At 61.0% G+C, this 57,671-nt stretch carries 49 protein-coding genes (1 of these 49 running past the window's edge); 30 read left to right on the top strand and 19 right to left on the bottom strand.

Translation table 11 applies throughout. The features are described 5' to 3' along the window. From dgcB to CIB54_RS11765, 4 genes are all read right to left on the bottom strand, one after another. Positions 1-1,328 carry the 5' portion of a dimethylglycine demethylation protein DgcB gene (gene dgcB / locus CIB54_RS11780; RefSeq protein ID WP_101219869.1) on the bottom strand. 616 nt of this gene lie to the left of the window's left edge, so only the first 1,328 of its 1,944 coding nucleotides appear in the window; the start codon lies at positions 1,326-1,328; the stop codon falls past the left edge of the window. Between the two features lie 157 nt (positions 1,329-1,485). After that, positions 1,486-3,546 carry a dimethylglycine demethylation protein DgcA gene (dgcA, locus tag CIB54_RS11775; RefSeq protein ID WP_101219868.1) on the bottom strand — a complete coding sequence of 687 codons (2,061 nt, stop codon included), beginning with the start codon at positions 3,544-3,546 and terminating at the stop codon, positions 1,486-1,488. 15 nt (positions 3,547-3,561) lie between these two features. Further along, positions 3,562-4,092, bottom strand: a complete 531-nt coding sequence (locus tag CIB54_RS11770) for a DUF5943 domain-containing protein (RefSeq protein WP_101219867.1) — start codon at positions 4,090-4,092, stop codon at positions 3,562-3,564. Positions 4,093-4,144: 52 nt separating this feature from the next. After that, the gene (locus CIB54_RS11765) at positions 4,145-5,122 is read right to left on the bottom strand and encodes a dipeptidase (protein WP_010207105.1); all 978 of its coding nucleotides are present in this window, start codon (positions 5,120-5,122) and stop codon (positions 4,145-4,147) included. 219 nt (positions 5,123-5,341) lie between these two features. Between CIB54_RS11765 and CIB54_RS11760 the strand changes: the two genes are divergently transcribed. Continuing rightward, positions 5,342-5,743 carry a lysozyme inhibitor LprI family protein gene (locus CIB54_RS11760; protein ID WP_065885435.1) on the top strand — a complete coding sequence of 134 codons (402 nt, stop codon included), beginning with the start codon at positions 5,342-5,344 and terminating at the stop codon, positions 5,741-5,743. Positions 5,744-5,783: 40 nt separating this feature from the next. Beyond that, positions 5,784-6,200: a DUF3010 family protein gene (locus CIB54_RS11755; protein ID WP_101219866.1), complete on the top strand. Its 417-nt coding sequence runs from the start codon at positions 5,784-5,786 to the stop codon at positions 6,198-6,200. A 392-nt stretch (positions 6,201-6,592) separates the two neighbouring features. On the opposite strand, the gene CIB54_RS11745 is transcribed toward CIB54_RS11755, so the two are convergent. Next, on the bottom strand, positions 6,593-7,537 hold the full coding sequence (locus CIB54_RS11745) for a GlxA family transcriptional regulator (protein WP_065949525.1): 945 nt from the start codon (positions 7,535-7,537) through the stop codon (positions 6,593-6,595). Positions 7,538-7,730: 193 nt separating this feature from the next. On the opposite strand from CIB54_RS11745, the gene CIB54_RS11740 reads away from it, so the two are divergent. From CIB54_RS11740 to CIB54_RS11720, 5 genes are all read left to right on the top strand, one after another. After that, positions 7,731-8,675, top strand: coding sequence for a choline ABC transporter substrate-binding protein (locus CIB54_RS11740; RefSeq protein WP_101219864.1), 945 nt, complete (start codon positions 7,731-7,733; stop codon positions 8,673-8,675). A 74-nt stretch (positions 8,676-8,749) separates the two neighbouring features. Beyond that, positions 8,750-9,637 carry a 3-dehydrocarnitine:acetyl-CoA trimethylamine transferase CdhC gene (locus CIB54_RS11735; RefSeq protein ID WP_101219863.1) on the top strand — a complete coding sequence of 296 codons (888 nt, stop codon included), beginning with the start codon at positions 8,750-8,752 and terminating at the stop codon, positions 9,635-9,637. Positions 9,638-9,700: 63 nt separating this feature from the next. Further along, positions 9,701-10,666 carry an L-carnitine dehydrogenase gene (locus tag CIB54_RS11730; protein WP_101219862.1) on the top strand — a complete coding sequence of 322 codons (966 nt, stop codon included), beginning with the start codon at positions 9,701-9,703 and terminating at the stop codon, positions 10,664-10,666. 54 nt (positions 10,667-10,720) lie between these two features. Further along, positions 10,721-11,212 (top strand): thioesterase family protein, encoded by a 492-nt coding sequence (locus CIB54_RS11725; RefSeq protein WP_101219861.1) that lies wholly within the window; start codon positions 10,721-10,723, stop codon positions 11,210-11,212. 225 nt (positions 11,213-11,437) lie between these two features. Further along, positions 11,438-11,701 carry a hypothetical protein gene (locus CIB54_RS11720; protein WP_065949487.1) on the top strand — a complete coding sequence of 88 codons (264 nt, stop codon included), beginning with the start codon at positions 11,438-11,440 and terminating at the stop codon, positions 11,699-11,701. An 88-nt stretch (positions 11,702-11,789) separates the two neighbouring features. On the opposite strand, the gene CIB54_RS11715 is transcribed toward CIB54_RS11720, so the two are convergent. Together CIB54_RS11715 and CIB54_RS11710 are read right to left on the bottom strand one after the other, a co-directional pair. Continuing rightward, positions 11,790-12,893, bottom strand: coding sequence for a choline metabolism transcriptional regulator GbdR (locus tag CIB54_RS11715; protein WP_065949486.1), 1,104 nt, complete (start codon positions 12,891-12,893; stop codon positions 11,790-11,792). A 491-nt stretch (positions 12,894-13,384) separates the two neighbouring features. After that, positions 13,385-14,761, bottom strand: coding sequence for an L-serine ammonia-lyase (locus CIB54_RS11710; protein WP_101219860.1), 1,377 nt, complete (start codon positions 14,759-14,761; stop codon positions 13,385-13,387). Between the two features lie 417 nt (positions 14,762-15,178). Between CIB54_RS11710 and CIB54_RS11705 the strand changes: the two genes are divergently transcribed. The 3 genes from CIB54_RS11705 (at position 15,179) to choV (ending at position 18,216) form a co-directional block, all read left to right on the top strand. Beyond that, positions 15,179-16,126, top strand: a complete 948-nt coding sequence (locus tag CIB54_RS11705) for a choline ABC transporter substrate-binding protein (RefSeq protein WP_065949484.1) — start codon at positions 15,179-15,181, stop codon at positions 16,124-16,126. A gap of 69 nt (positions 16,127-16,195) precedes the next feature. Beyond that, entirely contained in the window at positions 16,196-17,041 is an 846-nt protein-coding gene (gene choW / locus CIB54_RS11700) for a choline ABC transporter permease subunit (protein ID WP_003194913.1), read from the top strand. After that, on the top strand, positions 17,038-18,216 hold the full coding sequence (gene choV / locus CIB54_RS11695) for a choline ABC transporter ATP-binding protein (protein WP_065949483.1): 1,179 nt from the start codon (positions 17,038-17,040) through the stop codon (positions 18,214-18,216). The genes choW and choV overlap by 4 nt, the downstream gene beginning before the upstream one ends. Positions 18,217-18,334: 118 nt before the next feature. On the opposite strand, the gene CIB54_RS11690 is transcribed toward choV, so the two are convergent. After that, entirely contained in the window at positions 18,335-20,269 is a 1,935-nt protein-coding gene (locus CIB54_RS11690; protein WP_232790546.1) for a BCCT family transporter, read from the bottom strand. A gap of 390 nt (positions 20,270-20,659) precedes the next feature. On the opposite strand from CIB54_RS11690, the gene betI reads away from it, so the two are divergent. From betI to yccS, 12 genes are all read left to right on the top strand, one after another. Beyond that, the gene (gene betI / locus CIB54_RS11685) at positions 20,660-21,253 is read left to right on the top strand and encodes a transcriptional regulator BetI (RefSeq protein ID WP_010207128.1); all 594 of its coding nucleotides are present in this window, start codon (positions 20,660-20,662) and stop codon (positions 21,251-21,253) included. Positions 21,254-21,363: 110 nt separating this feature from the next. Beyond that, positions 21,364-22,836: a betaine-aldehyde dehydrogenase gene (gene betB / locus CIB54_RS11680; protein ID WP_065949481.1), complete on the top strand. Its 1,473-nt coding sequence runs from the start codon at positions 21,364-21,366 to the stop codon at positions 22,834-22,836. 129 nt (positions 22,837-22,965) lie between these two features. After that, positions 22,966-24,669, top strand: a complete 1,704-nt coding sequence (betA, locus tag CIB54_RS11675; protein ID WP_065949480.1) for a choline dehydrogenase — start codon at positions 22,966-22,968, stop codon at positions 24,667-24,669. 205 nt (positions 24,670-24,874) lie between these two features. Beyond that, on the top strand, positions 24,875-26,317 hold the full coding sequence (locus CIB54_RS11670) for a TldD/PmbA family protein (RefSeq protein ID WP_101219859.1): 1,443 nt from the start codon (positions 24,875-24,877) through the stop codon (positions 26,315-26,317). After that, on the top strand, positions 26,317-27,633 hold the full coding sequence (locus CIB54_RS11665; protein ID WP_101219858.1) for a TldD/PmbA family protein: 1,317 nt from the start codon (positions 26,317-26,319) through the stop codon (positions 27,631-27,633). Before CIB54_RS11670 ends, CIB54_RS11665 begins: the two co-directional genes overlap by 1 nt. Before the next feature lie 362 nt (positions 27,634-27,995). Next, positions 27,996-29,378 (top strand): hypothetical protein, encoded by a 1,383-nt coding sequence (locus tag CIB54_RS11660; RefSeq protein WP_101219857.1) that lies wholly within the window; start codon positions 27,996-27,998, stop codon positions 29,376-29,378. A gap of 76 nt (positions 29,379-29,454) precedes the next feature. Further along, positions 29,455-30,195 (top strand): hypothetical protein, encoded by a 741-nt coding sequence (locus CIB54_RS11655; RefSeq protein WP_157829712.1) that lies wholly within the window; start codon positions 29,455-29,457, stop codon positions 30,193-30,195. A gap of 259 nt (positions 30,196-30,454) precedes the next feature. Then, positions 30,455-31,345, top strand: coding sequence for an alpha/beta fold hydrolase (locus CIB54_RS11650; protein ID WP_065949475.1), 891 nt, complete (start codon positions 30,455-30,457; stop codon positions 31,343-31,345). Positions 31,346-31,380: 35 nt separating this feature from the next. Beyond that, positions 31,381-32,808, top strand: a complete 1,428-nt coding sequence (mdtD, locus tag CIB54_RS11645; RefSeq protein ID WP_101219855.1) for a multidrug transporter subunit MdtD — start codon at positions 31,381-31,383, stop codon at positions 32,806-32,808. Positions 32,809-33,006: 198 nt separating this feature from the next. Further along, positions 33,007-34,344, top strand: a complete 1,338-nt coding sequence (gene dbpA / locus CIB54_RS11640; RefSeq protein ID WP_232790545.1) for an ATP-dependent RNA helicase DbpA — start codon at positions 33,007-33,009, stop codon at positions 34,342-34,344. Between the two features lie 161 nt (positions 34,345-34,505). Further along, complete coding sequence (locus tag CIB54_RS11635) at positions 34,506-35,684, top strand: BaiN/RdsA family NAD(P)/FAD-dependent oxidoreductase (protein ID WP_101219920.1); 1,179 nt, start codon at positions 34,506-34,508, stop codon at positions 35,682-35,684. 234 nt (positions 35,685-35,918) lie between these two features. Further along, positions 35,919-38,102: a YccS family putative transporter gene (yccS, locus tag CIB54_RS11630; protein WP_101219853.1), complete on the top strand. Its 2,184-nt coding sequence runs from the start codon at positions 35,919-35,921 to the stop codon at positions 38,100-38,102. Between the two features lie 95 nt (positions 38,103-38,197). Here the strand turns inward: yccS and CIB54_RS11625 are convergent, their stop codons facing one another. Further along, the gene (locus tag CIB54_RS11625; RefSeq protein WP_101219852.1) at positions 38,198-38,935 is read right to left on the bottom strand and encodes a substrate-binding periplasmic protein; all 738 of its coding nucleotides are present in this window, start codon (positions 38,933-38,935) and stop codon (positions 38,198-38,200) included. A gap of 199 nt (positions 38,936-39,134) precedes the next feature. Here CIB54_RS11625 and CIB54_RS11620 point away from each other — a divergent pair, with 199 nt between their 5' ends. Beyond that, positions 39,135-39,587, top strand: coding sequence for a GNAT family N-acetyltransferase (locus CIB54_RS11620; RefSeq protein ID WP_101219851.1), 453 nt, complete (start codon positions 39,135-39,137; stop codon positions 39,585-39,587). A gap of 105 nt (positions 39,588-39,692) precedes the next feature. Here CIB54_RS11620 and CIB54_RS11615 read toward each other — a convergent pair whose 3' ends face one another. From CIB54_RS11615 to CIB54_RS11605, 3 genes are read right to left on the bottom strand one after another with little or no spacing between them, the layout of a single operon-like run. After that, complete coding sequence (locus tag CIB54_RS11615) at positions 39,693-39,989, bottom strand: winged helix-turn-helix domain-containing protein (RefSeq protein ID WP_101219850.1); 297 nt, start codon at positions 39,987-39,989, stop codon at positions 39,693-39,695. A 2-nt stretch (positions 39,990-39,991) separates the two neighbouring features. Then, positions 39,992-40,507 (bottom strand): M48 metallopeptidase family protein, encoded by a 516-nt coding sequence (locus CIB54_RS11610; protein WP_065949469.1) that lies wholly within the window; start codon positions 40,505-40,507, stop codon positions 39,992-39,994. 42 nt (positions 40,508-40,549) lie between these two features. Next, positions 40,550-42,655 (bottom strand): putative bifunctional diguanylate cyclase/phosphodiesterase, encoded by a 2,106-nt coding sequence (locus CIB54_RS11605; protein WP_101219849.1) that lies wholly within the window; start codon positions 42,653-42,655, stop codon positions 40,550-40,552. Positions 42,656-42,967: 312 nt separating this feature from the next. On the opposite strand from CIB54_RS11605, the gene CIB54_RS11600 reads away from it, so the two are divergent. Next, positions 42,968-43,633 carry a polysaccharide lyase family 7 protein gene (locus tag CIB54_RS11600; RefSeq protein ID WP_065885408.1) on the top strand — a complete coding sequence of 222 codons (666 nt, stop codon included), beginning with the start codon at positions 42,968-42,970 and terminating at the stop codon, positions 43,631-43,633. Between the two features lie 494 nt (positions 43,634-44,127). Next, on the top strand, positions 44,128-44,421 hold the full coding sequence (locus CIB54_RS11595; RefSeq protein ID WP_101219848.1) for a fructose-bisphosphate aldolase: 294 nt from the start codon (positions 44,128-44,130) through the stop codon (positions 44,419-44,421). 60 nt (positions 44,422-44,481) lie between these two features. Here CIB54_RS11595 and fba read toward each other — a convergent pair whose 3' ends face one another. The 6 genes from fba to tkt all read right to left on the bottom strand — a co-directional run bounded on the left by fba (position 44,482) and on the right by tkt (position 50,841). Further along, positions 44,482-45,546 carry a class II fructose-bisphosphate aldolase gene (fba, locus tag CIB54_RS11590; protein WP_003177554.1) on the bottom strand — a complete coding sequence of 355 codons (1,065 nt, stop codon included), beginning with the start codon at positions 45,544-45,546 and terminating at the stop codon, positions 44,482-44,484. A 270-nt stretch (positions 45,547-45,816) separates the two neighbouring features. Further along, a complete protein-coding gene (locus CIB54_RS11585; RefSeq protein ID WP_101219847.1) occupies positions 45,817-46,149 on the bottom strand; it encodes an MliC family protein in 333 nt (110 codons plus the stop codon). Between the two features lie 60 nt (positions 46,150-46,209). Further along, complete coding sequence (locus tag CIB54_RS11580; RefSeq protein ID WP_101219846.1) at positions 46,210-46,437, bottom strand: hypothetical protein; 228 nt, start codon at positions 46,435-46,437, stop codon at positions 46,210-46,212. Positions 46,438-46,468: 31 nt separating this feature from the next. Then, entirely contained in the window at positions 46,469-47,632 is a 1,164-nt protein-coding gene (locus CIB54_RS11575) for a phosphoglycerate kinase (protein WP_065949464.1), read from the bottom strand. 17 nt (positions 47,633-47,649) lie between these two features. Beyond that, positions 47,650-48,705 carry an erythrose-4-phosphate dehydrogenase gene (gene epd, locus CIB54_RS11570; RefSeq protein ID WP_065949463.1) on the bottom strand — a complete coding sequence of 352 codons (1,056 nt, stop codon included), beginning with the start codon at positions 48,703-48,705 and terminating at the stop codon, positions 47,650-47,652. 138 nt (positions 48,706-48,843) lie between these two features. Beyond that, entirely contained in the window at positions 48,844-50,841 is a 1,998-nt protein-coding gene (tkt, locus tag CIB54_RS11565) for a transketolase (protein WP_101219845.1), read from the bottom strand. Positions 50,842-51,100: 259 nt separating this feature from the next. On the opposite strand from tkt, the gene CIB54_RS11560 reads away from it, so the two are divergent. The 4 genes from CIB54_RS11560 to CIB54_RS11545 all read left to right on the top strand — a co-directional run bounded on the left by CIB54_RS11560 (position 51,101) and on the right by CIB54_RS11545 (position 55,675). Continuing rightward, positions 51,101-52,096, top strand: a complete 996-nt coding sequence (locus CIB54_RS11560; protein ID WP_065949461.1) for an ArsR/SmtB family transcription factor — start codon at positions 51,101-51,103, stop codon at positions 52,094-52,096. 19 nt (positions 52,097-52,115) lie between these two features. Continuing rightward, entirely contained in the window at positions 52,116-53,306 is a 1,191-nt protein-coding gene (gene metK, locus CIB54_RS11555) for a methionine adenosyltransferase (protein ID WP_065892428.1), read from the top strand. 271 nt (positions 53,307-53,577) lie between these two features. Beyond that, a complete protein-coding gene (ligB, locus tag CIB54_RS11550; protein WP_101219844.1) occupies positions 53,578-55,239 on the top strand; it encodes an NAD-dependent DNA ligase LigB in 1,662 nt (553 codons plus the stop codon). A 40-nt stretch (positions 55,240-55,279) separates the two neighbouring features. Continuing rightward, entirely contained in the window at positions 55,280-55,675 is a 396-nt protein-coding gene (locus CIB54_RS11545; RefSeq protein WP_101219843.1) for a DUF1090 domain-containing protein, read from the top strand. A 6-nt stretch (positions 55,676-55,681) separates the two neighbouring features. On the opposite strand, the gene CIB54_RS11540 is transcribed toward CIB54_RS11545, so the two are convergent. After that, positions 55,682-56,131, bottom strand: a complete 450-nt coding sequence (locus CIB54_RS11540) for a c-type cytochrome (RefSeq protein ID WP_101219842.1) — start codon at positions 56,129-56,131, stop codon at positions 55,682-55,684. A gap of 127 nt (positions 56,132-56,258) precedes the next feature. Here CIB54_RS11540 and CIB54_RS11535 point away from each other — a divergent pair, with 127 nt between their 5' ends. Next, on the top strand, positions 56,259-57,452 hold the full coding sequence (locus CIB54_RS11535) for a murein transglycosylase A (RefSeq protein ID WP_101219841.1): 1,194 nt from the start codon (positions 56,259-56,261) through the stop codon (positions 57,450-57,452). Positions 57,453-57,671: the final 219 nt, after the last annotated feature.

The raw sequence follows: 57,671 nt of genomic DNA, 5'->3' as shown, positions 1-57,671 counted from the left end.
GCCACGTCGCCGCTGTCGCGCTCTTCAAGACCGAGTACCGCGAAGTCCACACCTGCCGCTTTGAGCACCTTGACGAACGCACGCAGGGTGCGTTGGTTGCGCATGTCGAAGGCACCGTCACCGACCCAGAACAGCACCTCGCAGTTGCCCTTGTCGCTGAGCAGCGGCAGGTTCAGGTCCGCCGCCCAGTTCAGGCGACCGCCCGGAGCGAAGCCGCCGGGGTTGTCGGTGGCGATCAGGTTCTCCAGGACTTCAGCGCCCTTGTTCGGCGTGGCACCCTTTTCCAGGGTGAGATGGCGACGCATGTCGACGATGGCGTCGACGTGCTCGATCATCATCGGGCACTCTTCCACGCAGGCGCGGCAGGTGGTGCACGACCACAACGTCTCGGCGTCCACCAGGCCGTTGACGATCGGCTGGTGCGGGTTGCCGGCGTGTTCACCAATCGGTTTGCCTGGATACGGGCTGCCGGCGAACTTGGCATCGGTGCCGCCGGCCAGGCCGACCACCATGTCCTGGATGAGTTTTTTCGGATTCAACGGCTGGCCGGCCGCGAACGCGGGGCACGCCGCTTCGCACTTGCCGCACTGCACGCAGGCGTCGAAACCGAGCAATTGGTTCCAGGTAAAATCCTTGGGTTTTTCCACGCCCAGTGGCGCGGTCTTGTCGCTCAGATCCAGTGGTTTCAAACCGGTGGAGCGGCCGCCCCCGAAGCGCTCGGCGCGGCGGTGCCAGGCCAGGTGCAGGGCACCGGCGAAAGCGTGTTTCATCGGGCCGCCCCAGGTCATGCCGAAGAACATTTCGGACACGCCCCACAGCACGCCCACGCTCAACAACGCGGCCAGCAGCCATCCGCCAAAATCGGCGGGCAGAATGCCGGCCACCGGCAGGGTCACCAGGAAAAAGCTCACCGAGAACGCCATCAGGCTTTTCGGCAGGCGCATCCACGGGCCTTTGGACAGGCGTGCGGGCGGGTTGCGGCGGCGCAGGTACATGAAGATGGCGCCGACAAACATCAAGGTCGAGGCCAGCAGCAAGGCGTAGCCGAGGATACGGTTTTGCAGGCCGAAACCATGCACCAGAATCGCCAGCAGCGCCGACAGCACAAAGCCCAATGCAGTAGCGACATGGGTGTTGGCGATGTATTTGTCGCGGGCGACCACGTGGTGCAAATCGACCATGTAGCGCTTGGGCATCGCCAAGAGGCCGCCAAGCAGGTCGACTTTGGAGGCGCGCCCACGGCGCCACATGTTCGCCCGGCGCAAAGCGCCAAGCACGGCGAGCCCCAAAGCGGCAAACAGGAGAATAGGCAGCAAGGTGTTCAACATGGTGAAGCTCCCAAAGACCACACAGGCCTACTGTGAAACTGGCCTTGAATGTGGGAGGGGGCTTGCTCCCGATGGCGGAGTGTCAGTTGATACAGCTGTAGCTGAACCACCGCTATCGGGGGCAAGCCCCCTCCCACATTTGACCGAGTTCACCTCATCAAAAGTCTTTGCACAGGCGCAGGGCGTCATAGATGGCGGCGTGGGTATTACGCTGGGCCACACAGTCACCGATGCGAAACAGCAAGTACCCCTCACCCGCTTCGCTCAGGCACGGCTGCGGCTTGATCGCGAACAGCGCTTCGACGTCGATCTGGCCCTTGTTGCGCGAACCTTCCTTGAGCCCGTAGTAAAGGGCTTCGTCCGGACGCACGCCGTTCTCCACCACCACCTGGTCCACCACCCGTTCCTCCTTGGCCCCGGTGTATTCGTTCTCCAGCACCGCCACCAGCTTGTCGCCTTCGCGGTAGACCTTTTCCAGCATCATGTCGCCGGTCATGATCACTTCCTTGGGGTACATGCTGCGGTAGTAAGTCGGGAACGACGTACCGCCGATGGCCACGCCTGGCTTGATATCGTCGGTGACGATCTCGACCTGGCAACCTTTGTCCGCCAGGAAATCCGCCACCGACATGCCGGTGAATTCGCAGATGGTGTCGTACACCAGCACGTTCTTGCCCGGTGCGACTTTGCCGTCGAGCACATCCCAACTGCTCACCACCAACCCTTCGGCAGCGCCCCAGTGTTCGTTCTGCTCGATGAACGGATGCCCACCGACGGCCAGCACCACCACGTCCGGGCGCAGGTCCAGGATGGTTTCGGCATCGGCCGCCACGCCCAGGCGCAGGTCGACTTTCAAGCGCGCCAGTTCCAACTGGAACCAGCGCGTAATGCCGGCAATCTGGTCACGTTGCGGCGCTTTCGATGCAGTGGTGATCTGCCCGCCGATAAGCTCTTTCTTCTCCAACAGGGTTACGTCGTGGCCACGTTCGGCGGCGACACGTGCAGCCTCCATACCGGCAGGTCCTGCCCCCACCACGACCACTTTGCGCCTGGGCCCGGTGGACTTCTCGATGATATGCGGCACGCCCATGTATTCACGGGAGGTCGCGGCGTTCTGGATACACAGCACATCCAGGCCCTGGTACTGGCGGTCGATGCAGTAGTTGGCGCCGACGCACTGTTTGATCTGGTCGATCTGGCCCATCTTGATCTTGGCGATCAGGTGCGGGTCGGCGATATGGGCACGGGTCATGCCGACCATGTCCACATAGCCGCCTTCGAGGATGCGCGTGGCCTGGTTCGGGTCCTTGATGTTCTGCGCGTGCAGCACCGGGACCTTGACCACTTCCTTGATACCGGCGGCCAGGTGCAGGAACGGCTCCGGTGGATAACTCATGTTGGGGATCACGTTGGCCAGGGTGTTGTGCGTGTCGCAACCCGAGCCCACCACGCCGATGAAATCGAGCATGCCGGTGTCATCGTAATACTTGGCGATCTGCTTCATGTCTTCGTGGGACAAGCCGTCCGGGTGGAACTCGTCACCGCACAGGCGCATGCCCACACAGAAGTCGTCACCCACTTCGGCACGTACGGCCTTGAGCACTTCCAGGCCGAACTTCATGCGGCCCTCGAAACTGCCGCCCCATTCGTCGGTGCGCTTGTTGACCCGCGGGCTCCAGAACTGGTCGATCATGTGCTGGTGCACGGCGGACAGTTCCACACCGTCAAGGCCGCCGGCCTTGGCGCGCTTGGCGGCGCTGGCGTAGTTGCCGATCACGCGCCAGATTTCTTCCGGCTCGATGGTCTTGCAGGTGGCGCGGTGCACCGGTTCACGTACGCCGGACGGCGACATCAGGGTCGGCCAGTTGAAGCCGTCCCAACGCGAGCGACGGCCCATGTGGGTAATCTGGATCATGATCTTGGCTCCATGCTTGTGCATGGCGTCGGCCAGGTTCTGAAAATGCGGGATGATGCGGTCGGTGGACAGGTTCACCGAACTCCACCATTCCTGGGGGCTGTCGATGGCCACCACCGACGAGCCGCCGCAGATCGCCAGGCCGATACCGCCCTTGGCTTTCTCTTCGTAGTACTTCACATAGCGGTCGGTGGTCATGCCGCCGTCGGTGGCATACACCTCGGCGTGGGCGGTACTGAGCACGCGGTTGCGGATGGTCAGTTTGCCGATCTGGATCGGCGCAAACATTGCTTCGAAAGCCATGGCACGGTCCTCGGCTTACAACGGCTTGACGGTGAACAGGCCGTCATCGTGGCCCTCTTCGGAGCCTCCGTAGACTTGCTCTGCAACAGTGCGAATCTGGCTGCCACGCGCCTGCAGAATCTGGTCCATGGCGCCGGCAAACCAGCCGGTGAACATGTAGTCGACCTTGCGCCCGACCTTGCCGTACACGTAGACAAACGCCGAGTGTTCAAGCTTGACGCTGGCGGTGCCTGTGTCGAGGTCGATGTCCTGGATCTTGAACAGGCCCCAGCCGCGTTGCGACAGGCGCTTCATGTAATGCTCGAACACCGCGACGCCTTCCAGGCCGTGGCATTCGGCTTCTTTTTCACACCAGTGCCAGGCGGATTTGTAGCCGGCCTTGTAGAGGATCTCGGCGTAGGCGTCGGCACCCAGTACGTCCTCGATGCCCATGTGGTTGTTGACGAAGAAATGACGCGGCACATACAGCATGGGCAGGGCGTCGGAGGTCCAGACACCGGTTTCGCTGTCGACTTCGATAGGCAATTGCGGGGCGATCTTGGCCATGGAAACTTAACTCCAGAAAAATTCGTGGTGGTGTTGCCGATAGGTGCCTGGCTTATTCGCCCCAGACGTCCTTCAAGACGTTGACCCAGTTCTCGCCCATGATCTTGCGTACCACGCGCTCGGGGTGGCCACGCTTGAGCAGGGTCTCGGTCAGGTTGGGAAACTCGCCCACGGTGCGGATGCCCAGCGGGTTGATGATCTTGCCGAAGCTGGTCAGGCGGCGGGCGTAGCCCTTGTCATGGGTCAGCATTTCAAAGAAATCCTGGCCATGGCCCTGGGTGAAGTCGGTGCCGATGCCGATGGCGTCTTCGCCGACGATGTTCATGGTGTATTCGATGGCTTCGGCGTAGTCGTCGATGGTCGAATCAATGCCCTTGGCCAGGAACGGCGCGAACATGGTCACGCCGACAAAGCCACCATGGTCGGCGATGAACTTGAGTTCTTCATCAGACTTGTTGCGCGGGTGCTCTTTGAGGCCCGATGGCAGGCAGTGGGAATAGCACACCGGCTTTTTCGATTCGAGGATGACTTCTTCGCTGGTCTTGGAACCGACGTGGGACAGGTCGCACATGATGCCGACACGGTTCATCTCGGCGACGATTTCGCGCCCGAACCCCGACAGGCCGCCGTCACGCTCGTAGCAGCCGGTACCGACCAGGTTCTGGGTGTTGTAGCACATCTGCACCACCCCGACGCCGAGCTGCTTGAAGATCTCGACGTAGCCGAGCTGGTCTTCGAACGCGTGGGCATTCTGGAAACCGAAGATGATGCCGGTCTTGCCCTGCTCCTTGGCCTTGCGAATATCGGCGGTGGTTTTCACCGGGATCACCAGGTCGCTGTTCTCGCGGATCAGGGTCTGGCTGGCAACGATGTTATTGATCGTGGCCTGGAAGCCTTCCCACACCGACACCGTGCAGTTGGCGGCGGTCAGGCCACCTTTGCGCATGTCTTCGAACAGGTCGCGGTTCCACTTGGCAATAATCAGCCCGTCGATAACGATGCTGTCGGCGTGCAACTCGGCTGGGCTCATCAGGCGTCCCCTTATTGGCGATTCATGCGCCGAATCGTCTGCCGGCGCTTTGGGGCCAGCATATGCCCAGGGACCGACGGAGCCGGGTGCAAAAACGACAGGGGAATTGCCGAAAGCGTCAATCCACGACAAAGGCTGTTAAGAGTGGTCTGACTGGCGGCTGTTCTTTGTCTTACGCTTGAGCCAGAATTCCCGCATCACCTGATATGAGACGGCGCAATGAAATCGATTTTCCTGGCTTTGGCACTCATCGCAACCGGCGTCCACGCGGCCGAAGACACCGACAGCACGCCGTGTGACGGCATCGAGAACGACCAGCAAACCCTGGAATGCGCCACCTACAACAAAACCACCGCCGAGCAATTGCTCAAGGACAACTATCAGGGGCTGCTGGAACGCATGGGTTCGACCTACGGCAGCGACAAGACCAAACTGGCGGACATTACCGCCCGTCTGAAGGACGCCCAGCAAAAATGGGAAAAACTGCGCGACGCCGATTGCGCGGTGGATACCTTCCCGGCGGTGACCGGCACCAAGGCATACGCGATTGCGCACAACGACTGCCTGGCGCGGATGAGTGATGAGCGGTCGGAGTTTTTGGAGTCGATTGGGCAGGAATAAGCGACAATCGCGCCACTTTTCTTCTGAACATAGGCTCTTCATGACTATCTGCGGCATTGAAATCAAAGGCAGCGAAGCCATCATCGCCGTCGCTTCGCTGGATAACCAGGCGCTGACCCACGTCGCCCTGACCACCAAGAAAATCGCCCTTGAAGACGATGATGAGGCCGCCAACGTCAAAGCCTTCGCCGCGCAGGTGAAGGCGTTCGTGCAGGCAAACGCCATCACCCGTATCGCGATCAAGAAGCGCAGCAAGAAAGGCGAATTCGCCGGAGGCCCGACGACGTTCAAGATTGAAGGGGTGTTTCAGTTGCTGGACGGGGTTGAAGTGACTCTGCTGTCACCGCAAACCATCAATGCGCAGAATAAGAAGCATAACTTTGATCTGCCCGCGACGCTGAACAAGTATCAGCATGAAGCTTACAAGGCGGCGTGTTCGGCCCTGCTGAAAAAATAAGCCACACCAAAATCTACTGTGGGAGGGGGCTTGCCCCCGATGGCGGTGTGTCAGTCACTTATGTGCTGCTGACCCACCGCTATCGAGGGCAAGCCCCCTCCCACATTGATCCGCGGTGCCTTTAGCTTCGTGTGTGGTGCGTTGAACAAGTATCAGCATGAGGCCTACAAAGCGGCGTGTTCGGCCCCGCTGAAAAAATAAGCCACACCAAAATCTACTGTGGGAGGGGGCTTGCCCCCGATGGCGGTGTGTCAGTCACTTATGTGCTGCTGACCCACCGCTATCGGGGGCAAGCCCCCTCCCACATTTGATCCGCGGTGCCGGCCGCTTTTATACCTAATTATGGAAACGACTCTAAATTATAGTCGCGCCTATAATTGGCTAAAAAACGATCAAACCACCTCCCGTCGCCGATCCTCCCTCGGACATTTGGCAAACCGCGCTCGATAGCTCCTGGTGAAATACGACGGCGACTCAAACCCGCAGGCTATGCTCACCTCCAGCACGCTCATGTCGCTCTGGCGCAGCAGTTTTCGGGCTTTTTCCAGGCGCAGGCCCAGGTAGAAGTTGCTCGGTGTGTCGTTCAGGTGCAGGCGAAACAGCCGCTCCAGTTGGCGCCGGGTGACCTTGATCGCCTCGGCCAAGGCCAGGGTGCTTAGGGGCGGCTCGGTGTGCTGCTCCATCTCGCCGATCACCTGCACCAGTTTCTTGTTGGTGATGCCGTAGCGCGTGGCGATCTGCATGCGCTGGTGGTCTTTGCGCGGGCGGATGCGGCCCAGCACGAATTGTTCAGAGACCTGGATCGCCAACTCAGGGCCATAGGCCTGGGCGATCAGGTCGAGCATCAGGTCGATGGAGGCGGTGCCGCCGGCGCAGGTGATGCGGCGGCGGTCGATCTCGAACAGCTCCTGGGTGACGCTCAGCTGCGGATACGATTCCTTGAACGCATCGATGGCTTCCCAGTGCAAGGTCAGACGATGGCCGTCGAGCAGGCCCGCTTCGGCCAGCACGCAGGCGCCGGTGTCGATCGCGCCGAGGGTTACGCCTTCGTGGTCAAGACGGCGTAGCCAGTGTTCCAGCGCAGGCGTGGCGAACTGCAGCGGCTCGAAGCCGGCCACCACCAATAAGGTCGCGCCTTTTTTCAGCGGCTCCAGCGCGGCATCGGCGTTGACCGACATGCCGTTGCTCGCCAGCACTGCACCGCCGTCGGCGCTCAATATGTGCCAGCGGTACAACTCGCCACGAAAGCGATTGGCCACGCGCAACGGCTCAAGGGCAGAGATAAAACCAATGGCCGAGAACCCCGGCATCAGCAAAAAATAAAAATCCTGGGACATGATGGCGCTCTCGTGGGACGACCAGCGTGGCACTGTGATACTCCCGTTCAAGGGCGGATTCAAGCGCGCAGGTCGCTGCAGTGCAAGAGCCGGTCGCCACTGTGCGTTTCGGCGCTGCCCAAGGGACGTAACTTGGCTGCACGGCGCACAAAGACGCCGGACCCCACAATAACGACCTGCCGAGGGCTCCACCATGAACCGACTGATCAGCCGTTGCGTGCTCGTATTCAGCGCCAGCGCCCTTTTGAGCACTCACGCCATGGCAGCGGATGCCGCTTCATGTCAGAACGTACGCCTGGGCGTGGTGAACTGGACCGACGTGATCGCCACCAGTGCCATGGCCCAGGTGCTGCTCGACGGCCTTGGCTACAAGACCAAACAGACCAGCGCTTCCCAACAGATTATCTTTGCCGGCATCCGCGACCAGCGCCTGGATCTGTTCCTGGGCTACTGGAACCCGCTGATGACCCAGACCATCACGCCGTTCGTCGACGCCAAGCAAGTCAAGGTGCTCGATAAACCCAGCCTGGAAGACGCCCGCGCCACTCTCGCCGTACCGACTTACCTGGCGGACAAGGGCCTGAAGACCTTTGCCGATATCGCCCGGTTCGAAAAAGAGCTGGGCGGCAAGATCTATGGCATCGAGCCGGGCTCGGGCGCCAATACCCAGATCAAGGCGATGATCGCCAAGAACCAGTTCGGCCTGGGCAAATTCCAACTGGTTGAATCCAGTGAAGCGGCCATGCTCTCTGCCGTCGACCGTGCAGTACGCCGCAAGGAAGCCGTGGTGTTCTTCGGCTGGGCGCCGCACCCGATGAACGTCAACGTCGCCATGACTTACCTCACCGGCAGCGACGACGCCCTGGGCCCGAACGAAGGCATGGCCACTGTATGGACAGTCACCGCGCCGGCCTACGCAGAGCAATGCCCCAACGTGCACACACTGCTGACCAACCTGACCTTCACCGCCGCCGACGAGAGCCGGATGATGCAGCCTTTGCTGGATCACAAAGACCCTATCGAGTCGGCCAGGCAGTGGCTCAAGGATCACCCGCAAGACCAGGCGCGTTGGCTGGACGGCGTGACCACTTTCGATGGCAAGCCGGCTGCGGCCAACCTTCAACTGACCCGTCAATAACCTTTTCCAGAACACCGCTTCGCGGCCCCGACCGGCTGCGAATGGCACCTCCACGCCTGTAAGGAACCTGCCCCATGAACCATGACGTCATCATCACCTGCGCACTCACCGGTGCTGGCGACACGACCGCCAGAAGCCCGCATGTGCCGGTCACTCCCAAACAAATCGCGGCCGCCGCCGTGGAAGCCGCCAAGGCCGGCGCGACCGTGGTGCACTGCCATGTGCGTGACCCGCATACCGGCACGTTCAGCCGCGACGTGGCGCTGTACCGTGAAGTGATGGAGCGCATCCGCGAGGCCGACATCGACATCATCGTCAACCTCACCGCCGGCATGGGCGGCGACCTGGAGATCGGTGGCGGCGAGACCCCTATGGAGTTCGGCCCCAACACCGACCTGGTCGGCCCGCTGACCCGCCTGGCGCATGTCGAAGCATTGCTGCCGGAAATCTGCACCCTGGACTGCGGCACGCTGAATTTTGGCGATGGCGACACCATTTACGTGTCCACCCCCGCGCAACTGCGGGCGGGCGCCAAGCGTATCCAAGAACTGGGCGTGAAGGCCGAGCTGGAAATTTTCGACACCGGCCACCTGTGGTTCGCCAAGCAGATGATCAAGGAAGGTTTGCTCGACGACCCACTGTTTCAGCTGTGCCTGGGCATCCCGTGGGGCGCGCCGGCCGACACCACCACCATGAAAGCCATGGTCGACAACCTGCCCGCCGACGCGGTATGGGCCGGCTTCGGCATTGGCCGCATGCAGATGCCGATGGCCGCCCAGGCGGTGTTGCTGGGCGGCAACGTGCGGGTCGGCCTGGAAGACAACCTGTGGCTGGACAAGGGCGTGCTCGCCACCAATGGCCAACTGGTTGAACGCGCCAGCGAAATCCTCAGCCGCCTGGGCGCACGGGTCATGACCCCGGCTGAAGGCCGCGTGAAGATGGGCCTGACCAAGCGCGGATAAACAATGTGGGAGGGGGCTTGCCCCCTCCCACAGGGGATCACCAAACTCTTTAGGAATGCACCCATGCGCTTTATCACGGAAATCAAAACCTTCGCCGCCCTGGGCAGCGGTGTTATCGGCAGCGGCTGGGTATCCCGCGCCCTCGCCCACGGCCTGGATGTCGTGGCCTGGGACCCGGCGCCCGGTGCCGAAGCGGCGTTGCGCAAACGCGTCGCCAATGCCTGGAGCGCCCTGGAGAAACAAGGCCTGGCCCCGGGCGCTTCCCAGGACCGCCTGCGCTTTGTCGCCACCATTGAAGAGTGCGTGAAAGACGCTGACTTCATCCAGGAAAGTGCCCCTGAACGCCTGGCGTTGAAACTGCAATTGCACAGCCAGATCAGCGCAGCAGCCAAGCCGGATGCGTTGATTGGGTCGAGTACGTCAGGGCTGTTGCCAAGCGAATTCTATGCAAGCTCGACCCACCCCGAGCGCTGCGTGGTCGGCCACCCGTTCAACCCGGTGTACCTGCTGCCCCTGGTGGAAGTGGTGGGCGGCAAGCGCACCGCGCCCGAGGCGATCCAGGCCGCGATCAAGGTGTATGAATCCCTCGGCATGCGCCCACTGCACGTGCGCAAGGAAGTGCCTGGGTTTATCGCTGACCGACTCCTGGAAGCGCTGTGGCGCGAGGCGCTGCATCTGGTCAACGATGGCGTGGCGACCACGGGTGAAATCGACGATGCGATTCGTTTTGGCGCCGGCCTGCGCTGGTCGTTCATGGGCACCTTCCTCACCTACACACTGGCGGGAGGCGACGCGGGCATGCGCCACTTCATGGCGCAGTTCGGTCCGGCATTGCAGTTGCCGTGGACGTATCTTCCAGCGCCCGAATTGACCGACACGTTGATTGACGATGTGGTGGCCGGCACAAGCAACCAACTGGGTAGCCACAGCATTTCGGCGCTGGAGCGCTATCGTGATGATTGCCTGCTGGCGGTGCTGGAGGCGGTGAAAACCACCAAGGCCAGGCACGGCATGACCTTCGCCGAATAACAAAATGTGGGAGGGGGCAAGCCCCCTCCCACATTCTTTACCGAGTACAGCCCCATGTCCGCATTAAAAACCTACACAACTAGAATCCAGCCCGACTGGGTGGACTACAACGGCCACCTGCGCGATGCGTTCTATTTGCTGATCTTCAGCTACGCCACCGATGCGCTGATGGACAACCTGGGTCTCGATAGCGACAACCGCGAAGCCAGCGGCCACTCGCTGTTCACGCTGGAGCTGCATTTGAACTACCTGCACGAGGTGAAGCTGGGGGCCGAGGTCGAGGTTCGCACCCAACTGATCGCCTTTGATGCCAAGCGCCTGCACCTCTATCACAGCCTGCATCTGCTGGGTGATGAAAAGGAGCTGGCCGGCAACGAACAGATGCTGCTGCATGTCGACCTGGCCGGTCCGCAGGCAACGCCGTTCACTGAGGCCACGCTGCACAAGCTCACCGCAATCAGCGCTGCACAGGCCGAGCTGCCACGGCCCGCCCTGCTCGGCCGGGTCATCGGTTTGCCAGCAAAAAAAGCCCCGATCCAGCCGTGACTGGATCGGGGCAGAGGTGCCTTGTGTGAGCCGTGCATCCCGAGGGTGACCAAACCGTCAAGCTGCGTGCCTGGAGGCAGTGTGCCTATTACTTGCACGGCCGAGTGACCCGAAAACGACCTGTTCATAGCCATCCGAGCCATTGCTCGATTCTGCGCTTGCCCACCGGCCGGGGGCCTACCAGAATCCAGCTCAATCACCGTTCCCTACACCAGGATAAACGTCATGATGCACGCGGATTTGATTGACCAGGATGACCTGCTGGGCCAACTGCGCTCGTTGGGTTTTGAAGTGTCCAGCGGTGCCACTGCCGAGCAGGCATGCGAGTGTGCGGTACGCGGTTTGAGCGAAGCGCGGGCCAAGGCGCTCAAAGGCATGGTGGAACAGATGTACACCGGCAAGGCGACGATTTTGCCGGCGGTGCGGCAGGCGATCGATAAGCAGTTGTTGCCGGCTTTGATGCAATTCAAGCAGAACTCCGGCGCCTGATAGATCGCTATCGGGGGCAAGCCCCCTCCCACAGGGAAACGCATTCCAAAGGTGGGAGGGGGCTTGCCCCCGATGCAGGCAACTCGGTTTAAAGCCGTACACTCGCGAAAGTCGACTCGTTCCTGGCCTGGCTCAGCGCCGACATCGGCCCCGACAGCGGTGACAGCACCAGTGCCTGCGGAATCGGCATCATCGCCACTTGCTGCGTGGTGTTGGAGCCTACGCGCTCGTCCCGTGGCGGAATGCCGAAGTATTCGCGGTAGCACTTGGAAAAATGCGGCGTGGACACAAAGCCGCACACCGACGCCACTTCGATGATCGACATCGGCGTCTGCTTGAGCAACTGCCGCGCACGGATCAAGCGCAGCTTGAGGTAATAGCGCGAGGGCGAACAGTGCAGGTATTTCTGGAACAGCCGCTCCAGCTGGCGACGCGACACAGCGACGTACACCGCCAGTTCGTCCAGGTCGATGGGCTCTTCCAGATTGGCCTCCATCAGCGCAACGATTTCCTGCAGCTTGGGCTGGTTGGTGCCGAGCATGTGCTTGAGCGGCACGCGCTGGTGATCCTGTTCGTTGCGGATGCGTTCGTACACAAACATCTCGGAGATGGCGGCCGACAGTTCACGGCCGTGGTCGCGGCTGATCAGGTGCAGCATCATGTCCAACGGCGCGGTGCCGCCGGAGCTGGTGAAGCGGTTGCGGTCGAGGGTGAACAGGCGGGTGCTCATGGCCACGCGGGGGAAGGCTTCCTGCATTGATGCCAGGCATTCCCAGTGCACGCTGCAATCGAAACCGTCAAGCAGACCCGCGCAGGCCAGGGCCCAACTGCCGGTGCACACCGCACCGAGACGACGGGATTGACGCGCCTGGCTTTGCAGCCACGACACGTGTTCGCGGGTGACGGTGCGCTGGATGCCCACGCCACCGCACACGATGACGGTGTCCAGGACCGGGGCCTTGTGCATGGCGGCATCGGGCGTGATCTGCAGGCCGTCGCTGGCCCACACCTGGTTGCCGTCGACACTCAGGGTTGTCCAGCGATACAACTCGCGACCGGACAGCTGATTGGCCATGCGCAGGGGTTCCACGGCCGACGCCAGGGAAATCAGCGTGAAATTGTCCAGCAGCAAAAAGCCGATGGATTGAGGCGCACGGTTCTGGGGTTGAGCCCCGGAGTTGGACGACGTCATCACAGTATCTCCTCACACAAAGCAGGTGATGGCCTCAGGCGAGGCTCTTGTTATTGCGCTCCTCCCTTGCAAGGGAGGAGGCTTTGAATTGATAGAGCAAATGCCATGCCTAAAATTGAATGGCCATTCAACAAATCCTGAAAACGACCTGTTGATGCGTCTATATGAGCCCGCGCATTAAACGCGGGATATAACGCACGGGGATGGGTGTTCAAAGGCTGTGAGCAGAACGGTAGCACTTGTGGGAAGGCGCTTTGCGGGTGTAGGAGGAGTCTGTCACCCAAAGCGCGGGGGACGGCTGGCGGTGGGGTAAATCGTTCGCAGGCTACTTATCTATTTGCGACGCGCTAAAAGGTGGCGGTTTTGGTTGGGGTGTTCACTTTGTGAGCAGTATTGAGCGGACTACCGCTATCGGGGACAAGCCCCCTCCCACAGGGCAACGCATTTCAAATGTGGGAGGGGGCTTGCCCCCGATAGCAGGCGACGCGGTCTCAGCACTCGACAGCACTGACCGCCAACCCGCCCCGCGAGGTCTCTTTGTACTTGTCATGCATATCCGCCCCGGTATCACGCATGGTGCGGATCACCCGGTCCAGGGAGATAAAGTGCTGGCCGTCGCCGCGCAAGGCCATCTGCGCCGCATTGATCGCCTTCACCGCCGCAATCGCGTTGCGCTCGATGCACGGCACTTGCACCAGGCCGCCCACCGGGTCGCAGGTCAGGCCCAGGTTATGTTCCAGGCCGATTTCCGCGGCGTTGCACAGTTGCTCCGGTGTGGCGCCGAGAATTTCGGCCAGGCCCGCGGCGGCCATGGCGCAGGCGGAACCCACTTCGCCCTGGCAGCCGACTTCGGCACCGGAGATCGAGGCGTTCTTCTTGCACAGAATGCCCACCGCCGCTGCGCCGAGCAGGTAGTCGACCACATTGGCCTCAGTCACTTCCTCACTGAACTTCATGAAATAGTGCAGCACGGCCGGAATGATCCCCGCTGCGCCATTGGTGGGTGCGGTGACCATGCGCCCACCGGCGGCATTTTCTTCGTTGACCGCCAGGGCGAACAGGTTGACCCACTCCATGGCACTCAAGGTCGAACCGATCACATTCGGCTTGCCCAGCTCCTGCAGGCTGCGGTGCAACTTGGCAGCGCGACGGCGCACATTGAGACCGCCGGGCAGGATGCCCTCGTGCTTGAGACCCTGCTCCACACAGTCCTGCATGGCGCGCCAGAGTTTCATCAGGCCGCTGCGGATTTCTTCTTCGCAGCGCCAGACCTTCTCGTTGGCCAACATCAACTCCGCGACCCGCAGGTTGTGGGTCTTGCACAGCTGCAACAGCTCTGCGGCGCTGGAAAAATCATAGGGCAGCTCGGTGCTGTCCATGTCGGCAACACCGCTGCGGGCCTGGGCTTCATCCACCACAAAACCGCCGCCTACCGAGTAGTAGGTGTCGCGGTGCAACTCGCCGTTATCCCCCCACACCACCAGGGTCATGGCGTTGGGATGGAACGGCAGGTTTTCGTCGAGCAGGCGCATGTCCCGCGACCATACGAACGGCACCGGCAAACGGCCGTCGAGCAGCAAGGTGTCGGTTTCGCGCAGCGTGTGAATGCGCACGCCGATCTGCGACGGGTCGATCGCGTCCGGCCACTCGCCCATCAGGCCCATGATGGTGGCGGTGTCGCTGCCATGGCCGATGCCGGTGGCCGACAAGGAGCCGTACAGCTGAACTTCGACCCGCTTGACCTGTTCCAACAGGTCGCGTTCACGCAATGCTTGAACGAACAACGCCGCGGCGCGCATGGGGCCGACGGTGTGAGAACTCGAAGGCCCGATGCCGATCTTGAACAGGTCGAAAACGCTGATAGCCATTAACGTGGAACTCCTCGATAAGCACGGGCCGGGCTTGAACGAGGTGCTACGCTCAGATCGCCCAGATGGCGGCATCATCAAGCTTTTGTTGCCGCTCACGGCGTCTCACACCGACGCACCCATGCTCACCAGCGTCGCTCGCGTGTAATGGCCTGTTTTGGGCGTTTTTTGCGGTGCAGAAGGGTAAAAACAGCGGTTTTACCTTTGGAAAAATCTGTAAGCGACGTCACCGACACTGGATGCGACCCTCCCTGTACTGGATACGACGCCCCCTGTAGGCGTCAGATTTTCACTGGTACATGATCAGTCTCGACTCGTTTGCAAGGCACCGTGCCAGAGCTGCCCGACGCACACTCCAATAGCAGCACTTATAAAGCGCGGCGAATGCCGCCAGAAAAAACACAGGAGTCTACCCCGATGAAAGGTTCACCCTCGTTGTTGTTGGCCGCCATGCTGAGTCTGCCGGTCATGGCGCACGCTGCAGAACCGGAACAGTGCAAGACCGTCAACTTCTCCGATGTCGGCTGGACCGACATCACCGTCACCACCGCGACCACCAGCGAAATCCTCAAGGGCCTGGGCTACAAGCCACGCACCACGATGATTTCGGTCCCAGTGACCTACAAGTCCCTGGCCGACGGCAAGAACATGGACATCTTCCTCGGCAACTGGATGCCGACCATGGAAAACGACATCAAGCAGTACCGCGAAGCCGGCACCGTAGAAACCGTACGCGCCAACCTGGAGAACGCCAAGTACACCCTGGCGGTGCCCGAGGCGCTGTATGACAAGGGCCTGAAAGACTTCGCCGATATCGCCAAATTCAAGGACGAGCTGGGCGGCAAGATCTACGGCATCGAGCCGGGCAACGACGGCAACCGCACCATCCAGACGTTGATCGACAAAGACGCCTTCGGCCTCAAGACCGCCGGTTTCAAAGTGGTCGAATCCAGTGAAGCCGGGATGCTCTCCCAGGTTGAACGCGCCTCCAAGCGCAACCAGGCCATCGTGTTCCTCGGCTGGGAACCGCACCCGATGAACACTCGCTTCAAGATGAAGTACCTGACCGGGGGTGACGATTCGTTCGGCCCCAACTACGGCCAGGCCACCATCTACACCAACACCCGCAAGGGCTACACCCAGGAATGCAGCAACGTTGGCCAGTTGCTGAAAAACCTGGTGTTCACGCTGGACATGGAAAGCACCCTGATGGGTAACGTCCTGGACGACAAGATGAAGGCCGACGCCGCCGCCAGGGCCTGGCTGCAGAAGAACCCGCAAGTGCTCGACACCTGGCTGGCCGGTGTCACCACGGTCGATGGCAAACCAGGACTCGACGCCGTCAAGGCTTACCTCGCCAAATAGCACCCGCTGACCCCGGGGCGGTGCGCTGCCCCGGGATGTTTCCCTCTTCGCATGTGGACATTCACTACCATGCTGACTGAACAGAAAATCCCACTAGGCCAGTACATCGCTGCCTTCGTCGACTGGTTGACCCAACACGGTGCCAACTACTTCGACGCAATCGCATCGACACTGGAAACGATGATCCACGGCGTGACGTTTGCGCTGACCTGGTTCAATCCGCTGGCATTGATCGGTCTGATTGCGCTGCTGGCTCACTTTATCCAACGCAAATGGGGCCTGACGGTGTTTGTCATCGCCTCCTTCCTGCTGATCCTCAACCTGGGGTACTGGCAGGAAACCATGGAAACCCTCGCCCAGGTGCTGTTCGCCACCCTGGTCTGCGTGGTCATCGGCGTGCCGCTGGGCATTGTTGCCGCGCACAAGCCGATGTTCTACACCATGATGCGGCCGGTACTCGATCTGATGCAGACCGTGCCGACCTTCGTCTACCTCATCCCTACCCTGACCCTCTTCGGGCTGGGTGTGGTGCCCGGGCTGATTTCCACGGTGGTGTTCGCGATTGCCGCGCCGATCCGCCTGACCTACCTGGGTATCCGCGACGTACCGCAGGAGTTGATGGACGCCGGCAAGGCCTTCGGCTGCTCGCGCCGCCAGTTGCTCTCGCGCATTGAACTGCCCCACGCCATGCCGAGCATTGCCGCCGGCATTACCCAATGCATCATGCTGTCGTTGTCGATGGTGGTGATCGCGGCGCTGGTGGGTGCCGACGGCCTCGGCAAGCCGGTGGTCAACGCACTGAACACGGCCGATATCGCCCTGGGCTTTGAAGCGGGCCTGGCAATCGTGTTGCTGGCCATCATGCTCGACCGTATCTGCAAACAACCCGACGCCAAAGTAGGGGGTGATGCATGAGCATTATCCGATTCGACAAAGTCGACGTGATCTTCTCCAAAGACCCACGCGAAGCGCTCAAGCTGCTGGACCAGGGCATGAGCCGTAACGAAATCCTGAAAAAGACCGGGCAGATTGTCGGCGTTGAAAACGCCAGCCTGGATATCGAGAAAGGCGAGATCTGTGTACTGATGGGCCTGTCGGGCTCCGGCAAATCGAGCCTGCTGCGCTGCATCAACGGCCTCAACACGGTCAGCCGTGGCCAACTGTTTGTGGAGCATGAAGGTCGCCAGATCGACATCGCCTCCTGCACGCCGGCCGAGCTGAAAATGATGCGCACCAAACGCATCGCCATGGTGTTCCAGAAGTTCGCCCTGATGCCCTGGCTGACGGTGCGCGAGAACATCAGCTTCGGCCTGGAAATGCAGGGCCGCCCGGAAAAGGAGCGGCGCACGCTGGTCGATGAAAAACTCGAACTGGTGGGCCTGACCCAATGGCGCAACAAGAAGCCGGACGAGCTGTCCGGCGGCATGCAACAGCGCGTCGGCCTGGCCCGAGCGTTGGCGATGGACGCCGATATCCTGCTGATGGACGAACCCTTCTCCGCCCTCGACCCTTTGATTCGCCAAGGCCTGCAGGATGAACTGCTGGAACTGCAGCGCAAGCTGAGCAAGACCATCGTGTTCGTCAGCCACGACCTCGACGAAGCCCTCAAGCTGGGCAGCCGCATCGCGATCATGAAAGACGGCAAGATCATCCAGTACAGCGTGCCCGAAGAGATCGTGCTGAACCCGGCGGACGACTATGTGCGTACCTTCGTTGCCCACACCAACCCGCTGAACGTGCTGTGCGGCCGCAGCCTGATGCGCACTGTGGATAACTGCACCCACGTCAACGGCTCGATCAGCCTGGACCCGGGCGGTGACTCGTGGCTTGACCTGACTGAAGGCAACGTCATCAAGGGCGCTCGCCAGAATGGCACGCCGTTGAACCTGCAGAACTGGGCGCCGGGGCAACCGGTGGAAGGTTTGGGCCGGGCGCCGACGTTGGTGGACTCGAATATCGGCATGCGTGATGCGTTGCAGATTCGGTATCACACCGGGAATAAGTTGGTGTTGCAGGACAATGACAAGGTGGTGGGGATTCTGGGGGACAGTGAGCTCTACCATGCCCTGCTGGGCAAGAACCTCGGTTAAGCCAATACCGCAAACAGCTGTAGAAACTCGGTCAATGTGGGAGCCAGCTCCCACATTTGATCTTTGTTCCAACAGTGAAACCGGTGGTGTCAGTGAGGACACCACCACGCTTCAACGATCAGCTATAGACCCGGCCAAGGAGCTGCCGATGGCTTTCAAACTGATCGAGCACATCCCGGGTGATCTGCTCCTGGGTGAAGCCCATCAGGTCGTATTCCTGAGGCCCGTTGTGCAGGTAGACCTCGGCACGGTAGTAACGCGTGCGTTCTTCTTCAGGCAGATCATTGGGCGCCGAAGAATATGCATCCAGGCTGACTTCGTAGACAAACGGGTTGCCCTCCTCCATCTCGATCCGCACACCGATGCAGCGCTTGGATTTGCCCAGCAGCGTCTGCACTTCCAGCCCCTGCTCACGCAACGCAGTCGCGGCCTCTTCCAGTGCCGGCGTTACGTGCTTGTCCATGAAGCGTTGCACGGTGCCCTGGCTCGGTTGCAGGTCCAACGCGGTCAAACGCTCGCTGAAGCCGCGACGCCCGCGTTCAGCCAGTTGCGCCTGCTCCTGTTCGATCGCCACGTCCTGGCGCATGGCCTTGTGCAAACCGAACATAAAGAAGATCAGCACCACCGAGAACGGCAGCCCCGCCAGCACCACCATGGTCTGCATGGCTTCGAAGTTGCCGGCGAACAGCAGGCCGATGGTCACCAGGGTGATCACCGCCGACCAGAAGATGCGCAGCCAGTGCGGCGCATCTTCATCCACGTTGCCGCCGGTGCACGACAGGTTGGCCATCATCACCGCGCCGGAATCCGCCGGGGTCAGGAACAGCACGAAGCCCACGAAGATCGACACCCCGATGACGATCTTCGACGCCGGGTAATGCTCAAGCAACTGGTAGATCGCCATGGACGGCTGCTCCAGCGCGGTCTTGCCCAGCTCCACCGCGCCATGGTTCAGCACCAGGTCCAACGCCGAGTTGCCGAAGATCGACAACCACGCCAGGGTGAAGCCCAGCGGGATCAGCAGCACGCCGGCCACCAGTTCACGCACGGTGCGGCCACGGGAAATACGCGCAATGAACATGCCCACGAAGGGCGCCCAGGAAATCCACCAGGCCCAGTAGAACAGGGTCCACAGGCCCATCCAGCGCTCGGTCTTGGCACCGTCGCCTTCATACACATACAGGTCGAAGGTCTTGAGCACTATACCGTTGAGGTAATCACCGGTGTTCTGCACCAGGCCGTTGAGCAAGTGCAGGGTGGGGCCGAACAGCAGCACGAAGATCAGCAACCCACTGAACAAGACGATGTTGAGGTTGGACAGGCGACGAATGCCGTTCTCCACGCCCGACACCGCAGCGATGGTCGCCACGGTGCTCATCACGATGATCACGATCAACAGGTTGGTGTTGCTGTGCGCCATGCCGAACAGGTTTTCCAGCCCCGACGACACCTGCATCGAGCCAATCCCCAGGTTGGTCACCAGGCCGAGCAAGGTCACGAACATGCCGAAACCGTCCACCGCGTGGCCGGCCGCGCCTTTTACCCAGCGCTCGCCCACCAGCGGGTACAGCGCCGAACGCAAGGCCAGCGGCTGATTATGGCGGTACGCGAAGTACGCCACGGCCAGGCCGACCAGCGCATAGATCGCCCAGCCATGCAGGCCCCAGTGCAGGAAGGTCAGTTGCAAGGCCTGACGTGCCGCGCCATTGCTGGCGGCCGCGCCTTCGGGCGGGTTGAAGTAATGATCCAGGGGCTCGGAGGCGCCGAAGTACAGCAGCGAAATGCCGATGCCCGACGAGAACAGCATCCCGGCCCAGGCGCCATAGCTGAAGTCCGGCGTGTCGTCCTTGCTGCCCAGTTTCAACTTGCCATAGGACGAAAACGCCAGACCGACCACAAACACCAGGTAGGCGGCGATGACCACCATGTAGTACCAGCCGAAGCTTTTCGACAGCCAGGCCTGGGCGACGCCGAGCATGCGCCCGGCCTCCTGCGGGGCGATGATCAGAATGGCGGTCAACAACAGAATCAGCGCGGTGGAGGTGTAAAACACCCAACCGTTGACCCGCACCTTTTGCGGCGGGGTCTTTATAAGAGAGGCAGAACTCATGGCGCAGATGCTCCGGGCAGTGCGAGAGAGAAACACAAGGCAACGGTTATCCCGGGACATCGATTTTTCGGCAGTCGACGGACGGGTGTTATAAAGACATCCCGAAAATCCCGAACCCCGCCAAAGCGCGGCCCAGGCCCTGATACGGCCTGTTTCAGGGGTTTTAGCAGGTGTCAGAGGTCGCGGCTCCCAGGTAGGAAATATCTGTAGGCAGCGACCATTTGTCGCAGAGCTTATTCTTTGTTGATTGAACGTTCAATCAAAACAAAATAGACTGGCCTTCAAGCCGACGGACGTGGATCGCCTGTCGGCAGGCCAAAGGAGAGGTGCTACATGCCCAAGGTCGGTATGCAACCCATACGCCGCCAGCAGTTGATCGAAGCCACGCTGACGGCGATCGATCAGGTCGGAATGGGCGATGCGAGCATTGCGCTGATCGCCCGCTTGGCCGGCGTCTCGAACGGCATCATCAGTCACTACTTTCAGGACAAGAACGGCCTGATCGCCGCAACGATGCGGTACTTGATGAATGTGCTGATCGAGAACGTCCACGAACGCAGGCTTGCGTTGAAGGACGACAGCCCACGGGCGCACCTTCGGGTGATCATCGAGGGCAACTTCGACGCCAGCCAGGTCAACGGACCGGCAATGAAAACCTGGCTGGCCTTCTGGGCCACCAGCATGCATCACCCGTCATTGCACAGGTTGCAGCGGATCAACGATCAACGTCTGTATTCCAACCTGTGCTGCCAGTTCCGCCGAGTGCTGCCGCTGCCGCACGCACGCAAAGCAGCCAGAGGCCTGGCAGCCCTGATCGACGGTTTGTGGTTGCGCGGTGCCCTGTCGGGAGACGCTTTCGACACGGAACAGGCGCAACGGATCGCTTACGAATACATGGATTTCCAATTGGCCAAGCAGGTGAGTTAGAGCACACATAACCGCTCAACCCCTGAACTGCTGCCGCAGAGTGTTGCCACACCCATATGGCTCACTTTTCGGCGGTTAACGCCAACCACTTATGCACTTGCGAGGACTTTATGGCCCGTTTCGAACTGCAAAAACTCTACATTGACGGCGGTTACAGCGACGCTGGCAGCGATGCCACCTTCGAAGCCATCAACCCGGCTAACGGTGAAGTTCTCGCCCAAGTGCAACGCGCCACGTTCGATGACGTTGAACGTGCCGTGGTCAGCGCCGAAAAAGGCCAGAAGATCTGGGCTGCCATGACCGCCATGGAGCGTTCGCGCATCCTGCGCCGCGCCGTCGACATCCTGCGCGAGCGCAACGATGAGCTGGCCGCCCTGGAAACCCTGGACACCGGCAAATCCTTCTCCGAAACCAAGTACGTCGACATCGTCACCGGCGCCGACGTGCTGGAATACTACGCAGGCCTGGTGCCGGCCATCGAAGGCGAGCAGATTCCGCTGCGCGATACCTCCTTCGTCTACACCCGCCGCGAGCCGCTGGGTGTGGTCGCCGGTATCGGCGCGTGGAACTACCCGATCCAGATCGCCCTGTGGAAATCCGCACCGGCCCTGGCCGCCGGTAACGCGATGATCTTCAAGCCCAGCGAAGTCACCTCGCTGACCACCCTGAAACTGGCCGAGATCTACACCGAAGCCGGCGTTCCGGCCGGTGTGTTCAACGTACTGACCGGCAGCGGCCGTGAAGTCGGCACCTGGCTGACCGAGCACCCGCGCATCGAGAAAGTCTCGTTCACCGGCGGCACCGACACCGGCAAGAAAGTCATGGCCAGCGCTTCGAGCTCCTCGCTCAAGGAAGTGACCATGGAACTGGGCGGCAAGTCCCCGCTGATCGTGTTCGAAGACGCCGACCTGGATCGTGCCGCCGACATCGCGATGATGGCCAACTTCTACAGCTCCGGCCAGGTCTGCACCAACGGCACTCGCGTGTTCGTGCCCAAGCACCTGCAAGCGGCGTTCGAAGCCAAGATTCTTGAACGTGTTGCGCGCATCCGTGTGGGCGACCCGCAGGACGACAACACCAACTTCGGTCCGCTGGTCAGCTTCGCCCACATGGAAAGCGTGCTGGGCTACATCGCCAAGGGCAAAGAGCAAGGCGCACGCCTGCTGTGCGGCGGCGATCGCCTGACCGACGGCGACCTGGCCAAAGGCGCTTTCGTGGCCCCGACGGTGTTCACCGACTGCACCGATGACATGACCATCGTGCGTGAAGAAATCTTTGGCCCGGTGATGAGCATCCTCACCTATGAAACCGAAGAAGAAGTGATCCGTCGCGCCAACGACACCGACTTCGGCCTGGCAGCCGGCCTGGTTACCAAGGACCTGAACCGCGCCCACCGCGTGATTCATCAACTGGAAGCGGGTATCTGCTGGATCAACGCCTGGGGCGAGTCCGACGCCAAGATGCCGGTCGGCGGCTACAAGCAATCGGGCGTGGGCCGTGAGAACGGGATCAGCTCGCTGAACAACTTCACGCGCATCAAGTCCGTGCAAGTCGAACTGGGTGAGTACGCATCAGTCTTCTGATGAGCCTTTAGCGGCAAGCTTCAAGCTGCAAGTAAAAGCAGTTGGCGTTTGCCGCATCTCTCATCCACACCGCTCGCTGCTTTTTCTTGCAGCTTGAAGCTTGGAGCGTGCAGCTCCCCCGGAGTACAGATGACTCAAGAATACGACTACATCATTGTTGGCGCAGGATCAGCAGGCAACACCCTTGCCACCCGTCTGACCGAAGACGAAGGCGTCACCGTCCTGTTGCTGGAAGCCGGTGGCCCGGACTACCGCCTCGACTTCCGTACCCAGATGCCGGCCGCCCTGGCCTTCCCGCTGCAAGGCCGCCGCTACAACTGGGCCTACGAAACCGATCCAGAGCCACACATGGACGGTCGCCGCATGGAGTGCGGTCGCGGCAAGGGCCTGGGGGGTTCTTCCCTGATCAACGGCATGTGCTACATCCGTGGTAACGCCATGGACTACGACAACTGGTCGAAGCTGCCGGGCCTGGAAGACTGGACCTACCTGGACTGCCTGCCGTATTTCCGCAAGGCCGAAACCCGCGACATCGGCCCCAACGACTACCACGGCGGCGACGGCCCGGTCAGCGTGACCACGCCCAAAGCCGGCAACAACCCGCTGTTCCACGCGATGGTTGAGGCTGGCGTACAAGCCGGTTACCCGCGTACCGAAGACTTGAACGGCTACCAGCAGGAAGGCTTCGGCCCGATGGACCGTACCGTCACGCCCAATGGCCGTCGCGCCAGCACCGCGCGCGGTTACCTGGACACGGCTAAAAAGCGTTCGACCCTGACCATCGTCACCCACGCCCTCACCGACAAAGTGCTGTTTGAAGGCAAGCGTGCGGTCGGCGTGCGTTACCTGATCGGCGCCGCTGAAGAGCGTGTTGAAGCCCGTGCGCGTAAAGAAGTACTGGTGTGCAGCGGCGCAATCGCGTCGCCGCAACTGCTGCAACGCTCCGGCGTCGGCCCGGCCAGGCTGCTGGAAAGCCTCGACATCCCGGTGGTCCATGACCTGCCAGGCGTCGGCGAAAACCTGCAGGATCACCTTGAGCTGTACCTGCAATACGCCTGCACCCAGCCGGTGTCGCTGTACCCCTCGCTGCTCTGGTACAACCAGCCGGCCATCGGTGCCGAATGGCTGTTCAACGGCACCGGTATCGGCGCCAGCAACCAGTTCGAGGCCGGCGGTTTTATCCGTTCGCGCCCGGAATTCGAATGGCCGAACATCCAGTACCACTTTCTGCCCGTCGCCATTAACTACAACGGCAGCAACGGCGTGAAAGAGCACGGCTTCCAGGCGCACATGGGTTCCATGCGTTCGCCGAGCCGTGGCCGCGTGCAACTGAAGTCGAAGAACCCACGGGACTACCCGAGCATCCTCTTCAACTACATGGCCACCGAACAGGACTGGCAGGAATTCCGTGACGGCATCCGCCTGACCCGTGAAATCATGCAACAGCCGGCGCTGGACCCGTACCGTGGCCGCGAAATCAGCCCAGGTATTGAAGTGCAAACCGATGAGCAGTTGGACCAGTTCATCCGCGAGCACGCCGAAACCGCGTTCCACCCGTCCTGCTCGTGCAAGATGGGCACCGACGAGATGGCGGTAGTGGATAACGAAGGCCGTGTGCATGGCATGCAGGGCCTACGTGTGGTCGATGCGTCGATCATGCCGATCATCACCACCGGCAACCTGAACGCACCAACGATCATGATCGCCGAGAAAATCGCCGACAAGATCCGTGGCCGCCAGCCACTGCCGCGCAGCACCGCCGACTACTACGTGGCCGGCGATGCGCCGGTGCGTAGCAAGCCGATGCGTGAAGTCGGGCCGACTGCGCAGTAACTGATACACCGCGGTGCCTGCATCGGGGGCAAGCCCCCTCCCACATTCGACCGTGTTCCAAAGGAAGTACGCGGTCAAGTGTGGGAGGGGGCTTGCCCCCGATGAGGCCCGAACAAACAACACACAACCACCTCCCTTGATCAGCTCCCAGCCCCGGCCTACTCTGTTGGCCTGCCCGCGCTGAGCCGCCCACAAGGAAGGCCCCATGTTCGAACACCACGCCACGCTCAAGAAACACTTCAGTGCCCTGCGCACCAACGCCCAATTCTTCTCCCTGCGCTATGTCCGCGAATCCGGCCGGTACCTGTCGGTACGCAAGAACGTCGCCGAACCGCCCCACCTGAGCCATGACGAAGGCGCCATGCTCACCGTGCGCCTCAACGGCGTGGAAGCCTACGCCGCAACCAACGATATTTCCCTGGCCGGCCTGCAGGCGGCTCTCGAGCGCGCCGAACAGCAAGCCCGGCAGATCCTGCCCCACGCCCTGCTCGACCTGCGCGAGCAATCGGTCTCCAGTGACGTTGCCGACTACCTCTCACCCGACTTCGACCGGCCTTTCCCCACCCTGAGCGACTGCTACCAACTGCTCGGCGATGAGTCGGCTGCCGTGCCCAGGGATGAGCGCCTGGTGAGCTGGGACGTGAGTCTGGGCCAGACCACTGTCGAACAGATCTACCTCAACACGGCCGGCGCCCAATTGCGCCAGGCTCAGCGCTTTGTGTTCCCCGGCGTCAATGTCACGGCCTTTGATGGCAACGACAGCCAGACCCGCACCCTCGGCGGCAGCAACTTCGGCCAGCAAGGCGGATTTGACGTGATCAGCCGCTTCGGCCTGATCGGCGCCGCGCCGCGCGTGGCCGACGAGGCCCTGCAACTGCTGCTGGCACCGAACACGCCCCAGGGTCCGCGTGACCTGCTGCTGATGCCCGACCAGATGATCCTGCAGATCCACGAGTCCATCGGCCATCCGCTGGAGCTGGACCGCATCCTCGGCGACGAACGCAACTACGCCGGCACCAGCTTTGTGAAGGCCAGCGACTTCGGCCACCTGCAATACGGTTCACCGCTGCTCAACGTGACGTTCGACCCGGACATCCCCGAACAGCTTGCCAGCTACAGCCATGACGATGACGGCACCCGCGCCAGCAAGCAGTTCCTGATCCGCGAAGGTCTGCTGCTCAAGCCGCTGGGCGGCGCATTGTCGCAATTTCGCGCCAACCTGCCAGGCGTCGCCAACAGCCGCGCTTGCGGCTGGAACCGCCCGCCCATTGATCGCATGGCCAACTTGAATATCGAGCCCGGCGATAAAAACCTCGCGCAACTGGTGGGCGGTATTGAAAACGGCATCCTGATGAGCACCAACCGTTCGTGGTCCATCGACGATGCGCGCAACAAGTTCCAGTTCGGGTGTGAGTGGGGCCAGTTGATCGAAAACGGCGAACTCAAGGGTGTGGTGAAGAACCCCAACTACCGCGCCATTTCCGCACAGTTCTGGCGCAACCTCAGCGCGGTCGGCGATGCCAGCACCTTCAAGGTATTGGGCACGCCGAACTGCGGCAAGGGCGAGCCCAACCAGGTGATCCGTGTGGGCCATGCCTCACCGGCCTGTGTATTCAGTAACGTCGATGTATTCGGGGGAGACGCCTGATGAATAATTTCAAGGCACTGGTGGACTGGCTCAAGCAGGCCGTCACCGACAAGGAGCAATTTCACCTCGGCTATGCGGATGAATCGTCAGCATTCGTGCGTTTCAACCACGCACAGGTGCGCCAGGCCGGCCAAGTGCAACAGGCCAGCCTGAACCTCAAGCTGATCAACGATGGTCGCCACGCCGACTTGGGCATCACCCTGTCCGGCGAACCGGATCTGGATCGCCAGCGACTGGCCGATGGCCTGCAGCAGCTGCGTGAAACCTTGCCGTTGCTGCCACCGGACCCGTATTTGTTGCTGAACCACAACGCCTGGCACAGCCACAACGAACAATTGCGGCCTCTGCCGGAGTTGGCCCAGGTGCTGCAAGACATCAGCCAGGCCGCCGAAGGTGTGGACCTGGTCGGGTTCTATGCCGCCGGTCCCATCACCCGTGGCTTCGCCAGCTCCGACGGCGCGTTCGGCTGGCACCAGGCCAATAGCTTCAACTTCGACTTCAGCCTGTTCCACGCCAATGGCGAAGCGGTCAAGGCCAGCTACGCCGGGCACACCTGGGACAGTACCGAGTTCGCCCGGCGCGTCCAACAGGCCCGCGACCAGCTCCATTTCCTGGGCCGACCGCTGCACCCCTTGGCGCCCGGACAGTACCGCGCCTACCTCGCTCCGGCGGCACTCGAAGAGATCATCAGCATCGTTACCTGGGGCGGTTTTTCCGCCCAGGCCATCGCCAGCAAAGGCAGCTCGTTGCAACGCCTGTATGCCGGCGAACAACACCTGAGCCCGCTGGTGACAGTCAGCGAGCAGATCAGCGGCTCACTGAGCCAGGCCTTTTCCCCAGAAGGCTACCCACGCAGCGATGTCAGGTTGATCAATACGGGCCGCGCCGACGGTCAACTGGTCAACTCGCGCAGCGCTGCCGAATATAGCCTCAGTGCCAACGGCGCCGGCAGCGACGAGTCCCCCAGCGCCCTGCAGATGGCCGCCGGCAACCTGGCACAGGCCGATATCCTCAAGCAATTGGGCACCGGGTTGTACATCAGCAACCTGTGGTACCTGAACTATTCCGACCTGCCGGCGGCGCGCCTGACCGGCATGACCCGCTTTGCCACGTTCTGGGTGGAAGACGGCGAGATCAAGGCACCGGTCAGCACCATGCGCTTTGATGACAGTGTGTACAGCCTGCTGGGCTCACAGCTTGAAGCGTTGACGGTTGAACGGGAACTGCTGCTGTCGGCCAGCACCTATGGGCAGCGCAATACATCCTCCAATTTGTTGCCCGGCGCTCTGGTCAAACGCCTGACCTTAACCCTTTAAACGTTTTCTCCTGCTCCGACCAGACACAGTGGCAGCTTCGGCTGCCATTGTTCATTCGCGATATCGGCCCTCTTCGACAATACGCAAAAAACGCTTACGCAGAGAATTCTCCTACATCAAAAAAATTGAAGATTATCTCTTGTCACAGACATCCCACTAAACGACAGGAACGGAAAAGTCAGACATTGCCACTGACGGTAGTGCCCCTACAAAGAGCGGCTTACTTTCATACCGGGACAGTTGAAATGCATTCGATAAATTCACACGCTGGACATCATTCACCTATCGCGTTCGGCTACCAGCACAGGAACGCTGCGACAAAACCAACACACTCAAACGTTCACACTCCTGCACCTACGAAGTTGCACATCGCCAACGCCCAGACAAACAATACAGCGCGTATTGATTTTTTGTCCAACAAGGACAAAGGCGAACCGCCCCGCGATATTTGGACGGGATTTTATGCCTCTTATCATTGGGACCACCACGATGATTGGGCGGGGCCGATTAAAGCGGCCATGTCGGGGCTCGGCCAAAGCCCGCTGGGTATCTTTGATGAGGTGGCCCGAACTGAGAATGGATACAACATAACCATGAAGGACAACTTCAAACTTCATATCACCGATAAGGAACTGGCACTGGCCACTCACTATGCCAAGTTTTCCGGCACTGACGAAGGCATGCTAAAAGATGCACGCTTTCTATTCGCCGTCATGAATAAACGCCGTCACATTAATTATCACTATGACGTCCAACACATTGACTACTCCAATGACCTCAGAAAACGCAGCTTCAACGCGACGCTGCAAGCCTCTGATTACGGTATTCAGGGGCATCAAGCCTTGAAACTCCTGGGGCTTGGCACACAATTGAAACAGGTATGGTCTCAGGACGTTAAAAACGAAGTAGGCGTGCCGGCAACTAATCCCTTCCCCTACAGACGAGGCATGATAAGCGAAGGGTTTATGGACAGCTACGGCCAGAAGAAATCCGCTCCGAAATGGATAGAAAGCTTTATTGTCCTCAAGGAGCCGCATACCTCTATGCCTCCTCCGCTTGTGACCCCAAGCTCCCCACCGAAACCCCGCACCTTCACGCTTGAGCCCCTCCCCAACAGCAATCCTGAGGCACTTGGCGAACTCCCGGATCTGTCCAAAAAAAGAAATGGACAAAAACCGGATGACCCCATGTTGGGCTTCTATACGACAAGACCTTATATGTTTGAAGGTGAGACCTCAACTCACGCAGATGTCATAAAACTATTAATGAACACGTTCGGGCAAAGCCCTACCGATGTCTTTTCAAGCGTAAAATATGCAGACAATGTTTACGCCATCACCTTCAGAGACGGCGTTGAGGTAAAACTGTCGCGGGACGAACTTGAGCTGGCAGAAGACAACTCGCGATTCACGGGCAATGATGATGGGTTGCTCCAAGATGCAAATTTCATTTTTGCCGCGTACATTAAACGCCAACAACTTCAACCTCCAGAACCTGGCTTTGGCCTTAGTTTCGAGGCAGCGCTGGAACGCAACCTGACGGGCCGAACAGTAAAAAGCGTTTTGGAAGGTATGGGTGTCACCCACTCTATCAAATACGTAGAACGGGCCGGCGATGCCGATGGCATGGTATTGTTAAGTGCCGGTAATGCCGGCGGCCTATTCAAGGACGGCGCACTCGCCAAAGAAGGTCAATACCACTCGGAGGATGGCGCCACACAAAAACAAGGCTATCAACTCGTGTAACAACGACCCGGCATTATTATAATCCTGCACCTCAAGCGCACCACCGCCATAGTTTCTTCCCCATGATAATCACCTGATGAACGGCCTACCTATGCACATCGGAACAGCTCTATACCCTGCTGCAACTTTCTCCACACCTTATGATAATCACAGGATAAACGACCGCCATATAGAAAACGGTGTATTCAATCCCGGCTACACGGAAGGAAAACCGCCACCAAACGTGCGTTCCACCACTGTTTCGGGTATTCGACCGAAAAACATATGGAAGGATTTCTTTCAGGTGAGCGAAGGCAACTGCGTCACCGTTTCTGCAATCAAAGCGGCGATGGCCAAATACGGCAATCACCCAGAAGGTATTTACAAGAACATAATCCGATCAGATGAGGGATTCGACATCACCATGAGAGACGGCGTAAAGGTCTTCCTCACTCATGAAGAATTGGGGCAGGCCATGGACAGTGCAGGCTTCGCCGGCAAGGGTAAGGTCTTGCGACATGCCATTTTTTTGTATGCCGCCAGTGCAAAGCGAGCGCAAAACGAAAACAATGACGGCAGGGCCAAGCAAAGTTTTGAAGCCGCCATGGGTACATTAAATGACGGCGAGCATCCTGGCGAAGCACTCACCCGCCTGGGGCTAAAAAACCATATGCGCAGGGGGACTGTTGAGGAATTGAAAAACGGCGCGATAGGTACACTTGCCGATTCCGTCCATTCGGTCGCTGTCGTCGACGCTCATATAGACCTGTGGAGTATTAAAAGGGTGCTGGCTGGCTCAACATGGGAAAAAGCACCTGACGTATTGGTCCTGGATTGAACATCCGCTTTTTTCACACGTTGCCCCAAAAAAAGACGCTGCCAAAGCCAATGCCCCTGCTCCTTGGGGCATTGCGCTTTACCCACCAAGCTTTTCACCTCTTCCTGCCGCCAATACCCAACTGACCGTTTTGAATGCCCCGTTAGTTGTCGCGTGCAAAAAACCTCGTTATAAGGACTAATGGCATCCCGCCACCCCACCCGCGTGCCCGCACGTGATGCATGACCTTGCCAGGTAAACGGCAAGCTGGAGCGTTGACATGAACCATGGAAGTTTTGTCATTGAAAGGCCGTTCAAGCACTACAACGTTCACGTAGAGCAGCTCGGTAACAACCCGGAAAGAAAAACCGTGTTGATGGTCAACGGTGCACTGTCCACCACCCGCTCCTTTGCCCGCACCAGCAAATGCCTGGCCGAGCATTTCAATGTACTGCTGTTCGACCTGCCTTTCTCCGGCTACTCGCGTGAATACAACACCGACCTGGAACTGGTGACCAAGGACGACGAAGTACAGATACTGCGGGCGCTGGTGGAGCGTTTTGCGGTCAACCATCTGGTCTCGGCCTCCTGGGGTGGCATCTCCACATTGCTGACGCTGGCGCATAACCCACCGTCCATCGAAAGCTCGGTGGTGATGGCCCTGGCGCCCAACCTCAACCAGGCGATGCTTGAGTATGTGGAGCGTGTACGCGTACTGATCGAGGCCGATGACAAATCCGCCGTGGGCCACCTGCTCAACGAGACAGTCGGCAAATACCTGTCGCCGCGCCTCAAGCGCAACAACCACCGCCACCTGTCGACCATGGCCACCACCGAATATCGCCAGGCGCGTTTTCATATCCACCAGGTCTTGGCACTGGGCGATGGCAACTATTTGCCCGCACTCCGGCAAATTGACACGCCGGTGCACTTTATCAACGGTACGCTGGACGAATACACCCCTGCCGCCGAAGCCCGGTTGTTCGGCGATTACGTGGGGCGCAGCAGTTTCGCCGTGGCCGAACACACCGGCCATTTGCTCGACCTGGAATCACGCGAGGCGGCGCTGGCGGTGCATCGTGCCTTGCTGGATTTTCTGGTGGGCGAGCACGCCGCGTTGTCGGATATAGACGAACCGCTAGTGGGAAAAACGGCGACGAATGGCGCATAATCGCCGACACATAGCCTGCTAACAAAAGGGTTCCCATGCCGAATCGTGCCCCTCTCGACGCCAAGACCGCCCGCTGGCTGCCCTGGGTGGTCGCGATTGCCTTCTTCATGCAGTCGCTGGACGGGACGATCCTCAACACGGCGCTGCCGGCCATGGCCCGGGACCTGGCGGAAAACCCGCTGCGCATGCAGGGCGTGGTGATTGCCTACATGCTCACCGTCGCCTTGCTGATCCCTGCATCGGGCTGGATCGCCGACCGCTTCGGCACCAAGAAAATCTTCTTTGGCGCGATCCTGCTGTTCAGCATCGGCTCATTGTTGTGCGCCTTGTCCAGCAGCTTGAGCATGCTGGTGGGTGCACGGGTGATCCAGGGCCTGGGGGGTGCGCTGATGCTGCCGGTCGGACGCCTGGTGGTACTGCGCGCCTATCCGCGTTCCGAGCTGGTGCGCATCATGGGTTTCATTACCATCCCCGGACTGCTCGGCCCGCTGCTCGGCCCGACCCTGGGCGGCTGGATGGTGCAATACCTGACCTGGCACTGGATCTTCCTGATCAACCTGCCGGTGGGCATGATCGGCTGCTACGCGGTGTGGAAGTTCATCCCCGACCTGCGCGGCAGCGAGCGCACGCGCTTCGATAGCCTCGGCTTCCTGCTGTTCGGCGCGGCGATGGTGCTGATCACCATCGCCATGGAGGGCCTGGGCGAACTGCACCTGCCGCACCTGCGGGTGATGTTGCTGCTGTTCGGCGGGCTGGCGTGCCTGGCGGCGTATTGGCTGCGCGCCGGGCATATCGACAACGCACTGTTCTCGCCGGTGCTGTTCAAGACCCGCACCTTTGCCGTGGGCATCCTCGGTAACCTGTTCGCCCGCCTGGGCAGCGGTGCGCTGCCGTTCCTGGTGCCGCTGCTGTTGCAGGTGGCGCTGGGTTATTCGCCGTCACAAGCCGGCATGAGCATGCTGCCGCTGGCGGCGGCGGCGATGTTTGCCAAGTCCATCGCCCGGCCGTTGATCGAGCGCCTGGGTTATCGCATGGTGCTCACCGGCAACACCCTGGCCCTGGGCGCCATGCTGGCGAGCATGGGCCTGGTCAGCGAGCAAACCCCTTATCCGCTGCTGCTGGGGATGCTGGCGGTGCTCGGCGCAATCAACTCCCTGCAATTCACGGCGATGAACACCGTCACCCTGATCGACCTCGACGACGCCCAGGCCAGCAGCGGCAACAGTTTGCTCTCGGTGGTGGCACAACTGTCCCTGAGCCTGGGCGTGGCCTGCGCCGGTGCCCTGCTCGGCGGGTTCACCCTGGAGACCGGCAACGATGGGGTGAACACGGTGCTCGGCGCGTTCCAGCTGACGTTCCTCACCGTGGGCATCATGGCCATGCTGGCGGCGGCGATCTTCCTGCAACTGTCGCCAAAAGACGGTAAACGCGTGATCAGCCGCGAGCATGACCTGGAGCATTGAAGCAGTGGCAAGCTTCACGTTGTAAGCTTCAAGCTTGCGGCTTGCGGCTGATAACTTGCCGCTGGCCCCCTACGCCTCGTCGAGAACATACAAAGAAACCCAAGGGGGCCTGCTACACTGCGCGACATTTTGTTTTGCAGAGCCAGTCCCGTGACCACCATCGCCACCGCTTTTAATACTTTGCCCCTGTCCGCCGCCATGCTGGCTAACCTCGACTCGCTGGGTTATGTCGAGATGACGCAGATCCAGGCGCAGAGCTTGCCGGTGATCCTCAAGGGGCTGGACCTGATTGCCCAGGCCAAGACCGGCAGCGGCAAGACCGCCGCCTTTGGTATCGGCCTGCTGAACCCGATCAACCCGCGCTATTTCGGGTGCCAGGCCCTGGTGATGTGCCCGACCCGCGAGCTGGCCGACCAGGTGGCCAAGGAAATCCGTCGCCTGGCCCGCGCCGAAGACAACATCAAGGTGCTGACCCTGTGCGGCGGCGTCTCCCTCGGCCCGCAGATCGCGTCCCTTGAGCACGGTGCCCACGTGATCGTCGGTACTCCGGGCCGCATCCAGCAGCACCTGCGCAAAGGTTCGCTGGTACTGGACGGCCTGAACACGCTGATCCTCGACGAAGCCGACCGCATGCTCGACATGGGTTTCTACGACGCCATCGAAGACATCATCAGCAAGACCCCGCCCCGCCGCCAGACCCTGCTGTTCTCGGCCACTTACCCGGTGAGCATCAAGCAGCTGGCCTCCAAGTTCATGCGCGCGCCGCAGCGAGTGAAGGCCGAAGCGTTCCACTCCGACGATCAGATCGAACAGCGTTTCTACGAGATCTCCCCGGAAGAGCGCATGGACGCCGTGACCAAGGTGCTGGCGCATTTCCGCCCGGCGTCGTGCGTGGCGTTCTGCTTTACCAAGCAGCAAGTGCAGGAAACCGTGGATCACCTGACCGCCAAAGGCATTTCCGCCGTCGGCCTGCACGGTGACCTGGAGCAACGCGACCGTGACCAGGTACTGGCCATGTTCGCCAACCGCAGCACTTCGGTGCTGGTGGCCACCGACGTGGCCGCCCGTGGCCTGGACATCGACTCGCTGGACATGGTGATCAACGTCGAACTGGCCCGCGACTCGGAAATCCACATTCACCGTGTTGGCCGTACCGGTCGCGCGGGTGAGACCGGCATCGCCATCAGCCTGGTGGCGCCGTCCGAAGCGCACCGCGCCCAGGCCATCGAGCAACTGCAGAAGTCGCCGCTGAACTGGGATCAACTGGACAACCTCAAGCCGCAGAGCGGTGGCCCGCTGCTGCCGGTGATGAGCACGCTGTGCATCGCTGCCGGCCGCAAGGACAAGGTTCGCCCAGGCGACATCCTCGGCGCGCTGACGGGTGACGCCGGCATCCCGGGTGCCCAGGTCGGCAAGATCGCGATCTTTGACTTCCAGGCCTTCGTGGCCGTGGAACGCGGCATCGCCAAGCAGGCGCTGCAGCGTTTGAACGACGGCAAGATCAAAGGCCGTTCGTTGCGCGTGCGTATCCTGTAACACGACCGTTGATCCAATGAAGATCCAATGTGGGAGGGGGCTTGCCCCCGATGGCGGTGTGTCAGTCAGTCCATCTGTTACTGATACACCGCCATCGGGGGCAAGCGCCCTCCCACAGTTTTGATGACATTTCAGCTGAATATTTGTATGAGGACATGGTTTTGCGCTCGACCGAAGTTGTGATCATTGGCGCCGGCGCCGCCGGCTTGATGTGCGCACTGACCGCCGCCGGGCGCGGGCGCAAGGTGATGCTGATCGACCATGCGAACAAGGCCGGCAAAAAGATCCTGATGTCCGGCGGTGGCCGCTGCAACTTCACCAATCTGTACACCGAGCCGGCCAACTTCCTCTCGCACAACGCGCACTTCTGCAAGTCGGCCCTGGCGCGCTACACCCAGTGGGATTTCATCGGCTTGGTGGCCAAGCACGGCGTGCCGTACCACGAAAAGAAACTCGGCCAGCTGTTCTGCGATAACAAGTCCAGCGACATCCTCGGCATGCTCCTCGATGAATGCATCCAGACCGGCGTGAGCCTGCACCTGGACACGTCCATCCAGGCAATCGCCCGGCTCGACAGCGGCTATCAGTTGCACACCACCTTGGGCGAGCTGCACTGCGAGTCACTGGTGATTGCCACCGGCGGCTTGTCGATACCGACCCTGGGCGCCACCGGTTTCGGTTATCAAGTGGCCAGGCAATTCGGCCATGAACTGCTGCCGACCCGCGCGGGGTTGGTGCCGTTCGCCATCACCGACCAGCTCAAGGACCTGTGCGGCGAGCTGTCCGGCACCTCGGTGGATTGCCTGGTCAGCTGCAACGGCCAGAGCTTTCGCGAGAACATTCTGTTCACCCACCGTGGCCTGAGCGGGCCGGCGATCCTGCAGGTTTCCTCCTACTGGGAACCCGGCGACACGGTCCACATCAACCTGCTGCCCGACCACGACGCCCACGCGTGGCTGCAACAGCAACAGGCCGAGCGCCCCAACAGCGAGCTGAAGACACTGCTGGGCGAGATCTTCACCAAGAAGATGGCCAACCTGCTGGCGGACACCTGGTTCGCGTCCAAGCCGATGAAGCAGTACACCCATGCCGAAATCGCCGAGATCGCCGAGAAGCTCGGCAACTGGCAACTGGTACCGGCGGGCACCGAGGGCTATCGCACGGCCGAGGTAACATTAGGTGGGGTCGATACGCGGGAAGTGTCGTCCAAGACCATGGAATCGCTGAAAAGCCCAGGGTTGTACTTTATCGGCGAAGTGCTGGATGTGACCGGCCACCTGGGTGGGTTCAACTTCCAGTGGGCGTGGGCATCGGGTTACGCAGCCGCGCAATATGTCTGAAGGGTGTACTCGGTCAAATGTGGGAGGGGGTTTGCCCCCGATGGCGGTGTATCAGTTTGCACATGCAGTGGCTGACACACTGCTATCGGGGGCAAGCCCCCTCCCACATTGACTGCATTCCACATTGAGAATGGGTGTGCGGGAATAATTTTCTGTTGGATGTGATCACCACCCTTGCCGTGGCGTCCTTGATAGCTCAATTTAGCGACAACGTCCCGGAAGACTCCAGACTTCATGTCATCGACCTCGTTCAAGCAGTCCCTGCGGCGCCTGTGGGCACTGGATAAATTCAGCTACAGCATTCGGGTGTTCATCGCCCTGACCGGCAGCATGGCGCTGTGCTGGTATCAGGATGAAATGACATTGTTGATCCCGCTGTTCCTGGGGATTATCGCCAGCGCCCTGGCCGAGACCGATGACAGTTGGCAAGGCCGTCTCAACGCCCTGGCGGTGACGCTGGTGTGTTTCAGCATCGCCGCGCTGTCGGTGGAGCTGTTGTTTCCCTACCCCTGGATTTTCGCGGCCTCCCTGGCCCTGGCCACGTTCGGCCTGACCATGCTCGGCGCGCTCGGCGAACGCTATGGCGCGATTGCCTCGGCGACCTTGATCCTGTCGGTCTACACCATGATCGGCGTGGACCAGCGCGGCGGTGCCGTCAGTGATTTCTGGCACGAGCCGTTGCTGCTGGTAGCGGGCGCGGCCTGGTACGGCGTGCTGTCGGTGCTGTGGCAGGCGCTGTTTTCCAACCAGCCGGTGCAGCAGAGCCTGGCGCGGTTGTTCCGCGAGCTGGGGCGTTATCTGAAGCTCAAATCGTCATTGTTCGAGCCGATCCGCCAACTGGATGTGGAAGCACGCCGCCTGGAGCTGGCCCAGCAGAATGGCCGGGTGGTCGCGGCGTTGAACGCGGCCAAGGAAATCATCCTGCACCGCGTCGGCAATGGCCGGCCGGGCTCGAAGGTCAGCCGCTACCTGAAGCTGTACTTCCTGGCCCAGGACATCCACGAGCGCGCCAGTTCCTCCCACTACCCTTATAACGCGCTGGCCGAAGCGTTTTTCCACAGCGACGTGCTGTTCCGCTGCCAGCGCCTGCTGCGCCAGCAAGGCAAGGCCTGCCAGGCCCTGGCCGAGTCGATCCAACTGCGCCAGCCGTTTATTTATGACGACAGTTTTGCCGAAGCCCTGGGCGATTTGAACGCCTCCCTGGAACACCTGCGCATCCAGAGCAACCCGGCCTGGCGCGGCTTGCTGCGCTCGTTGCGCGCCCTGGCCGCCAACCTATCGACCCTCGACCGTCTGCTCGGCGACGCAAGCAACCCCGACGCCTTGGCCGACGCCACCGACAGCAACCTGCTGGACCGCGCCCCACGCAACCTCAAGGAAATGTGGACGCGCCTGCGCACCCAGCTCACGCCCACCTCGCTGCTGTTTCGCCATGCCTTGCGCCTGTCCCTGGCATTGACCGTCGGCTACGCCACCCTGCATGCCATCCACGCCTCCCAGGGTTACTGGATCATCCTCACCACGCTGTTTGTCTGCCAACCCAACTACGGTGCAACGCGCCGCAAGCTCGGCCAGCGGATCATCGGCACCGCCATCGGCCTGACCGTGGCCTGGGCGCTGTTCGACCTGTTCCCGAGCCCGGTGGTGCAGTCAATGTTCGCCATCGCCGCCGGCCTGGTGTTCTTTATCAACCGCACCACGCGCTACACCCTGGCCACGGCGGCGATCACCCTGATGGTGCTGTTCTGCTTCAACCAGGTGGGCGATGGCTACGGACTGTTCCTGCCACGCCTGTTCGATACCTTGCTCGGCAGCCTGATCGCGGGCCTGGCGGTGTTCCTGTTCCTGCCGGACTGGCAAGGCCGACGCCTGAACAAAGTGCTGGCCAACACCCTGACCTGCAACAGCATCTACCTGCGCCAGATCATGCAGCAGTACGCCGCCGGCAAGAGCGACGACCTGGCTTACCGCCTGGCCCGTCGCAACGCACACAACGCCGATGCGGCGCTGTCCACCACCCTGGCGAATATGCTGATGGAGCCTGGGCACTTTCGTAAGGAGGCCGACGTAGGCTTCCGCTTCCTGGTGCTGTCGCACACCCTGCTCAGCTATCTGTCGGGCCTTGGCGCGCATCGCGACACCCAACTGCCGGCCGACGTGCGCGAGCAGTTGATCGAAGGCGCGGGCAACAGCCTGGCGGCGAGCATTGATGAGATCGCCACGGGGTTGGCGAACAAACAGCCGATTGCGATCCAGAGCGATGACGAGGAAGCAATGGCCGCGCAGCTTGAGCAGATGCCGGATGAGATCGACGAGGGGCAGCGCCTGGTGCAGACGCAATTGGCCTTGATTTGTCGGCAGTTGGGGCCGTTGCGTACGTTGGCGACGCACCTGATCAAAGATACCCGCGCGGCTTAAACCGCTATCGGGGGCAAGCCCCCTCCCACATTTGACGGTGTTCACAAATCAAAAGTGTGGGAGGGGGCTTGCCCCCGATGAGGCCCGCACAGGCGCTACATCCCATGGGCCCTCATCAACTTCGCATAACTGCCATCCGCCTTCATCCTGGCGATCTCCCGATCAAAGCCGGCCACGATCTGCGCATGCTCGGGGTTCTTCAGGCTGACCAGGATATGCAGGCTGTTCTCGCTCAGCGGCTCGCCCACGAATTCCACGGCGCTGCGCACCCTGGGCGACTCGCGTGCCAGGTAGTAGCGCGCCACGAACTCATCCTCCAGGGTCAGGCGCACACGTTTTGCCGCCAGCATCCGCACGGCCATGGCAAAGTTATGCACCGGCACTTTCTGTAACTGCGCATCCTGGTCGAACGCCGCCGAATAGGCGTAACCACGCACCACGGCGATGCTTTCGCCATGCAACTGTTGCAGGTCCTGATAATCGACAGGGTCGTCGCGGCGCTTGATAAAGCGCACACGGTTGACCAGATATTGCGCGGAAAACTCACCCAACTGCGTGCGGTCATCGTTGTACCAGGCGTTGATCAGCACATCGTAGCGCCCATCGCCTATCCCCTTGAGCGCGCGCGCCCAAGGCACCTGCTCAAAATCACTCGCGTACCCGGCCCGAGCCAGCGCGGTGCTGACAATATCCGTAGCCAGCCCACCGTTGACCAGCGTGACATCGGTAAACGGCGGCCAACCGTCCGCCACCAGGCGCAAACGCTGCGCCAATACCGGTTGAGCCAGCAACAACACTGCAATCAAAGCAACGGCACGAGACAATCGCGGCATGCTTAAAATCCTTGGCGGGCAGGCGATGGCCTGATAACAGTAGCTCATCAATGAGCCTGCATTGCTTATTACACAAAGAAGTCAGGCATGCATGCGCTGAATGATGGCAAATTGACGCCATTCACAAAATGGCCGCTTTTGGACAGCCGCGCCCATCGCACTTACTATCCCTGCCAAGCCTTCGACAAGAGCGCACATCATGACGGTTGATTGGGTCTGCAAGCATCACGACGATCTGGGCAAGGAACAGCTGTACGCCATCCTGCGCCTGCGCAGCGAGGTGTTCGTGGTTGAGCAACAGTGTGTTTACCAGGACATCGACGGGCAGGACCTATCCGGCGATACCCACCACCTGATGGCCTGGAAAGAGGATGAGCTGGTGGCCTATCTGCGGCTGCTGGACCCGGAGTCACAGGGCGGCGATGTGGTGATTGGCCGGGTGATCGTTGCGCCGTCGGCGCGCGGCACCGGGCTGGGGCATTTGATGATGATCGAGGCACTTGGGCAGGTTGAAAAAATTTGGCCGGACACGCCGGTATTTTTGTCGGCCCAGGCGCATTTGCAGGGGTATTACGGGCGGTATGGGTTTGTGGTGGAGGGTGAGGAATATATGGAGGACGATATTCCACATATTGGTATGCGGCGGGCTTGAGGGCCTCATCGGGGGCAAGCCCCCTCCCACACTGTTGATTGGTGAACACCGTCAAAATGTGGGAGGGGCTTGCCCCCGATGGCGCCAGTCCAGCCAGCCCCTGCCTCAGGGATAACCCAACACCTGCTTGATCGCCGCAAGATTGGCCTCGATCCACCCCCGATCAATCGCCCCCCACTCACGAATCCGATAACCCCCGGCGTGATTGCGCGCACCCTCTTCCTGCTCGAACTCACACACAATATCCAGGTCAGCCAACGCCGCAATCGTGTCCTGCGCCGTGCGCCGGGGCATACCGGTCGCTTCAGTCAGCGCCGGGACGCTGCTGGCCTGCCCGCTGTCGATCAGGTACGCCACATACAGGCGACGGTAAAAGCTGCTCTTGGTCTTGCTCACATCCATGGTCAATCGCCTTGTGCTTGGGGCTTGCCCTGCAAATCGCGCCAGGTGAGGTACACCCGCAGGTCGAATTCCACCTGATGGTAGCCCGGCATCATGTGTTCACAGAGTTTATAGAACGCCTTGTTGTGGTCCGATTCCTTGAAGTGCGCCAGTTCATGCACCACGATCATGCGCAGAAACTCGGGGGCCGCCTCCTTGAACAGCGAGGCGATGCGGATCTCTTTCTTGGACTTCAGATTGCCGCCCTGCACCCGGGAAATCGTGGTGTGCAAACCCAGGGCGCGGTGGGTCAGGTCCAGGCGGTTATCGAACAGCACCTTGTCGATCGACGGTGCATTGCGCAGATGTTCCTGCTTCAAGGCCAGGGCGTAGCTGTACAGGGCCTTGTCGCTCTGCACGCCATGGCGCTCGGGGTACCGCTGCTCCAGGTAGGCGCCCAACTGGTCCTTGGCGATCAATTGGCGCACGTGTTCCTGAAGGAAGGCGGGATAGGCCTGAAGGTATTTCAACGCGGTCATGGGGGCTGCAATGTGATTCGGACGGCCGCCAGTGTAGCGAATTCACAGCGCGTGAGGGTGCGACCAACCGACAACGTCCTCGGCCATCAGCGGCGCCGCCGCCCAGGTGCCCTGGATGAATGAACAACCATTGGCCTTGAGCCACTGCGCCTGCTCAAGGGTTTCCACGCCTTCGGCGATCACCAGCACCTCAAAATGCCCGCACAGCTCGATGATGCTGCGCGCCATTGCAGCGTCCCGCGCGGAGCCTGGCAAACGGGCCACCAATTGCGGGTCAAGCTTGAGGGTGTCGAACGCCAGGTCGCGCAGATGGGCCAGGGAACAGCGACCCGCGCCAAAGTCATCCAGGGCGATACGCACCCCAAGCTCACGCAACAATTTGAGTTGCTTGGTCGATTCCTCAAGGTTACTCATCAGGCAGTCCTCACTGATTTCCACCTCCAGTTGCCGCCCGTGCAAACCGTGACGTTCGAGGACCTGCCGCAGTTGGCTGACCAGGTTAGGCGTATTGAACTGGCTGCTGCTCAGGCTCACGCTCAACACCAGCTCATCATCGAAAGACGCTTGCCAGACCTGGCACTGGGCGGCGACCTGCTGGTAAATCCAGCTGCTCAACTGGCTGATCAGCCGCGCCTCTTCCAGCAAGGGCAGGAACAAACCCGGCGGCACGTCACCGACGCTCGGGTGCTGCCAGCGCAGCAGTGCCTCGACACCCCGCAAGCGCCCATCCACCAGCGACACCTGAGGCTGGTACACCAGGACAAAATCCTTGTTTTGAATCGCGGTGCGCACACTGTCTTCAAGCATCAGCCGTGAGCGGGCTCGACCGTTCATTTCCTGGTCGTAATAGCGATATTGCTGACGGCCAGCGCGCTTGGCTTCGTACATGGCGATGTCCGCCGCGCGCAACAGGCCGCTCAGGTCCGAGCCGCAGTCCGGAAAGGTCGCGATACCGATGCTGACGCCGAGCATCACTTCCAGACCGTCGACCTGCTGGCACACAGACACCCTTTCGATCAGTTTTTCCGCAATTTTCGCCGCCTGCTCCGGGAATTCCAGCTCCAGCAATGCCGTGAACTCATCCCCGCCCATGCGCCCAAGAATGTCGTAGGAGCGCAAGCACGCCTGCATCTGCTCGGAAACCCAGCGCAGCACGCGATCACCGGCGTCGTGGCCCAGGGTGTCGTTGACTCGCTTGAAGCCATCCAGGTCCAGGTACAGCAACACCAGCGACTGCTCATTGCGCTCGCTGCGCGACAACATGTTCTCCACCGTCTGGTAGAAGCCTCGACGATTGAGCAGCCCGGTCAACGGGTCAGTCACCGCCTGGAACTCCAACTGCTGGTGCAGGTGGCGCACCTCGGACATGTCCAGCACCGTCACGACCATTGCCTTCTGCTCTGCGGGCAAGGGTGCGCAGGACAACGCCACCGGCACCTGTTGCCCGCGACTGGTGCGCAAAATGGCGTCGTGCAAGCGCCACGTTTGGCCTTTGCAGTAGGCCTCGTACATCGGGAACCCCAACCAGGCCGGCACATGGGGCTTTTGCAGGAAACTCAGGAAACTCTCGCCCTGCAACTCGGCCATCGTGGCATTGAGCAGCCTGGAGATAGCCGGGTTGGCGTACTGGATCACACTGCCCTCGCCCACCACCAGAATCCCTTCGGCGGCGTTGTCCAATACCGAGGCATTGAAGGCGCGGGCGACCTCCAGGTCATGGCTCAAGCGCTGCAGGGCACGGCGATTACGCTGATGTTCCAGCAGCGCCTGCACTTTGGGCTTGAGCACATGCGGGTCGAAGGGCTTGAACAGGTAGTCGATCGCACCGCTGGCATAGCCCTGGAGCACCGCGTCGTGAGACTGCGCATCGGCCGACAGAAAGATGATCGGCGTCATGCTCGTGCGCTGGCTGCCGCGCATCAGGCGCGCCACCTCGAAGCCATCCATACCGGGCATCCGCACATCCAGCAACACCAGATCGACGTCATGCACCAGCAGCAATTCCAGGGCTTGCAAACCGGAAGTTGCGGTAATCACCTGCCAGTCTTCGCGCTGCAACACGGCACAGATGCTGAGAAGATTTTCCGGGTAGTCATCGACCACCAGGAGAACTGAATGACCGTCGCCGAGGTTTGGAGCGCAATCCATGCTACGTCTCTTCCTTAAGGAACTGCACCGGTCACTTCGGGTACTTAAAACCGGACAAATAATGAGGCCTCACTCTAGCCCCGGTTATAAAAAAGCAGAAGTCACGTCGATGCCATCATCGCACCAAAGCCCGGGAAGCCGACTAACGGTAAGGCCCTGCAGCCCGCGTACCGTGGGCAACATGGCTTTTTGGCATTCCTCTGACGCCAATAAATTGCCAGCCAGTGTTTAACAACTTGGTTAACACCACCTATAAAGAACCTGTGCAGCCCTCGGGCTAAAGCGTTCACCCCTCGTCAAAAGGCCAACACCATGATCGACCTTTCCACCTGGAACCTGAGCATTCCGGTCGGCTCCCCGCCCACGACCATCGAAACCCCGAAGCTGCTCAGCGGCTTCAATGACCAGTACTTCCAGGCCGAAGGCAGCGATGTGCAGTTCTGGACTCCCGTTACCGGCACCCGCACCGAAAACGCCATCTACCCGCGCAGCGAACTGCGCGAAACCTACGCCGACGGGCGCCTGCGCAACTGGACCTACCCCGAGGCCGACAACTTCCTGCGCGCCACGCTCACCGTCAACCAGGTGCCGTCCAGCGGCAAGGTCGTGATCGGCCAGATCCATGCCTATGACAGCCAGAAACCACTGATCAAGCTGGAGTACCAATTCAAGGAAAAAACCCAGACCGGCAACATCGTCGCCAAAGTGCGCATGCGCCCGGATGAATCAGAAAGCAGGGTTATCACGGTCGCCTCCAACGTACCCCTGGAGAAGAGCTTTACCTATGTGATCAATCTCAACAAGGCCGGCTTGCTCAGCGTGAACGCGGCCGACAGCGAGTGGAATGATCGCATCGGCGCTGCCTGGGGCGACAAACCGCTGTACTTCAAGGCGGGGGTCTATGTGCAGGACAACAGTGGGGACAGCAAGGAAGGCGCACGGGTGACGTTTGCCAAGTTGGATATTGATCACGAGTAAAACGGATCGGCCCAGCTTATGTAGGCAAGGTCCGATAAACCCAGGGACCGTTCCCAGCCCTTGAACCCACTGCAGTCCACCTGTGGGAGGGGGCTTGCCCCCGATAGCGGAGGGCCAGCCGCCGACTGTGCATGCTGACACACCGCAATCGGGGGCAAGCCCCCTCCCACAGTTGTCCTGCCTGGCCTGAGGGGCTGGTGTTCGTCCTACAGCACCGTTGCGGCCAGACAGATGGCCGCTTATAGTTCGCTCCGTCGCTGGAATTGAACAGCGATAGGGTTTCGCAGCCCTAACGATACGTGTGTAACCAAGCATCATGAATACAACGATGAGCGCTTCGGCGCCCGTCGTCTGTTTTATGGTGGCTGTGTGTGGGAGACCTTCGGGTCTGCCGGGTTCCTCGTATCCTCGGTCTGCGAACCCGCACACAGCTACCACCCAATTCGTTTCGCAGCGAATGGCGGTAGTCCTTTCAGATACGAGGAATATTTGCCATGACCCAACAACTTCCACCCCGCCGCTTCACCCCCTGCACCGAAACCGCCACCGACTACCCCGTGCTGTTGATCGATAGCGAAGCCCCCCTGCTAGACCTCCACGCCTGCCTGCGCGAACGCCTCAACGCCGCCCTCGAACACCTCAACCTCATGGCCTGCTCCAGCCTGCCGGACTTCGCCGAGCGCGACCTGAACCATGTGGCCAATACCGCGCGCATTCTGGTGCAGGATGTCAGTGATGTGTTCCGCGTGATCGAACACCGTGGTTTCGATACGCCCCACGCCGCCTGATCAAAACCAAGGCAAAAAAAAGCCCGCATCGCTGCGGGCTTCTTTTCAAACGCCTGAGGCTCAGTTGACCTTGGCGTTCAACTCACCTTTCAAATACCGCTGGTACATCGCTTCCAACGAGATCGGTTTGATCTTCGAAGCATTACCGGCAGTACCGAACGCTTCGTAGCGAGCAATACATACGTCACGCATGGCGGTCACGGTGGCACCGAAGAATTTACGCGGGTCAAATTCGCTCGGGTTGGTGGCCATCAGGCGACGCATCGCACCGGTGGAGGCCAGGCGCAGGTCGGTGTCGATGTTGACCTTGCGCACGCCGTACTTGATGCCTTCGACGATTTCTTCAACCGGTACGCCGTAGGTTTCCTTGATGTCGCCGCCGTACTGGTTGATGATCGCCAGCCACTCTTGCGGTACCGAGGAAGAGCCGTGCATCACCAGGTGGGTGTTGGGGATGCGTTTGTGGATTTCCTTGATGCGATCAATCGCCAACACGTCGCCGGTAGGCGGCTTGGTGAACTTGTAGGCGCCGTGGCTGGTGCCGATGGCGATGGCCAGGGCGTCGACCTGGGTCTTCTTGACGAAGTCGGCCGCTTCTTCCGGGTCGGTCAGCATCTGGCTGTGATCGAGCACGCCTTCGGCGCCGATGCCGTCTTCTTCACCGGCCATGCCGGTTTCCAGGGAGCCCAGGCAGCCCAGTTCGCCTTCAACCGACACGCCGCAGGCGTGAGCCATGGCCACGGTTTGTTGGGTGACGCGGACGTTGTATTCGTAGTCGGTCGGGGTCTTGCCGTCTTCGCCGAGGGAGCCGTCCATCATCACCGAGCTGAAGCCCAGTTGGATGGAGCGCTGGCACACGTCAGGGCTGGTGCCGTGGTCCTGGTGCATGCACACCGGGATGTGTGGGAATTCTTCGATCGCAGCAAGGATCAGGTGACGCAGGAAGGGCGCGCCGGCGTATTTGCGCGCACCGGCCGAAGCCTGGACGATCACGGGGGAGTCGGTCTTGTCAGCGGCTTCCATGATGGCGCGCATCTGCTCAAGGTTGTTGACGTTAAAGGCTGGAACGCCGTAGCCGAACTCGGCTGCGTGGTCCAGCATTTGACGCATGCTGATAAGTGCCATTGTGTTGTCTCTCCCGGTCGAGGGTCGTTAATCGTGCAAGCCTGCCGTAGCGGCGGCTGCTATTCAAGTTATTGCAGATCAAGGGGTTGAGCCTTGTGCTGCTGAATCGTTATTGCTGGTGTAGCCGACTCAAATTCCAAGTTGAAACCGAATCAATGTGGGAGGGGGCTTGCTCCCGATAGCGGTCAGCCTGACACCCAAGTGCTGACTGACACACCGCAATCGGGGGCAAGCCCCCTCCCACATTTGGATCTCATCTCATGACAGATCTCAGTTGGCCTTGCAGCCGCGCCCAATCAGGTCATCCGTGGCCACCCAGTACACCAGGCCTTCCTCACCCTTGGTGTGAAAGGCCAGTTGGCCATCGCTGTACAGCACGCCCGATGCCGCCACGTCCTGCTTGAGGCGGTAGACCTGATCCGAACCGCCAAGGCGTACATCCACTTCGGAACGGGCCGCATTGGCAAAGCGCCAGTTGACCTCGGCTTTGCTGTCGCAGGTCCAGGTGGTCCACTTGTCGGCAGGCTCTGCCTTGTCGAACATGCTCATGCTGCTGCAACCGGCCAACAGCGCCAGGGTTACCAGGGCGAAAACGCCTTTCATTGCCAATCCTCGCAGGGCGACCTGGGGCCACCATTGCTGTGGGTTAGTGGATCAGACCCGTTAAGGGCAACCCTGTTCCTGACCGTTGGGCGCGGAGTCGTATTTCTCCAGCCGTTCGTTGCCGATGCGCTTGTTGATCACCGGCATGGTCTCGGCTTGCCAGTCAGCCTGGTAGCAGCTTTTTTTAAGCGGTGCCGAGGCCTTATCCGCCTCCGGCGTCGCACTTGGCGTGCTGCCGCAGCCGGCCAACAGGCCCGCTGCGATCACCAGTGCCAACGACTTGACCATGGGAACGCTCCTTTTCCTGATCACGCGCGCCTTAACCCTTGGCCCGGGTTTCCAGCACTTCCACGGCCGGCAGTACCTTGCCCTCGACGAACTCGAGGAACGCACCGCCACCGGTAGAAATGTAGGAGATCTGCTCAGCAACGCCATATTTATCGATGGCCGCCAGGGTATCGCCGCCGCCGGCGATGGAAAATGCGGAGCTTTGCGCGATGGCTTTGGCCAGCACCTTGGTACCGTTGCCAAACTGATCGAACTCGAATACGCCGACCGGGCCATTCCACAGGATGGTCTGGGAGGCTTTCAACAGTTCAGCGAAGTTGGCTGCGGTTTGCGGGCCGATGTCCAGGATCATGTCGTCGTCGGCCACGTCAGCGATCAGCTTGACGGTCGCCTCAGCGCTTTCAGCGAATTCCTTGGCGACCACCACGTCCACCGGCAGCGGCACGCTGACTTTGGCGGCGATGGCACGGGCGGTGTCCAGCAGGTCCGGCTCGTACAGCGACTTGCCCACCGGGTGACCCGCTGCAGCCAGGAAGGTGTTGGCAATGCCGCCGCCGACGATCAACTGGTTGCAGATCTGGCTGAGGCTGTTGAGCACGTCCAACTTGGTGGAGACCTTGGAACCCGCGACGATGGCGGCCATCGGTTGCGCCGGAGCGCCCAGGGCCTTGCCCAACGCGTCCAGCTCAGCGGCCAGCAGCGGGCCGGCCGCGGCGACCTTGGCGAACTTGGCCACGCCGTGGGTCGAGCCTTCGGCGCGATGGGCGGTGCCGAAAGCGTCCATCACGAACACGTCGCACAAGGCTGCGTACTGCTGGGCCAGTTCGTCGCTGTTCTTTTTCTCGCCCTTGTTGAAGCGCACGTTTTCAAACAGCACGATGTCGCCAGCTTTCACGTCCACGCCACCCAGGTAATCTGCGACCAACGGCACGTCACGGCCCAGGGCCTTGCTCAGGTACTCGGCGACCGGCTTGAGGCTGTTTTCGGCGGAAAATTCACCTTCGGTCGGGCGGCCCAGGTGGGAGCAGACCATCACGGCCGCGCCTTTTTCCAGGGCCAGCTTGATGGTCGGCAGCGAGGCCAGGATTCGCGCATCGCTGGTGACAACACCGTCCTTGACTGGGACGTTGAGGTCTTCGCGAATCAGTACGCGCTTACCTTGCAGATCGAGGTCGGTCATCTTCAACACGGTCATGGGTCGCAGTTCCTGAGTTACTGTTGAGGTTGTTTGGAGGCCACTTGCAGATAATGTTCTGCAACGTCGAGCATTCGGTTGGCAAAGCCCCATTCGTTATCGAACCAGGCCAGTATGTTCACCAGCCTCGGGCCGGAAACGCGGGTCTGGCTGGCATCGACAATCGCCGAATGCGGATCATGGTTGAAATCGCAACTGGCATGGGGCAATTCGGTGTAGGCCAGCAAGCCTTTGAGCGGGCCGCTGCTGGCGGCGTCGCGCAGGATCCGGTTGACCTCCGTCGCATCGGTGTCGCTGACGGTTTGCATGGTGATATCCAGGCAAGACACATTCACCGTCGGCACCCGTACGGCTTTGGCCTGGATTCGTCCGGCAAGTTCCGGCAACAGTCGCTCGATGCCGCGGGCCAGGCCGGTGGACACCGGAATCACCGACTGGAATGCCGAACGCGTACGGCGCAGGTCTTCATGATGATAGGCGTCGATTACCGGCTGGTCGTTCATCGCCGAGTGAATCGTGGTGATCGACACGTAATCCAGGCCGATCGCCTGATCCAGCAGGCGCAACAACGGCACGCTGCAGTTGGTGGTGCACGAGGCGTTGGACACCAGCAGCTCAGCACCGGTCAGGCAATCCTGGTTGATGCCGTAGACGATGGTGGCGTCCACATCCGCCTCGCTGGCCATCGGCTGGGAAAACAGCACGCGCGGTGCGCCGGCGTCGAGAAAACGCTGGCCATCGGCACGGGTGTGGTAGGCACCGGAGCATTCCAACACCAGGTCGACGCCCAACGCCGCCCAGTCGATGCCCTCGGGGGTGGCACTGCGCAGGACTTTTACGCAGTCGCCATTGATATGCAGACAATCGCCATCGACCCGCACTTCGCCGGGGAAGCGGCCGTGGGTGGAGTCAAAGCGTGTCAGGTATTCGATGCTGGCCATGTCGGCCAGATCGTTGATCGCGACAATTTCAAACCCGGCCGCCGCCCCTCGCTCGAACAGCGCACGCAAGACGCAACGACCAATGCGGCCGTAGCCGTTGAGTGCAACTTTGTAGGGACGCAGTTGGGGCATGGGGTTCTCGATCAAGGTTAGTTCGGTGTTGAATGTTCTGACGCCATCGCGGGCAAGCCCCCTCCCACATTGGACCGCAATCCAAAGGTGGGAGTGGGCTTGCCCGCGATGGCGCCAGGGCAGACAACGCAGACTGACTTAGTCTTCCAGCAGTTCTTCAGCCTGGCCCAGGATGTTTTCCAGGGTGAAACCGAACTCTTCGAACAACGCTGGTGCCGGCGCCGACTCACCGTAGGTGGTCATGCCGATCACGCGACCTTCCAGGCCCACGTACTTGTACCAGTAGTCGGCGTGAGCCGCTTCGATGGCGATACGCGCGCTGACCTGCAACGGCAGCACCGATTGCTTGTAGCCGGCGTCCTGGGCTTCGAACACGCTGGTGCACGGCATGGACACAACGCGCACGTTGCGGCCTTGCGCGGTCAGCTTGTCGTAGGCCTGAACGGTCAGGCCCACTTCGGAACCGGTGGAGATCAGGATCAGCTCCGGCTCGCCGATGCAGTCCTTGAGCACGTAGCCGCCACGGCTGATGTCGGCGATCTGTGCGTCGGTACGCACTTGGTGCTGCAGGTTCTGGCGCGAGAAGATCAGCGCCGAAGGGCCGTCCTTGCGTTCGATGGCGTGCTTCCAGGCCACGGCGGATTCGACCGCGTCGGCTGGGCGCCAGCAATCCAGGTTCGGCGTGGTACGCAGGCTGGTCAGTTGCTCGACCGGCTGGTGCGTCGGACCGTCTTCGCCGAGGCCGATGGAGTCGTGGGTGTACACGTGGATGACGCGCTTCTTCATCAGCGCGGCCATGCGTACGGCGTTGCGGGCGTATTCCATGAACATCAGGAAGGTCGCGCCGTAAGGCACCAGGCCACCGTGCAGGGACACGCCGTTCATGATGGCGCTCATGCCGAACTCGCGTACGCCGTAGTACATGTAGTTGCCGCTGGCGTCTTCAGCCGAAACACCTTTGCAGCCTTTCCACAGGGTCAGGTTGGAACCGGCCAGGTCGGCGGAACCGCCGAGGAACTCAGGCAGCAGCGGGCCAAAGGCGTTCAGGGTGTTCTGGCTGGCTTTACGGCTGGCGATGGTCTCGCCCTTGGCCGCGACTTCGGCGATGTAGGCCGAGGCTTTTTCCGAGAAGTCGGCAGGCAGGTCACCGGCCAAGCGGCGTACCAGTTCGTTGGCCAGCGCCGGGAATTCGGCGGAGTAGGCCGCAAAACGCTGGTCCCACTCGGCTTCGGCGGCCAGGCCTTTTTCCTTGGCGTCCCACTCGGCATAGATGTCGGCCGGGATTTCGAACGGGCCGTGGTTCCACTTCAGCGCTTCACGGGTCAGGGCGATTTCCGCGTCACCCAGCGGGGCGCCGTGGCAGTCTTCTTTGCCCTGCTTGTTCGGCGAACCGAAACCGATGGTGGTCTTGCAGCAGATCAGGGTCGGCTGAGCGCTCTTGCGGGCGGTGTCGATGGCGATCTTGATTTCTTCCGGATCGTGGCCGTCGACGTTGCGGATCACCTGCCAGTTGTAGGCTTCGAAACGCTTAGGGGTGTCATCGGTGAACCAGCCTTCGACTTCGCCGTCGATGGAGATGCCGTTGTCATCGTAGAACGCGATCAGCTTGCCCAGGCCCAGGGTACCGGCCAGGGAAGCGACTTCGTGGGAAATGCCTTCCATCATGCAGCCATCACCCAGGAACACGTAGGTGTGGTGGTCGACGATGTCGTGGCCGGGACGGTTGAACTGCGCGCCCAGGACTTTTTCCGCCAACGCGAAGCCCACGGCGTTGGCCAGGCCTTGGCCCAGGGGACCGGTGGTGGTCTCGACGCCTGGGGTGTAGCCGAATTCAGGGTGGCCGGGGGTGCGGCTGTGCAGCTGGCGGAAGCTCTTGAGGTCATCGATGGTGACGTCGTAGCCGGTCAGGTGCAGCAGCGAATAAATCAGCATCGAGCCGTGGCCGTTGGACAGCACGAAGCGGTCACGGTCGGCGAACGATGGGTTGCTCGGGTTGTGTTTCAGGTAGTCACGCCAAAGTACCTCGGCGATATCCGCCATGCCCATCGGGGCACCGGGATGGCCGCTGTTGGCTTTTTGCACGGCATCCATGCTGAGGGCACGAATGGCGTTGGCACGCTCACGACGGCTGGGCATCGCTGATCTCCTGGGGTTTGCTGAAAAGAAACGGAAAAAAGGACCGGCATTTTCCCTCAGCCACCGCCTGCGGGCAATGACAGATAGTCACTTGAGCAGGTTTTTCCTGCGGTTTGCGCGCCGATCCCCTGCAGAATTCCGGTGCGGGTTCGTCTAAAGGCAATAGCGGGTGCTTATAACTGCCACTTATCGATCAATATCAAAACTTTTTGATATTGACCTTGCGGCGATTACCACCCATCACTAGACTGCTGGCCTTATGAACCTACCCGTGCCCTCCCTGCTTCCCGCCGACGGCGATGAACTGGCAGCCCTTTGCAAGGCTGCGGGTGATCCGTTGCGCTTGAACGTGTTGCGCGCACTGGCCAATGATTCGTTCGGCGTACTGGAACTGGCGCAGATCTTCGCTATCGGCCAGTCCGGCATGAGCCATCATCTGAAGGTACTGGCCCAGGCCGACCTGGTGGCAACCCGCCGCGAAGGCAATGCGATTTTTTACCGCCGCGCCCTGCCCCACACCGAGTTGCTCGGCGGCAAGTTGCACGCGGCGCTGCTCGAAGAAGTCGACAACCTGGGCCTGCCCGACGATGTGCAAGCACGGATCGCCCAGGTGCACGGGCAACGCGCTGCCGCCAGCCAGGACTTTTTCTCCCGGGTCGCCGACAAGTTTCGCGCCCAGCAGGACCTGATCGCCGGCTTGCCCCAGTACCGCGAAAGCGTGCTGGCGCTGTTGGACAAGCTGAGCTTCAGCGATAAGGCCACGGCATTGGAAGTGGGCCCTGGCGACGGCGGTTTTCTGCCGGATCTGGCACGACGCTTCGGGCAGGTGACGGCACTGGACAACAGCCCGGCGATGCTCGAACTGGCCCGCCAGTTGTGTGAGCGCGAAGCGTTGGCCAATGTCAGTCTGCAACTGGCCGACGCCCTGAGTGACACCAACCTGCAGGCCGATTGCGTGGTGCTGAACATGGTCTTGCACCATTTCGCCGCCCCGGCCGACGCGCTCAAGCAAATGGCCGGGTTGTTGCACCCCGGCGGCAGCCTGCTGGTGACGGATTTATGCAGCCACAACCAGAATTGGGCCAAGGAGGCCTGCGGTGATCTCTGGCTGGGTTTTGAACAGGACGATCTGGCCCGTTGGGCCACCGCTGCGGGACTCGTTCCCGGGGAAAGCCTCTATGTAGGTTTACGTAATGGTTTCCAGATTCAGGTCCGCCATTTTCAGCGACCGGCTGGCGACACTCACCATCGGTAAATATCAGGAAAACATCGAGATGAGCGAATACTCCCTTTTCACCTCCGAGTCCGTGTCTGAAGGGCATCCGGACAAAATCGCCGACCAGATTTCTGACGCGGTGCTGGACGCCATCATTGCTGAAGACAAGTTCGCCCGTGTGGCGTGCGAGACTCTGGTGAAAACGGGCGTGGCGATCATCGCCGGCGAAGTCACCACCACGGCCTGGGTCGACCTGGAACAGATCGTGCGTGACGTGATCACCGACATCGGCTACACCAGCTCCGATGTCGGCTTCGACGGCGCGACCTGCGGCGTGATGAACATCATCGGCAAGCAGTCCCCCGACATCAACCAGGGCGTCGACCGCGCCAAGCCTGAAGATCAGGGCGCGGGCGATCAGGGCCTGATGTTCGGCTACGCCAGCAACGAAACCGACGTGCTGATGCCCGCGCCGATCACCTTCTCCCACCAGCTGGTCCAGCGCCAGGCCGAAGCGCGCAAATCCGGGCTGCTGCCGTGGCTGCGCCCGGACGCCAAATCCCAGGTAACCTGCCGCTACGACGGCGGCAAGGTGGTCGGTATCGACGCCGTCGTACTGTCCACCCAGCACAACCCGGACGTGTCCTACAAAGACCTGCGCGAAGGCGTGATGGAGCTGATCGTCAAGCACGTGCTGCCGGCCGAACTGCTGACCAAGGACACCCAGTTTCATATCAACCCGACCGGCCAGTTCATCATCGGTGGCCCGGTGGGCGACTGCGGCCTGACCGGTCGCAAGATCATCGTCGACAGCTACGGCGGCATGGCCCGCCACGGCGGCGGTGCGTTTTCGGGCAAAGACCCTTCCAAGGTTGACCGTTCCGCCGCTTACGCCGGTCGCTACGTGGCCAAGAACATCGTCGCCGCAGGCCTCGCCGAGCGTTGCGAGATCCAGGTGTCCTACGCCATTGGCGTAGCCCAGCCTACTTCGATCTCGCTGAATACCTTCGGTACCGGCAAGATCAGCGATGACAAGATCGTCAAGTTGGTGCGTGAGATTTTCGACCTGCGCCCTTACGCGATCACCACCATGCTCGACCTGCTGCACCCGATGTACAAGGAAACCGCAGCCTACGGCCACTTTGGTCGTACCCCTGCGCAGAAGACTGTCGGCGACGACACCTTCACCACCTTTACCTGGGAAAAAACCGACCGCGCCAACGACCTGCGGACCGCTGCCGGTCTGTAATCGCTCGCGGCTGCCAAAGCCCCGCCGGGTTCGCCCGGCGGGGCTTTGGTTTTTTCAAAGGTTGCAACAAAATCGTTGAAACCGAGGCCGAAGTCGACGCGGGCCAGTAAAAGCAGGGCGCCGAGACTGACAACAACGACGCGCCGGGCGCGTTGTGCAGCCTGTTCAGGCAAGCAGAAACACCCGGTAAAAAGCCCCGCTCGGTCGGGGCTTTTTTGTGGCCGTGCGGATCACTTAGGCTGAACACCCTTTCCGAGCAAGGATGCTCACGATGCGCTTGTTGATGGTTCTTCTGATCAGCTTTCTACCGTGCTGGGCCTGGGCCGAAGACTGCCCCGATGATGCCCGATCACAAATCGACACGTTGGCCAGGCAGGTCAACCAGTGGGATGACGTCTACCACCGACAGGGCCAATCCCCCATCAGCGATGAACTCTACGACCAGGCCCGGCGTCGCCTGGCCCATTGGCGCAAATGTGCACTGCAACCCACACCCAAGGCTGACAATCCGCTGGCGAGCGCTCGTGGCACAGTCCGCCACCCGGTCGCGCATACCGGCCTGGAGAAGCTGCTGGACGCGTCCGAGGTGGGTGACTGGCTCAGCACCCGACAGGACGTATGGATTCAACCCAAGGTCGACGGAGTCGCCGTGACCCTGGTGTATCGCAAAGGCCAATTGCACCAACTCATCAGCCGCGGCGACGGCCTGCTCGGTCACGACTGGTCAGCGTCCGCGCGCAGAATCCCGGGTATCGTCCAGCAACTGCCGGAGCCCGTCGATGCCGTACTGCAAGGCGAGCTCTACTGGCGCCTCGACGGCCACGTACAGTCTGCACACGGCGGGCTCAACGCGCGCAGTAAAGTGGCTGGCTTGATGAACCGACGGCAATTGAGCGACACCGAGGCAGGCGGGATCGGGCTGTTCGTGTGGGCCTGGCCCGAGGGGCCGGCCAGCTTCACCGAGCGTCTGGCCACGCTGGCGCGGTGGGGGTTTACCGACGGCCAGCGGTACAGCCAGTCCATCGCCAGCATCAGCGATGCCACCCGTTGGCGTATGCATTGGTACAACTATCCACTGCCGTTCGCCAGCGATGGCGTGGTGTTGCACCAGGCGGCGCACGCTCCCGCCAAACGCTGGAAAGCCAGCGCACCCTACTGGGCCGTGGCCTGGAAGTACCCGGTGACCAAGGCGTTGGCGCTGGTGCGCAAGGTACAGTTCAGGATCGGGCGTACCGGGCGTATCACACCGATTCTCGAACTGGACCCCGTGTGGCTGGATGATCGGCAAGTCAAGCGGGTCAGCGCAGGCTCGCTGAAAAACTGGCAGAGCCTGGATATCCGTCCCGGCGACCAGGTGTCCATCAGCCTGGCCGGCCAGGTCATTCCCCGGCTTGATGAGGTGGTCCTGCGCAACAAGACCCGAGCGCAAGTGCCAGTACCCGATGCTCGCGACTTCCATGCCTTGAGCTGTTGGCAACTGGACCCTGGCTGCGAGGAGCAACTGCTCTCGCGCCTCACCTGGCTGAGCGGCAACCAGGGCCTGGCCTTGCCCCATATGGGCCGTGAAACCTGGAACGTATTGATCCAGGCGGGTCTAATCGCAGGCTTTCTCGATTGGTTAACCCTGGATGCGGCAGAGCTTGCTAACATTGATGGCTTCGGCGAACGCACCCGTGAACGGGTGCTCGACAGTATTCACAGCGCCCGCAAACGGCCTTTTGCACAATGGCTCAAAGCATTGGGGGTGCCGCCCGCGGCGCGCAACAACCTGGAGGGCGACTGGCATACGCTGGTCGCCAAAGACACCCAAGCCTGGCTGGCCTCTGATGGCATCGGCCCGGGACGCGCAGCGCAACTGAGCGCCTTTTTCCGCGACCCGCAGGTACAGGCATTGGCTGAAATATTACATGGAGCCGGCATAGACGGTTTTTGAAACCGGCCCGTCCCTCTGATTGCTACCTTGGAGCCCTTATATGAAATTTCTTGCCCCTCTCGCGTTACTGACAGCCGCAAGCTTCATGACCACGCCGCTGTTGGCCGCCGACGAAGCCTCCCAACTGACAGGCTGCGCTGCCAAGCGCCAAGCCATCAGTACCCAGATCGAACAGGCCAAGGCACATGGCAACAGCGCCCAACAGGCCGGCCTGGAAAAAGCCCTGAGCGAGGTCACCGCCAACTGCACTGACGCATCGCTCAAGAAAGAGCGCGAAAACAAGGTGCTCGATGCCAAGCACGAAGTCAGCCGCCGTCAGGCCGACCTCGACAAGGCCATGAAAAAAGGCGATGCGGACAAGATCAACAAGCGCAAGGACAAGCTCGCCGAATCGCGCAAGGAGTTACAGGATGCAGTGGAAGAACTCGACCAGTAAAACCGGTCAATGGTCCCGGAACTGCTTATGGCAAGCGCTGCAGGCATCTTCGACTTTCTGCACCGCAGGTTGAAGGCTGTCGGCCTTATAGGGCTGGACCTGGCTTGCGATCACCAATTCACCGGTGGCCGCCTCAAGGTCGCGGGCCAGTTGCTGGAATTGCGCCTGCTTTTGCCACACCTCGTCCCTGGCACTGGTGTGGTCCTCTTCACGTACGCTTGGGAAGTGCTGCCAGGGTTGATGGGCCAACGCGTCCAGCTTGACCGCGCCGTCGGCAAACCGGCCGCCGTCGAAAGGGATACGCCCGCGCAACATGCCGCCCAGGTCTTCACTGGTCTTGAGCATCTGCTTGAAGATCGCCTTGCGCTGGCCCAGGGGCGAGTTGGGGTCAACACCGCCGCAGGCGGACAAAGCCAGGCAGGCCAGCAATACAACCGTCATATGTTTAAAAGTCATGGAGGCTCAGGGTCACGGAAAACGGCGGTCAGTATCCCCGCCTCGTCCGTAAAGACCAATAGCCCTATTAATAATAAGGGTTGCCCAACGCGATAAAGCCCGGGCAATCGCTTCAGGAATTACGTGCATGAATGTCAATTGGAAACCCTGGAGCCGCCTGGCGTGGGCTCTGCCGATGATCGCGCTGCTGGCCGGCTGCGACGTGGGCAAGGACGCGGGCAAAGAGCCTGCCAAAGAAGAAGCCACCCAACCCCATGCCGTCGCCACTTATGTGAGCGCTCCGTGGGAGGCGCTGCCGTCCGTTTCCGACAGCGATTTGCTGGCAGGCTTCGAATCCTGGCGCAGTGCCTGCCAGCGCCTCAAGGCCGACCCGGTCTGGGGTGCGACTTGCGCAGCCGCAGCCGGCGTGCCGGGCGATGCAGTGGCGGTTCGCGGGTTCCTCAAAGAGCGCCTCGATGTATTTGGCCTGCGTTCAGCCGACAACACACCGAACGGCCTGATCACCGGCTACTACGAGCCGGTCTACCCCGGCAGCCTCACCGAAACCGCCACCGCGCATGTGCCGGTGTATGGCGTGCCGGACGACCTGATTATCGTCAACCTGGAATCAATCTACCCGGAACTCAAGGGCAAACGCCTGCGCGGTCGCCTGGAGGGCCGCGTGCTCAAGCCGTATGACGACGCCGGCACCATCAACGACCAGGGCTCGAGCGCCAAGCCGATAGCCTGGCTGACCGACCCGATGGACCTGCAGTTCCTGCAGATTCAGGGCTCCGGGCGTATTCAACTGGCCGATGGGCGTCAACTGCGTGTGGGTTATGGCGACCAGAACGGTTATCCCTATCGCCCTATCGGTCGCTGGCTGATCGAGCACGGCGAGCTGAAAAAAGAAGACGTGAGCATGGGCGCGATCAGCGCCTGGGCCAAGGCACACCCGCAGCGCATCCCGCAGCTGCTGGCGAGCAACCCCAGCTATGTGTTCTTCAGCGCCCGCCCCGACAGCAATGAAGGGCCGCGCGGCTCGCTGAATGTGCCATTAACGGCGGGATACAGCGTGGCGGTGGACCGCAAGGTGATTCCGCTGGGGAGTTTGTTGTGGTTGTCCACCACCAAACCCGACGGCTCGCCGATCGCAAGGCCCGTGGCAGCCCAGGACACCGGCGGCGCAATCACCGGAGAAGTGCGGGCAGACCTGTTCTGGGGCACGGGCGACGCAGCAGGCGAGTTGGCGGGGAACATGAAGCAACAGGGACAGATCTGGATGCTGTGGCCCAAGGGTACGCCGCTGCCGCACGTGCCGGATGCACCCGCTGGCACCTGACAGCCATAGGTATCTACACAACGCTGCAGCGCCCAACCGTAACCACGATGCGCAGCGAGTCGGTAACCACGATGCGAAGCGAGTCGCCCTTGATCTTGATCTGGCTTTTGATCTTGATCTCAGGCGCCCCGTTAAACCACGCTGGCCGAACGCAGGCTTGAATCCGTGGGTAACCCGGCAGGACGCCGGGTTAGCCGCACTGGGCCATGGATGGCCCAT

Source organism: Pseudomonas fluorescens (genome assembly GCF_002837185.1).
Classification (GTDB): domain Bacteria; phylum Pseudomonadota; class Gammaproteobacteria; order Pseudomonadales; family Pseudomonadaceae; genus Aquipseudomonas; species Aquipseudomonas fluorescens_AM.
This window is presented reverse-complemented; position numbering and strand designations above follow the sequence as displayed.

What these genes read in the sequence shown, in the direction of transcription:
- dgcA (WP_101219868.1), bottom strand. Translation starts at nt 3,546, where the DNA reads ATGGCTTTCGAAGCAATGTTTGCGCCGATCCAGATCGGCAAACTGACC.
- CIB54_RS11770 (WP_101219867.1), bottom strand. Translation starts at nt 4,092, where the DNA reads ATGGCCAAGATCGCCCCGCAATTGCCTATCGAAGTCGACAGCGAAACC.
- CIB54_RS11765 (WP_010207105.1), bottom strand. Translation starts at nt 5,122, where the DNA reads ATGAGCCCAGCCGAGTTGCACGCCGACAGCATCGTTATCGACGGGCTG.
- CIB54_RS11760 (WP_065885435.1), top strand. Translation starts at nt 5,342, where the DNA reads ATGAAATCGATTTTCCTGGCTTTGGCACTCATCGCAACCGGCGTCCAC.
- CIB54_RS11755 (WP_101219866.1), top strand. Translation starts at nt 5,784, where the DNA reads ATGACTATCTGCGGCATTGAAATCAAAGGCAGCGAAGCCATCATCGCC.
- CIB54_RS11745 (WP_065949525.1), bottom strand. Translation starts at nt 7,537, where the DNA reads ATGTCCCAGGATTTTTATTTTTTGCTGATGCCGGGGTTCTCGGCCATT.
- CIB54_RS11740 (WP_101219864.1), top strand. Translation starts at nt 7,731, where the DNA reads ATGAACCGACTGATCAGCCGTTGCGTGCTCGTATTCAGCGCCAGCGCC.
- CIB54_RS11735 (WP_101219863.1), top strand. Translation starts at nt 8,750, where the DNA reads ATGAACCATGACGTCATCATCACCTGCGCACTCACCGGTGCTGGCGAC.
- CIB54_RS11730 (WP_101219862.1), top strand. Translation starts at nt 9,701, where the DNA reads ATGCGCTTTATCACGGAAATCAAAACCTTCGCCGCCCTGGGCAGCGGT.
- CIB54_RS11725 (WP_101219861.1), top strand. Translation starts at nt 10,721, where the DNA reads ATGTCCGCATTAAAAACCTACACAACTAGAATCCAGCCCGACTGGGTG.
- CIB54_RS11720 (WP_065949487.1), top strand. Translation starts at nt 11,438, where the DNA reads ATGATGCACGCGGATTTGATTGACCAGGATGACCTGCTGGGCCAACTG.
- CIB54_RS11715 (WP_065949486.1), bottom strand. Translation starts at nt 12,893, where the DNA reads ATGACGTCGTCCAACTCCGGGGCTCAACCCCAGAACCGTGCGCCTCAA.
- CIB54_RS11710 (WP_101219860.1), bottom strand. Translation starts at nt 14,761, where the DNA reads ATGGCTATCAGCGTTTTCGACCTGTTCAAGATCGGCATCGGGCCTTCG.
- CIB54_RS11705 (WP_065949484.1), top strand. Translation starts at nt 15,179, where the DNA reads ATGAAAGGTTCACCCTCGTTGTTGTTGGCCGCCATGCTGAGTCTGCCG.
- choW (WP_003194913.1), top strand. Translation starts at nt 16,196, where the DNA reads ATGCTGACTGAACAGAAAATCCCACTAGGCCAGTACATCGCTGCCTTC.
- choV (WP_065949483.1), top strand. Translation starts at nt 17,038, where the DNA reads ATGAGCATTATCCGATTCGACAAAGTCGACGTGATCTTCTCCAAAGAC.
- betI (WP_010207128.1), top strand. Translation starts at nt 20,660, where the DNA reads ATGCCCAAGGTCGGTATGCAACCCATACGCCGCCAGCAGTTGATCGAA.
- betB (WP_065949481.1), top strand. Translation starts at nt 21,364, where the DNA reads ATGGCCCGTTTCGAACTGCAAAAACTCTACATTGACGGCGGTTACAGC.
- betA (WP_065949480.1), top strand. Translation starts at nt 22,966, where the DNA reads ATGACTCAAGAATACGACTACATCATTGTTGGCGCAGGATCAGCAGGC.
- CIB54_RS11670 (WP_101219859.1), top strand. Translation starts at nt 24,875, where the DNA reads ATGTTCGAACACCACGCCACGCTCAAGAAACACTTCAGTGCCCTGCGC.
- CIB54_RS11665 (WP_101219858.1), top strand. Translation starts at nt 26,317, where the DNA reads ATGAATAATTTCAAGGCACTGGTGGACTGGCTCAAGCAGGCCGTCACC.
- CIB54_RS11655 (WP_157829712.1), top strand. Translation starts at nt 29,455, where the DNA reads ATGAACGGCCTACCTATGCACATCGGAACAGCTCTATACCCTGCTGCA.
- CIB54_RS11650 (WP_065949475.1), top strand. Translation starts at nt 30,455, where the DNA reads ATGAACCATGGAAGTTTTGTCATTGAAAGGCCGTTCAAGCACTACAAC.
- mdtD (WP_101219855.1), top strand. Translation starts at nt 31,381, where the DNA reads ATGCCGAATCGTGCCCCTCTCGACGCCAAGACCGCCCGCTGGCTGCCC.
- dbpA (WP_232790545.1), top strand. Translation starts at nt 33,007, where the DNA reads ATGCTGGCTAACCTCGACTCGCTGGGTTATGTCGAGATGACGCAGATC.
- yccS (WP_101219853.1), top strand. Translation starts at nt 35,919, where the DNA reads ATGTCATCGACCTCGTTCAAGCAGTCCCTGCGGCGCCTGTGGGCACTG.
- CIB54_RS11625 (WP_101219852.1), bottom strand. Translation starts at nt 38,935, where the DNA reads ATGCCGCGATTGTCTCGTGCCGTTGCTTTGATTGCAGTGTTGTTGCTG.
- CIB54_RS11620 (WP_101219851.1), top strand. Translation starts at nt 39,135, where the DNA reads ATGACGGTTGATTGGGTCTGCAAGCATCACGACGATCTGGGCAAGGAA.
- CIB54_RS11615 (WP_101219850.1), bottom strand. Translation starts at nt 39,989, where the DNA reads ATGGATGTGAGCAAGACCAAGAGCAGCTTTTACCGTCGCCTGTATGTG.
- CIB54_RS11610 (WP_065949469.1), bottom strand. Translation starts at nt 40,507, where the DNA reads ATGACCGCGTTGAAATACCTTCAGGCCTATCCCGCCTTCCTTCAGGAA.
- CIB54_RS11605 (WP_101219849.1), bottom strand. Translation starts at nt 42,655, where the DNA reads ATGGATTGCGCTCCAAACCTCGGCGACGGTCATTCAGTTCTCCTGGTG.
- CIB54_RS11600 (WP_065885408.1), top strand. Translation starts at nt 42,968, where the DNA reads ATGATCGACCTTTCCACCTGGAACCTGAGCATTCCGGTCGGCTCCCCG.
- CIB54_RS11595 (WP_101219848.1), top strand. Translation starts at nt 44,128, where the DNA reads ATGACCCAACAACTTCCACCCCGCCGCTTCACCCCCTGCACCGAAACC.
- fba (WP_003177554.1), bottom strand. Translation starts at nt 45,546, where the DNA reads ATGGCACTTATCAGCATGCGTCAAATGCTGGACCACGCAGCCGAGTTC.
- CIB54_RS11585 (WP_101219847.1), bottom strand. Translation starts at nt 46,149, where the DNA reads ATGAAAGGCGTTTTCGCCCTGGTAACCCTGGCGCTGTTGGCCGGTTGC.
- CIB54_RS11580 (WP_101219846.1), bottom strand. Translation starts at nt 46,437, where the DNA reads ATGGTCAAGTCGTTGGCACTGGTGATCGCAGCGGGCCTGTTGGCCGGC.
- CIB54_RS11575 (WP_065949464.1), bottom strand. Translation starts at nt 47,632, where the DNA reads ATGACCGTGTTGAAGATGACCGACCTCGATCTGCAAGGTAAGCGCGTA.
- epd (WP_065949463.1), bottom strand. Translation starts at nt 48,705, where the DNA reads ATGCCCCAACTGCGTCCCTACAAAGTTGCACTCAACGGCTACGGCCGC.
- tkt (WP_101219845.1), bottom strand. Translation starts at nt 50,841, where the DNA reads ATGCCCAGCCGTCGTGAGCGTGCCAACGCCATTCGTGCCCTCAGCATG.
- CIB54_RS11560 (WP_065949461.1), top strand. Translation starts at nt 51,101, where the DNA reads ATGAACCTACCCGTGCCCTCCCTGCTTCCCGCCGACGGCGATGAACTG.
- metK (WP_065892428.1), top strand. Translation starts at nt 52,116, where the DNA reads ATGAGCGAATACTCCCTTTTCACCTCCGAGTCCGTGTCTGAAGGGCAT.
- ligB (WP_101219844.1), top strand. Translation starts at nt 53,578, where the DNA reads ATGCGCTTGTTGATGGTTCTTCTGATCAGCTTTCTACCGTGCTGGGCC.
- CIB54_RS11545 (WP_101219843.1), top strand. Translation starts at nt 55,280, where the DNA reads ATGAAATTTCTTGCCCCTCTCGCGTTACTGACAGCCGCAAGCTTCATG.
- CIB54_RS11540 (WP_101219842.1), bottom strand. Translation starts at nt 56,131, where the DNA reads ATGACTTTTAAACATATGACGGTTGTATTGCTGGCCTGCCTGGCTTTG.
- CIB54_RS11535 (WP_101219841.1), top strand. Translation starts at nt 56,259, where the DNA reads ATGAATGTCAATTGGAAACCCTGGAGCCGCCTGGCGTGGGCTCTGCCG.